Source organism: Thomasclavelia cocleata (genome assembly GCF_900102365.1).
Classification (GTDB): Bacteria; Bacillota_I; Bacilli_A; order Erysipelotrichales; family Coprobacillaceae; genus Thomasclavelia; species Thomasclavelia cocleata.
The window spans coordinates 1-40,481 of sequence record NZ_FOIN01000023.1; the positions used below are offsets into that span (position 1 = coordinate 1).

36 protein-coding genes and 1 other annotated feature are annotated in these 40,481 nt (G+C 28.4%); of the genes, 10 read left to right on the forward strand and 26 right to left on the reverse strand.

The genetic code is table 11. The features are described 5' to 3' along the window. Window positions 1-264: 264 nt before the first annotated feature. The 6 genes from BMW96_RS08920 to BMW96_RS08945 form a co-directional block, all read right to left on the reverse strand. Entirely contained in the window at window positions 265-1,725 is a 1,461-nt protein-coding gene (locus tag BMW96_RS08920; protein ID WP_092354610.1) for a DUF1846 domain-containing protein, read from the reverse strand. A gap of 537 nt (window positions 1,726-2,262) precedes the next feature. Further along, on the reverse strand, window positions 2,263-4,047 hold the full coding sequence (locus BMW96_RS08925) for a MutS family DNA mismatch repair protein (protein WP_180320347.1): 1,785 nt from the start codon (window positions 4,045-4,047) through the stop codon (window positions 2,263-2,265). 252 nt (window positions 4,048-4,299) lie between these two features. Then, a complete protein-coding gene (locus BMW96_RS08930; RefSeq protein WP_157796099.1) occupies window positions 4,300-4,950 on the reverse strand; it encodes a bactofilin family protein in 651 nt (216 codons plus the stop codon). A gap of 218 nt (window positions 4,951-5,168) precedes the next feature. Then, window positions 5,169-6,644, reverse strand: a complete 1,476-nt coding sequence (locus BMW96_RS08935; protein ID WP_092354619.1) for a L,D-transpeptidase family protein — start codon at window positions 6,642-6,644, stop codon at window positions 5,169-5,171. Between the two features lie 135 nt (window positions 6,645-6,779). Next, entirely contained in the window at window positions 6,780-7,379 is a 600-nt protein-coding gene (locus BMW96_RS08940; RefSeq protein ID WP_244881296.1) for an HAD family hydrolase, read from the reverse strand. Further along, window positions 7,372-8,553, reverse strand: a complete 1,182-nt coding sequence (locus BMW96_RS08945; protein ID WP_092354622.1) for an aminotransferase-like domain-containing protein — start codon at window positions 8,551-8,553, stop codon at window positions 7,372-7,374. The genes BMW96_RS08940 and BMW96_RS08945 overlap by 8 nt, the downstream gene beginning before the upstream one ends. Window positions 8,554-8,650: 97 nt before the next feature. Between BMW96_RS08945 and BMW96_RS08950 the strand changes: the two genes are divergently transcribed. Continuing rightward, on the forward strand, window positions 8,651-8,983 hold the full coding sequence (locus BMW96_RS08950) for a P-II family nitrogen regulator (protein ID WP_092354625.1): 333 nt from the start codon (window positions 8,651-8,653) through the stop codon (window positions 8,981-8,983). A gap of 33 nt (window positions 8,984-9,016) precedes the next feature. Here the strand turns inward: BMW96_RS08950 and BMW96_RS08955 are convergent, their stop codons facing one another. From BMW96_RS08955 to BMW96_RS08980, 6 genes are all read right to left on the reverse strand, one after another. Beyond that, complete coding sequence (locus BMW96_RS08955) at window positions 9,017-9,631, reverse strand: hypothetical protein (protein ID WP_092354628.1); 615 nt, start codon at window positions 9,629-9,631, stop codon at window positions 9,017-9,019. Window positions 9,632-9,710: 79 nt separating this feature from the next. Beyond that, entirely contained in the window at window positions 9,711-10,016 is a 306-nt protein-coding gene (gene trxA, locus BMW96_RS08960) for a thioredoxin (RefSeq protein ID WP_092354631.1), read from the reverse strand. A gap of 47 nt (window positions 10,017-10,063) precedes the next feature. Next, on the reverse strand, window positions 10,064-11,584 hold the full coding sequence (locus BMW96_RS08965) for an ABC-2 transporter permease (RefSeq protein WP_092354634.1): 1,521 nt from the start codon (window positions 11,582-11,584) through the stop codon (window positions 10,064-10,066). 2 nt (window positions 11,585-11,586) lie between these two features. Beyond that, the gene (locus BMW96_RS08970) at window positions 11,587-13,461 is read right to left on the reverse strand and encodes an ABC-2 transporter permease (RefSeq protein WP_092354637.1); all 1,875 of its coding nucleotides are present in this window, start codon (window positions 13,459-13,461) and stop codon (window positions 11,587-11,589) included. Beyond that, the gene (locus BMW96_RS08975) at window positions 13,433-14,335 is read right to left on the reverse strand and encodes an ABC transporter ATP-binding protein (RefSeq protein WP_092354640.1); all 903 of its coding nucleotides are present in this window, start codon (window positions 14,333-14,335) and stop codon (window positions 13,433-13,435) included. Before BMW96_RS08975 ends, BMW96_RS08970 begins: the two co-directional genes overlap by 29 nt. Then, a complete protein-coding gene (locus tag BMW96_RS08980) occupies window positions 14,335-14,700 on the reverse strand; it encodes a GntR family transcriptional regulator (RefSeq protein ID WP_092354643.1) in 366 nt (121 codons plus the stop codon). Before BMW96_RS08980 ends, BMW96_RS08975 begins: the two co-directional genes overlap by 1 nt. 185 nt (window positions 14,701-14,885) lie before the next feature. On the opposite strand from BMW96_RS08980, the gene BMW96_RS08985 reads away from it, so the two are divergent. The 3 genes from BMW96_RS08985 to BMW96_RS08995 all read left to right on the forward strand — a co-directional run bounded on the left by BMW96_RS08985 (window position 14,886) and on the right by BMW96_RS08995 (window position 18,421). Beyond that, on the forward strand, window positions 14,886-15,752 hold the full coding sequence (locus BMW96_RS08985) for a DegV family protein (protein ID WP_092354646.1): 867 nt from the start codon (window positions 14,886-14,888) through the stop codon (window positions 15,750-15,752). A gap of 75 nt (window positions 15,753-15,827) precedes the next feature. After that, a complete protein-coding gene (rnjA, locus tag BMW96_RS08990; protein WP_092354649.1) occupies window positions 15,828-17,594 on the forward strand; it encodes a ribonuclease J1 in 1,767 nt (588 codons plus the stop codon). After that, complete coding sequence (locus BMW96_RS08995) at window positions 17,591-18,421, forward strand: metallophosphoesterase (protein WP_092354652.1); 831 nt, start codon at window positions 17,591-17,593, stop codon at window positions 18,419-18,421. Before rnjA ends, BMW96_RS08995 begins: the two co-directional genes overlap by 4 nt. Window positions 18,422-18,666: 245 nt before the next feature. On the opposite strand, the gene BMW96_RS09000 is transcribed toward BMW96_RS08995, so the two are convergent. The 10 genes from BMW96_RS09000 to BMW96_RS09045 form a co-directional block, all read right to left on the reverse strand. Then, a complete protein-coding gene (locus BMW96_RS09000) occupies window positions 18,667-19,839 on the reverse strand; it encodes an iron-containing alcohol dehydrogenase (protein WP_092354655.1) in 1,173 nt (390 codons plus the stop codon). A gap of 198 nt (window positions 19,840-20,037) precedes the next feature. Continuing rightward, a complete protein-coding gene (locus BMW96_RS09005; protein WP_092354658.1) occupies window positions 20,038-20,514 on the reverse strand; it encodes a flavodoxin in 477 nt (158 codons plus the stop codon). A 15-nt stretch (window positions 20,515-20,529) separates the two neighbouring features. Further along, the gene (locus tag BMW96_RS09010) at window positions 20,530-21,285 is read right to left on the reverse strand and encodes a carboxymuconolactone decarboxylase family protein (protein WP_092354661.1); all 756 of its coding nucleotides are present in this window, start codon (window positions 21,283-21,285) and stop codon (window positions 20,530-20,532) included. Between the two features lie 19 nt (window positions 21,286-21,304). After that, on the reverse strand, window positions 21,305-21,685 hold the full coding sequence (locus BMW96_RS09015) for a MerR family transcriptional regulator (RefSeq protein ID WP_092354664.1): 381 nt from the start codon (window positions 21,683-21,685) through the stop codon (window positions 21,305-21,307). 335 nt (window positions 21,686-22,020) lie between these two features. Continuing rightward, window positions 22,021-22,884 carry an acetylglutamate kinase gene (gene argB, locus BMW96_RS09020; RefSeq protein WP_092354667.1) on the reverse strand — a complete coding sequence of 288 codons (864 nt, stop codon included), beginning with the start codon at window positions 22,882-22,884 and terminating at the stop codon, window positions 22,021-22,023. Between the two features lie 11 nt (window positions 22,885-22,895). Continuing rightward, window positions 22,896-24,119, reverse strand: a complete 1,224-nt coding sequence (gene argJ / locus BMW96_RS09025) for a bifunctional glutamate N-acetyltransferase/amino-acid acetyltransferase ArgJ (RefSeq protein WP_092354670.1) — start codon at window positions 24,117-24,119, stop codon at window positions 22,896-22,898. 11 nt (window positions 24,120-24,130) lie between these two features. Continuing rightward, complete coding sequence (argC, locus tag BMW96_RS09030; RefSeq protein WP_092354673.1) at window positions 24,131-25,168, reverse strand: N-acetyl-gamma-glutamyl-phosphate reductase; 1,038 nt, start codon at window positions 25,166-25,168, stop codon at window positions 24,131-24,133. Window positions 25,169-25,210: 42 nt separating this feature from the next. Next, window positions 25,211-25,424 (reverse strand) — a binding site (T-box leader). A gap of 203 nt (window positions 25,425-25,627) precedes the next feature. Beyond that, a complete protein-coding gene (locus tag BMW96_RS09035; RefSeq protein WP_092354676.1) occupies window positions 25,628-27,238 on the reverse strand; it encodes a hypothetical protein in 1,611 nt (536 codons plus the stop codon). Continuing rightward, window positions 27,231-27,944, reverse strand: a complete 714-nt coding sequence (locus tag BMW96_RS09040) for an ABC transporter ATP-binding protein (protein ID WP_092354679.1) — start codon at window positions 27,942-27,944, stop codon at window positions 27,231-27,233. The genes BMW96_RS09035 and BMW96_RS09040 overlap by 8 nt, the downstream gene beginning before the upstream one ends. A 171-nt stretch (window positions 27,945-28,115) precedes the next feature. Further along, a complete protein-coding gene (locus tag BMW96_RS09045) occupies window positions 28,116-29,234 on the reverse strand; it encodes an AI-2E family transporter (protein ID WP_092354682.1) in 1,119 nt (372 codons plus the stop codon). Window positions 29,235-29,394: 160 nt separating this feature from the next. Here BMW96_RS09045 and BMW96_RS09050 point away from each other — a divergent pair, with 160 nt between their 5' ends. The 6 genes from BMW96_RS09050 to BMW96_RS09075 all read left to right on the forward strand — a co-directional run bounded on the left by BMW96_RS09050 (window position 29,395) and on the right by BMW96_RS09075 (window position 35,619). Further along, on the forward strand, window positions 29,395-30,606 hold the full coding sequence (locus BMW96_RS09050; protein WP_092354685.1) for an argininosuccinate synthase: 1,212 nt from the start codon (window positions 29,395-29,397) through the stop codon (window positions 30,604-30,606). Between the two features lie 40 nt (window positions 30,607-30,646). Next, window positions 30,647-32,035 carry an argininosuccinate lyase gene (gene argH, locus BMW96_RS09055; RefSeq protein WP_092354688.1) on the forward strand — a complete coding sequence of 463 codons (1,389 nt, stop codon included), beginning with the start codon at window positions 30,647-30,649 and terminating at the stop codon, window positions 32,033-32,035. A 104-nt stretch (window positions 32,036-32,139) separates the two neighbouring features. Then, window positions 32,140-32,832 (forward strand): VanR-ABDEGLN family response regulator transcription factor, encoded by a 693-nt coding sequence (gene vanR / locus BMW96_RS09060; RefSeq protein WP_092354691.1) that lies wholly within the window; start codon window positions 32,140-32,142, stop codon window positions 32,830-32,832. Next, window positions 32,825-33,913, forward strand: coding sequence for a sensor histidine kinase (locus BMW96_RS09065; RefSeq protein WP_092354694.1), 1,089 nt, complete (start codon window positions 32,825-32,827; stop codon window positions 33,911-33,913). Before vanR ends, BMW96_RS09065 begins: the two co-directional genes overlap by 8 nt. Before the next feature lie 380 nt (window positions 33,914-34,293). Beyond that, window positions 34,294-34,818 (forward strand): VanZ family protein, encoded by a 525-nt coding sequence (locus BMW96_RS09070; protein WP_092354697.1) that lies wholly within the window; start codon window positions 34,294-34,296, stop codon window positions 34,816-34,818. A 111-nt stretch (window positions 34,819-34,929) separates the two neighbouring features. Continuing rightward, the gene (locus BMW96_RS09075) at window positions 34,930-35,619 is read left to right on the forward strand and encodes a C39 family peptidase (protein WP_092354700.1); all 690 of its coding nucleotides are present in this window, start codon (window positions 34,930-34,932) and stop codon (window positions 35,617-35,619) included. 250 nt (window positions 35,620-35,869) lie between these two features. Here the strand turns inward: BMW96_RS09075 and BMW96_RS09080 are convergent, their stop codons facing one another. From BMW96_RS09080 to argF, 4 genes are all read right to left on the reverse strand, one after another. Next, window positions 35,870-37,090 (reverse strand): YdcF family protein, encoded by a 1,221-nt coding sequence (locus BMW96_RS09080; RefSeq protein ID WP_092354704.1) that lies wholly within the window; start codon window positions 37,088-37,090, stop codon window positions 35,870-35,872. Window positions 37,091-37,371: 281 nt separating this feature from the next. Next, window positions 37,372-38,202: a MurR/RpiR family transcriptional regulator gene (locus BMW96_RS09085; protein ID WP_092354707.1), complete on the reverse strand. Its 831-nt coding sequence runs from the start codon at window positions 38,200-38,202 to the stop codon at window positions 37,372-37,374. A gap of 3 nt (window positions 38,203-38,205) precedes the next feature. Then, a complete protein-coding gene (locus BMW96_RS09090; RefSeq protein WP_228762470.1) occupies window positions 38,206-38,949 on the reverse strand; it encodes a metallophosphoesterase in 744 nt (247 codons plus the stop codon). Window positions 38,950-39,147: 198 nt separating this feature from the next. Next, entirely contained in the window at window positions 39,148-40,137 is a 990-nt protein-coding gene (gene argF / locus BMW96_RS09095; RefSeq protein ID WP_092354713.1) for an ornithine carbamoyltransferase, read from the reverse strand. Window positions 40,138-40,481: the final 344 nt, after the last annotated feature.

The window sequence follows — 40,481 nt, forward strand, 5'->3', positions numbered from 1 at the left end:
AGGACAAAATATCAGGAAATATCACCGCAGGAAAATAGAAAACAGGAAAAAGGCAGAAAAGTTATTGTCAGTATTAAATTAAAGAGCCAATTTTTTTGAAAAAGAGCAGGTTCTTTTTAAGTGCGTCAAAAATCCATAAAAGTTATTCACAATGAAACAACACTTATGGATTTTTTTATATGAAAGGGATTAACAAAAGAAAAAGAGCTGAACGCTCTAAATAATTAATAAAAATTACTTAGTCGTTACAGCCCCTTTTAATTATTAAATTTTTTTAGCGTCGTATGTTACTTGAATCCCTAAGTTACTAAAAACTTTTGCATCCATTGGACCAATTGAAGAAGTAACATGAGCTTGAGTCCCTTTTAGTTTTGGTAATTGTCGTAATGCTAGTTTAGCACTCTCATTATTGACAGCACTTAAAGATAAAGCAATTAAAATTTCATCACTATGTAAACGAGGATTTATACTACCAAGATACTCAGTTTTCAAATTCTGAATAGGACCAAAAGCACTTGGAGAAATTAAATGAACATCATTTGGAATATTAGCTAAATATTTAATTGCGTTAATTACAAGTGCTGAGCATGATCCCATAAAATCTGAAGTTTTACCTGTAATAATCGTTCCATCATCCAATTCAATAGCTCCAGCATAACATTTTGCCTCTAATGCCTTTTTATTTGCAGCAGCAACACATTTACGATCTTCGGCTACAACTTTAGCTTGATTCATAACCAGTTCCTGCTTATTAAATTCATCTAAAGAACATTGTTCTTTAACATAACGATTTCTAGTATGATAGTAGCGACGAATAATTTCCTGACAACTTGCCTCTTTACATACTTCATCATCACTGATACAAAAACCTGCCATATTTACCCCCATATCTGTTGGTGAATTATATGGGCTGGTACCATAAATTTCCTCAAACATATTTTTTAAAACAGGAAAAATTTCAATATCTCGATTATAATTTACAGTAACCTTATTATAGCTTTCTAAATGAAATGGATCGATCATATTAACATCATTCAAATCCGCTGTAGCAGCTTCATACGCTAAATTAACAGGATGATTTAAAGGAATACTCCAAATAGGAAAAGTTTCAAATTTAGCATATCCTGCTTTTACCCCTCTAATATGTTCATGATATAATTGTGAAAGACATGTTGCCATTTTACCACTCCCAGGTCCAGGAGCTGTTACAACAACTAATGGTTTTGTTGTTTCAATATAATCATTTTTTCCAAATCCTTCAGCACTAATTATCTTTTTGGTATTAGTTGGATAACCATCTATCAAATAATGTAAATAAACATTAATATTTCGTTTTTCCAAACGACTTTTAAAAATATCGGCTGCTTTTTGACCATCATATTGAGTAATAACTACACTTCCAACATATAAGCCTTTACTACGATATATCTCAATTAAACGTAAAACATCATTATCATAAGTAATTCCTAAATCACCACGAACCTTATTACGTTCAATATCACTTGCTGAAATAGCAATTACAACTTCTGCCTGATCCTTTAGCTGCAATAACATTTGCAATTTACTATCTGGTGCAAAACCTGGTAAAACTCTTGAAGCATGATAATCATCAAATAATTTTCCTCCAAATTCTAGATATAATTTGTCACCAAACTGGGCAATTCGTTCTTTAATATGGGTAGATTGCATTGTTAAATATTTATCATTATCAAATCCAATTTTCATTTCAACTTTGTATGAATAAACTCATATTTAAAAAGATACAAGCTCATACTTCTCCTTTCTTAAAATCTATAAAAAATACTACTTTTATCTTTTGTATTCTACTTTATTTATACTATTATTGCACGACTTTGCATTAAATTTTACGTAAAAATAAAAAATTATTATACAAAAACAATAACTAATAAATGATTTCATTATAAATATACATTAAACAAATTACAACTTATTTAATCATCTTTTTTCAAAAAATTTTTCTATAATAATATTTATAGAAGTATAATTACAAAATAAAGATCATCTTTAAAAATCCCCAACAAAATGTAAAATAATATTAAATAAAAACAAATTTGCTTGTACAAGTTAAAACACTAGTAATACTATCAATAAACTCTTTTAACATATTAAAAATTGTAGAATAATAATATAATTGTTTTAACAAACAAAGGATAATCAGAATCATGGAAAAACAATGTGAAACCAAAAAATAATGTTATCAACACAAAAAGGGCTAATGCCCTTTCAATAGTTAAAATATTGTTAGTCATTATAGTCCTTTACTATTCCTACCATTTTTAATAAATATTTTGCATTAGTTGTTTTACAACGACCTTGCTTAATTAAATAATCAAATTTAATTTTATTATTTTCATAATATTCACTAAAATGATAATTTGTACATGGTACTTGATGTTCTAATTCACATAACTCAAAATCATGAGTTGTAATAAAAGTGAAAATATTAGGTGTTGCTAATTGCTTAACAGTTTCAGTAGCCCCATAGATACGATCCTTAGAGTTAGTTCCCTTAAAAATTTCATCTATTAACGCAATCATTCTTTCACCTCGATGGTTTGCTTCAACAATTTCTTTTATTCTTAATAACTCAGCATAAAATGTAGATATCCCACTAATATCATCCTCCAAACGCATTGAAGTATATATTTTCATTAGTGAACATTTAAATGAATTAGCCAAAACAGGACCACCTGCATAAGCTAAAACTAAATTTATACCAATTGTTCTTAAAAAAGTTGTTTTTCCTGACATATTTGATCCAGTAATAACACAAACCTGCTTATCCATTGCAAATGAGTTAGAAACAACTTGTTTATCATTAATTAAAGGATGATACGCCTGACTAAATTCTAAACATAAATCATTTGTATATGTAGCAAATGTTATAGAAGATTTAGTTTGTATTAGTACTTGTAAACTGATCAGACTTTCCAATTCAGCAATACTATCTAACCAGCTATTCATTTTCTTTCCATATTTATCAATCCATATATCAAAACGTTCACGGCAATTGATATCCCACAACAAAATCCCATTTAATAACAATGCCGCTAATAAATTATTACGCTGTTTAACAGAAGAACTAATTGCTTTCAATTCACTAAAAGCCCGACTAGATTCAGATAAGCTACTTTTTAGATTATTCATATGTGTTGATGTAAAAGTTGTTTTTTCTATTAATTCACAAATATTTTGGTAACTCGTTAAACATTTCGATAATTGAGCAATTTGTTTAAACAAATCACTATTCTTACTTAAATTTATAACTGCGACAATCCATTGTCCAAATACTAATACTGGAAGAAGAATTACAGCTAATTTAAATACATAATCAAACAAAAACATTATTAGAGCTATAATAGTTAAAAAAGGAATAATATATCTAACCATTCTCCATCTTTTCCATTTTTGTTTAGAACTTATATTAATAATAAATTCCTCAATGACCTTCTCAATCATTTTTGGTTTTATTAACATTTTCCCATATGTTTCAATATCAATAACAAAATTATCTTTATCACCTAATTCTTTTATTGCTTCCTGCTCTTGAATAAGTAAATTCTGATCAAATTCACTTCTTGTTAGCTTAGTTAATAATCTTTTCTTTCCTCTTAAAGTAATAGCTGTATTTAAATATTGAAATAATGAATTATTACCAACTATATCAAGATCCTTCATTACTCCTGTTATTTGATCAATATAATCAAGTCCAGTTTCTTCAAATTCTTTCCATTTATTATCAAAACGAGCCAAATAATTTTCAATTACTATTAATTTTGCTTTTAAATAAGTAAGATTATCACTTATCTTTATATGCTTAAAAACTAATAAAATAAAAGCCATTATTGTTATAATCATAAAAATATATAAATATTCTAATTTCAAAAAATAACCACTCAATAAAAATATTAATATCAAAATTCCAGCAATAAATCTAAAAATTGATATTTTTAATGATCTACTCTCTAATTCCTTAATCTCTTTTAATATTTTATTTTGAAACAATAAATAATCATTACGATTCATACTCTCTCCTTTAAAAATTATAATTATGCTCTTATAACAAATTCAACAAACCTAAATTTATTTTGGTAATGTTTTATGAAACAAAGAAGTATCTTCCAAATATATATAATTTATTTACAAATTAGCAAATTATAATATCTAATAATTTTATCTTCACCTTTACCTTTTACAGTAAAACTATTTTTTAATCCAATTTCTATATTTAAGCTAAAATCATTACACAATAAATTATAACAAAAAACTAAGCTATGCTTAGTTTTTAGGCTTTTTATTTGAAACAGTTTGAATACTACCAATAATTGTTGAACCTTCTTCAACCATGATTTTAGCAGAAGTTGTATTTCCATCTAAAATAGATGTTCCTTTTAACGATACTCTATTTTCAGCAATAATATTACCTTTAATTTCACCCTCTAAAACTACATCACTACTATTAACATCACCTTGTAAATTTGTTTTACCTAAAATATTAACAATTCCATTACAATTTACATTTCCAACTATTGTAGCATCAATTGTAGTTAATGCATCAGCTTTAATATTTCCCTTAACTTTACCTTTAATAGTTACAGCCTTATCACAATTAATATTACCTTCAATTATACCTTCAACTTGTAAATCAGCCTTACAAACAATATCACCAGTAATTTTTGTTCCATAAGAAATAACTGAAGCAGCATATTCAGGTTCTACCTTTTGAGGTTTAGAATAAACAGGTTCCACTTTTGGAGCTTTATAGTTTTTATTTTCTACTACTTTTTCAGGTCTTGACTCAACTTTTTTTTGTTCGGTTTTCTTTTCAGGTGATTTTTTATCCTTTTTTTCAACTACTTCTTCTTCGACCTCTTCTTCTACAAAGATTGTTTTATTGATTATATCCATTATATTTCTCTTTTTATTCATCACACAATCCTCCTCCATAATCAACTTATTTACAGCACAATTAGTTATACAATAATCCACAAAAACAGACATCCAACAATACACGCAAATACTAACAAAATACCATAACAATGTCAATGTCACTTTATAATTATACCATACAATTCCCGACTATTCACTAAAAGATTGACAAAAATATTTTATTATAATCGAAAATAGGACATTACATTCATATAAAATTAATAATAACAAACTACTGGACAATTAATTTCAATATTATTATATAATTGAGCCGCGATATTAGTAGGTAGATTAATACATCCATGAGAACCATTATTCATATAAATCGTTCCTCCCCACTTACTACGCCAAGAAGATGAATCATGTAATCCAATTCCTTTATTAAAAGGTAACCAATATGATACAGGTGTTTCATAAGGCCAGGTACCATCTGGTAATTTTGTTCCCCTTAAAACACGATTACGCTCTTTATTATAAAGATAATAAGCTCCAGCTGGAGTTCTTCTTTCAGGATCATTATATGTCCCAGAAACAAAATCAGATTCTAAAACAATTTGACCATCTTTATGATACCACATATGCTGACCTTTTAAATCAACTTCAACAAATGTATTACCAAGTCCACCATTATCAGTAGAAGCTTCTTTTCCTGTAGTTACAGGTGTTCGTACACCTACTTTATTTGCATATATATCTTCTAATAAACCATTTACTTCTTTTGAATTTTGTAAACGTATACCATAATTACCACCGCTTACAGTAATAGTTCGATTATTAGCTCCAACAAAAGTTCTTGTTCCACCTATACTGTTTATCTTTTTAGCCAATGAACTAACAAATTCTGTAGCTTTTTCTTTGAAAACATCATCATCACGATAATATTTACCACTTTCATCAACAGAAAGCCAGCTTAATAACGTATTTCCATCCAAAATTACATCCCCTGATTTTGTTTTATATGTTATAACAGCAGAAGCATACTGTTTAGCTGCTTCGTATAATTGTTGAACTTTAGTATCATTAGCTTTCAAAGATGGCTCTAAATAACATTTCTGAGCTTGTAAATCAACACTTGTTTTCCCCTCACTAAAAGCTAATTTAATCGCCTCTAGCATCTTATCTTGATCTATAGTTGAACCTGCAACTTCATTTTGAATAATAAATTCATTATTAATGTATTCTACTTTAGCATCTTCTGGAGGTATTTGAACTTCTTCTTGAAGATGATTTAATGATAATACTTTATTTTTTAAAGTTGTTTCATCAAGTAATGCTAAGTTATTAATTGTATTATCATTTTTGATAAAAAATGCTTGTATCCAGGCAAAAGAATTTTGTTTTTTTAAAACCTGAGCAATATCATTATCTGTATTATATTTAATACCTAGATCTTTACCTGATACAAATTCTGATGTTCCATCATTAAACTTTAATTCTAACATATGATCATCAACTGTTTTAGAAAGCATTTCATTTGCCTCATTTAAAGTCAAACCACCTACATTTACATCATTAATATAAGTACTATTTAAAAATTTTTTATTAAAATAAAAGCTGCCTACCAAATATATCGCAACAATTCCAATTAGTAAGACGATAATAATAATAAACTCTTTACGAATTTTTCGCTTTTTCTTTAATTTTTTGTTTTTATCACAGTCCAGCACTGCCTCTCCATTACTCATATTGTCCATAATTCCCTCTTATCTTTTTTAATTTTTCCCAATTCTCCATAATTACTTACAATATGCATTCTAGCATTTTACCTTTAATTGTCAACCTAAACAACTATAAGTACAGTATTTTTAAGAATTATTAATAATTTATCATTATAAACTTTTTTTAAGAAAAGATTTTAAATGATTAATATCTCCATCATATAAATATCCTTTCATCCCAACCTTATTAGCACCTTCTACATTAACTAAAATATCATCAATAAAGATACACTCTTTTGCCTTTAAATTAAATTTTGTTAGAAAATGTTTATAAATCTGTAAATCTGGTTTTAATAAATGATTGTATGCAGAAACATAAAAATCATCAAAATATTTAAAAGCTGTTACTTTATGAAAATAATCTTTGATTTGTAACCCACAATTTGATAATAAATATATCTTATAACCTTGTTGCTTTAATTCTTTAACCAAAGGAACCATATCATCAAATACTTCTAAATAATCATACCAATGATATAATGAATATTTCAACAAATCATGATATTGTCCATCTGTTATTAAATATATTTGCTGTAAAGCTTCATCAAGACTTATTGTTCCCTGGTCTAACATCTGCCATTGTTCACTATTAAAAAGTTCTTTAATAATTATTTTCTGTTCATCCAAATTATTACTCAACCTGCTAGCAATATATTCAGGATCCCACCTTAAAATTACATTCCCCATATCAAAAACAATATTTTTAATCATTAATCAACGCCCCTAAAATAGCTACACCTTTAATAATTTGTTCATCAGATGGCATAGAAAAATTCATTCTAAATGATTGACAATGTTTATTATCATCATCATAAAAAGCATTTCCTGGTACAACTGCAACCTTATGTTCAATTGCCTTTTTAACAAAACTTGGCATATTAAGTCTTTCAGGTAAAGTTACCCAAATAAACATCCCTCCATCAGGAATAGTCCACTTACAATCTTTACTAAAATGTCTATCCATTTCTTTTAACATCAAATTACATTTTCTACTATATACTGCTTGTAATTTATTTAAATGCTCATCCATATCAACCTCATTTAAAAAACGTGCCATAACCCTTTGAGCCCAAGCATTAGTATGAACATCATTCGTTTGTTTAGCAACAGTACATTTAGCTAATAAATCACGATGTCCAATCATAATTGCCACCCTCATACCTGGTGCAATAATTTTAGATAAACTAGCAGCATATACTACTAACCCTTCATCATCTAATGATTTAATTGAAGGAATTGGATCATTTCTAAATCTTAAATCACCATAAGGATTATCTTCAAGAATCATTACTTGATATTTTTTTGCTAAAGCATAAATTGCTTGACGCTTTTTCAAAGATGTAGTAATTCCTGTAGGATTTTGAAAATTAGGAATTAGATAAATAAATTTAGGTTTCTGGGGCATCTGCAAAGCCTCTTCAAGTTTGACTAAATTAATCCCATCATCCTCCATATCAATTCCAACCAGTTTAGCTCCATTACTTTTAAAAGCATTTAAAGCTCCTAAAAAACTTGGATTTTCACATATTACAATATCCCCTTCATCACATAAACATTTACTCATAAAATCCATGATTTGTTGGGAACCAGAAGTTACCATCACTTCATCATAATCTTTTAAAACAGTTTCATGGCGTGATAAAAATTTAAGTGCCGCCTTTTTTAAATCAATATCGCCTTCAGTAATGCCATATTCTAAAATTGTATTAGCTTGATTATTAAAAATATCATCACTGATCTCTTTTAATTTTGTTATTGGAAATGTCTCACTAGCTGGATTTCCCCCACCAAAGCTAATAATTTCTGGATCATTCATCATTTTTAAAATCTCTCTAATTGCAGATGCTTTAACACCACTGATTCGTTTTGAAAATTTAAAGTTCATTCTCTTACCCCCTTTAATTATAGGTTTATTATAAACCAAACCTTTCCTAATGCAAAGAATTATAATTTAGTTTATAATAAATAAAAGGAGGAATTTTATGCAGGCACTATTTTTAGTTTTACACAAGATTGAAAAACTAGATGATTTATTAATAGCTTTGCAAAATAATGGTATTACTGGAGGAACAATTATTGATAGTAAGGGAATGATCAATACTTTGAGAAATAACGATAACTTTATTATTGAATCTTTACGAATCTTTCTAGAAGACCCTCGTGAAGCAAGTAAAACACTATTTTTTATTCTAAAAAAAGATGATGTATTAAATGCTAGAAAAATTATTGATGAAACATTAGGGGGTATTAATAATCCTAATACTGGAATTTTATTCGGTATTGATCTAGCCTTTGTTGATGGTTTAAAAATATAATGAATAGACCCTAGCATTTGCTAGGGTCTTGTACTACCACTGTAACATTAACATATATTCATCTGGATTAGATAACACTTGTTTATATTCTTCTATTTTAACCATTTTTTCTTTTTTACCATCAATCGAAGCGATATAAACACTATCATAATCATTTTCTAATAATAATGACTGTTTATAATAATTTAGTCGAGCATTAATAATTCGATAAACATCTTCTCCTTGAGAGTTCTTGTATTGTGCTATATCACCAATTAAAACTAATATATATGCTTCATGCGTTGGCATTTCACTACTATTATTTAATAATGGTGATTGTTTACCAGGAGGTAATAACTGCATCACTTTATTAAATTCCTGATCACCAGCAATCTTATACCCTCGTATTTCCTCTTTTTCTTTAATATACATTGAAACTTCCTGATATTTTTCGTCATAGTTTTTTGATGAAATAAAATCTAATAATTCAACCTTTAAAACCTGATTTTCAAGAACTAATGAACTTAAAGTTTCTTTATTTACATCTTCAGGTTCTTTTTTAATATCTCCTGTTCCAAATTTCAAAACAATAAAAACTATTAAAATTAAGATGATCACACCAATAAGCATTAATGCATTCTTAGTTAATTTAAGGGGTTTTTTAATCATATGACACCTCCTTTTAACTCCATTATATCATATAAATCGACATATAAACAATTAAATAAAACCATGGAAAATCCATGGTTTAAAGTAAGCTTTCTAATCTATTTACAATTTCATTTTCTGGTACAAAACCTGTAATTTGATCAACCGCTTTTCCATCTTTAAAAATAATTAAATTAGGAATTGCCTGCACTCCATAACGACTGGCAATATCTGATGAAGTATCAACATTTATTTTATAAAATTCTACCTGTGTCATTTTTTCAGATATTCCCTCTAAAACTGGAGCCAACATTTTACATGGCCCACACCAATCCGCATAAAAATCAACTAATACGATTCCATTTGCAATAACATCATCAAATTCATTACTATTTAATATTTTCATTATTCTCACCTCATCTAACATTATGCCTGATATTAAAATAATTACAACTAATTTGCATTTATTTTATAAAAATCTTCTATTGCAAGGGCTAAAGGGTCATTTAAATTACAATTAAACTGGTTACTAAAATGTTTATAATGAATATTGCAACTCCAACTATCTTGATAATCAATATTTTGGAGTAAACTAGGATTATTTTCAAAATCTTTTAATTTACGTTGTAAAACATCCTTAAAAAACTGTACATCTTCTTTTCCTTCTAATTCAATATAATTTCCTTCATCAAACAAAAATTCAACATTTTCAGCTTTATCAAGTTGTTTCAACAACTCATAATATTCACCATGCCAGCTTTTAACCAAATTACTATCAATTTTTTCAACTACTTTTCTGAATTCATCATCATTAACATAATATCCTCGCTTTACCTTACTTCCATTAGTACGATAATAAGTAATATCAATTCTTTTAGCACTCCCTGACTGGTTTGAATTGATTAATTGTTTATGGATAGAAACTATTTTATCAATAGCATCACCATCATTAATCTTTATATTTGATTCAACATCATTAATCCAATTTTCAATTGATGCATAAGCTATTTGACTAGGAATGTAATTTTCTAAATAACCTTTGGAAAAGATAAATATAACTACTGTCCCAATAATAATTAATGTTGACTGAACAAGACATAATAAATATCTAATTCTTTTATACTGAATAAATTGTATGATAAAAGTTACAATAACAGTTGCAATAATATTTATAATGATAAATGTTCTAATTAATTCTGTTGTCACCCCTAAAACAGATGTAAGCATCCATGAACCACTAATAATAATGATAATACTAATAATCTGCGACATGCTTTTATTAGTAAAACCATGATAATTATTACTGCAGTTACGAGTTTTACATACATATAAACTTAAAACCAAACTTACAATTATATAACCTATATAAATCAAACAAAAATTCCACTCTAAACCAACATTACTAGCAATCATCAATCTTATTACCGGTACCAAATAACTAACTATTTCTAAAGAAAGTCCATTAGAAATAATCCCTTTAATAAATGTTGAATATACTGCAAATAAGCTATAATAAAGCATTAATGGAGCTAAGATAATAACAATTTGTAAAACAATATTCATAAAAAATGAAGTTGTTAAATAAGCAGTCAGATTTGCTAGTGTATAATACATAAATATCATTAAAATAAGAGCATAACTATTTTTTAAGACTATTCCTTGACTTAAAAGACAATATAATAGTGCTGGTATAATTAGACAAATTATCCCGCTTAGATAATGAACTATAAAACTTTGAATATGCGAAAATGGCAAAGAGTTAAAATGGGTCTGTCTAGTAGCATTAAATAAATATTTTAAATTAATAAGTGGTAATATCAAACTAAATATAAATGCAATAAAATAAAATGTAAGTATTGGCAATTCATCACTATAAGATAAAACATTAATAATAAAATTTAAAATTAAACAGCCTGTGTAAATAACAACATAATTCTTTAATTGTTTCAAATCATTTTTAAATAAACTTAACATTGTTATTCACCTGCCTTTCGATTAATTGAACTAATTATAATTTTTTCATTTTCATTTTCTAGTTTAATCATCAAACTTATATCATAATTTTGAATTTCACCTACTGCTGTTATATTCATTGAAAAAGTAGCATAAATATCATCAAATTCAATTAATTCAATTTCATTGTTATATAAAGTAAATGTTTCAATATTTAATTGTTCTTTTATAAATTCAAATATTTTACTATTTTCATCAGTTAATAATGTATCATCATAAATAAATTTTTTACACTGTTCAAGAAACTTAGTATGTCCAATTATCTTTTCATCCTTTAAAAATTCATAAATTCTCTCATTTCCCTTTAAATTATATTTTTTACCACTACTTCCAGATAACTCCAACATATCCCCATTAAAAAAGTCTTCAGCAACAATATTTTGATCCTTACTCATTTGATAAAGCTGTTTAGTTTCATTTGAATTCAAACAAATTTCAATTCCATCATAATAACCCGTTAAATAACTTTCATTTTCAAAATTATCACTATTTAAATAAGATTTTTCCTGATTTTTAAAATAATCAATAAAAAGCTGTTTATCAAACCGATACTGTAAAAGTGTATCATTATAATTACCACGATTATCTATATTATATAAATTAAAATATACATTAGCGTTATTATTCATAATTTGTTGATAGTGAATTTTATCACGATTTTTATTTAAATATTCAATCAAATTTAACAATTGATCATGTTCAATATTTATTGATAATGAACCATCGTTTTCAAAATTAGAAATATTAAGTTCACCAGCAACACTTGGCTTTCTAATAACCTCATCTAATGTTTTATAATATTGACTATTCGCAATAAAATAGTTAATTCCAAAGAATATTAATAATATTGGTATATATATTAAAAGCTTTCGATATATATATTGACTCTTAAAAATCATTTCAACAAAAATTGCAATAATAATACCAATTATCAAATATACCATTAACAATATTAACATTCCCTTTATACCAAATGTAATATCAATATAACTAAACAATAAAACCAAATAAAATATTGTAATCGTTACAATCAATACTATTCCTGATTTTAATACAATTCCAATTTTATTAAATACAAGTGGTTCATCTATATGCTCATCATCACGATTTTTATATACATAATAACTTAATTCCAATAATACTAAAGCAATAAAACAATGAATTATAACTACCAGATTACCTGTACTAATAAATTCTAATCCTGCTGCAAGTGGAAATACTACATATATATAATAAGTTTCAAATTGATTAATTGTTCCTGGTACTAAATAATTACTAAATATGAAAAGACTCCCTAATAAAACAACTGGTAAAGTATAAACTACAATACTAAAAACAATTTGTCCTAAACGATTTCCTGCCATACTTGAAACTAAAAAAGTAATTGTATAGTAAATAAATAACAACATAAATATCATTAAAATAAAACGAAATAATATATTCCCAGAAAATACTAGGTTATACGATCTTGCAATATCAATAAAAATAATCCCAATCCCTTCAATCAACAAAGTTATTAAAACAATTAAATAACCAGCTAGATAATTCGTAAACCAAACACATCTGCTTTGTAAAGGAATTGTTTTCATCATTGATGATTTAGTTTTATTAATTAAATAACTTTGAATAAGACATGGATAAACAGTTGTTAAAACTACAGCACTAATACCAAAAAGTCCAATACATAACTGTCCTATTCCTGTTCCATCAGCCGATATTAAAGCTAAAGCGACGAAACCAAAAAAAACAATTAAAGAAATTTTAGCTGGAAAAAGATTATTCTTAATAACATTTCTTAATAACGGTTTATTAACCCATGACTTCCTTGAGTTCATCATACTTTCCCCCCAATGTAAATAAGAATATTTCTTCTAATGATAATGACAATGTCTCATTAATAATTGGGCTGTATTTTAACACTGTAGCATCTATTTCTTCAATATTTCCTTTAACAACTAAAGTATGAACTCGCCCCATCATTTGATGAGCTAAAACATTTAATTCTTTTTCCAATGCATACATTTCATCACCTGATTCTAAAACAATCTGTAATTTATGATATCCCTCTTTTAAATGATCTAATGACTCTTCAAAAACAATTTTCCCATTATTAATTAATGCAATATGATCACACATACTATCTAACTCGTTTAAATGATGACTTGAAATAAAAATTGTCATCTGACGTTCACTTACATCCTGAATTAAAATATCCCAAATAATTTTTCGAATATGTGGATCTAAACCATCAAAAGGTTCATCCATTATTAGATACTCAGGCATAATTGAAAGTGCCAAAATAAACATTACTTGTTTTTTCATTCCCTTAGAAAATTTATTAAACTTTTCTATACTATTATAATTAAATAATTTCATTAACTTTATATACCGTTCTTCATCAAAAGTTGGATAAATACCTTGATATAACTCTTTAATATCTTTAATATTTTGACCAAATGTATCAAAAAATTCATCAGGAATATAAACTAATTTTGCTTTAGCTTCAGGATTTTCATAAACTCTCATACCTTCTAATTCTACAAATCCCTGATCTCCCTGATATGCTCCTACTAAATGACGAATCAAAGTCGTTTTACCTGCTCCATTTTCACCAATTATTCCATAAATTGATCCTTTAGGTATATTTAAATTAATGTTGTCTAAAATTTGATTGTTATCAATTTTTTTTGAAAGTTCTTTTACTTTTAACATTATTTATCCTCCCATGTTTGCTTTAATAACTGGCATAATTCCTCAAAATTCATACCAATATATTTACTTTTATTTACTATTTCCAAACTCAGTTCATTAATTTGCTGCAGAAATAATTTTGTTTGAACATTTTGTTTTGAACTAACAAAACTTCCTTTCCCTGGTAAAGAATATATAAAACCTTGTTCTTCTAAAAGCCGATAAGCTTTTACTACAGTATTAGGATTAATATGAATTGATGAAGATAATTCCCTAACTGAAGGTAATTTATCATTAGCCTGCATTAATCCTGTAGTTATATATTCCAATAGCTGTTTATAAATTTGCTCATAAATTGGTGTGGAATTGTTAATATCTATTTTCATACTGTCTCCTTTCTAAAATCATCTCTACACTTAGTAGTATACCAAATACTAAACTGTATTACAAGATATAACACAGTTGATTGTTTGATTATATGTATATGTAAATATTTCACTAATAATACTTAAATAGTTTGCAATTTTTATTATTTTAAGTAAAATATGTTTTAGAGATAGGAGGTTTTTTTATGAGTAAAGTAGCGGTTGTCACTGATAGTAATTCTGGAATTAGACAAGATGAGGGTAAAAAATTAGGTATTTATGTACTGCCAATGCCTTTTACTATTGATGGTCAGACCTTCTATGAAGATATCAATTTAACACAAAGTGATTTTTTTGATAAACTGATGAGTGGTGCTGAAGTATTCACAAGCCAACCAGTAGTTGGTGATGTTAGTAAACTGTGGGATGAAGTATTGAAAGACTATGATGAAATTGTTCATATTCCTATGTCTAGTGGTTTGAGCGGTTCTTGTCAAACTGCATTAATGTTAGCTAGTGAATATAATGGAAGAGTACAAGTTGTTGATTCACAAAGAGTATCTGTCACTCAAAAGTGTGATGTTTATGATGCTATTGAATTTATTAAAGAAGGAAAATCAGCTAAAGAAATCAAAGAGATTCTTGAAGCAAATAAATTAAATGCCTCTATCTATATTACGGTTAATACGTTAGAATATCTTCGTAAAGGTGGAAGAATTACTCCTGCTGTAGCAATATTAGGTGGAATGATGAAAATTAAACCGATTTTACAGATTCAAGGTGAAAAGCTTGATACTTTTAGTAAATCAAGAACAATGTCAAAAGCAACAAAAATTATGATCGAAGCAATAAAAAAAGATATTGATGAACGTCTTGATCCTGAAGAAAAAGGAAAAAATGTTCGTATCTGTATTGCTTATACATATGATGAACAACCAGCATTAGAATTAAAAAAAGAATTAGAGATGATGTATCCAGATTTAACAATTATCTGTGATCCATTATCGTTAAGTGTTTCATGTCATATTGGACCACATGCCCTTGCAATTGCAGCATGTAAAAAAATTATCTAGGCAAGAAACTTCGTTTCTTGCCTTTTTATGTGTTATAATACTTAAAAAGAGACAAACTAAAATAAGGAGGAAATTATGCAAGAAAAGCCAAATACAAATAATAGAAAAACTGGCAGAACTAATCAAAGAAATTATAATAAATCTAAAAATTCTATAACTAAAAAAACAATAAATCGTAATAATATCGATACAAAAGTTTTTGCCTTAGGAGGACTTAATGAAGTTGGAAAAAATATGTATTGTATCGAACATGATAATGAATTATTTATTATTGATGCTGGAGTTAAATTTGCCGAAGAAGGTCTTCCAGGAATTGATTATGTAATACCAGATTATTCTTATTTAAAAAGAAATGAAAAGAAAATTCGTGGATTAATGATTACTCATGGTCATGAAGATCATATTGGTGGAATCCCATTTTTATTACAAATCGTTAAAATACCATTTATCTATGCAACCCCACTTGCTAGTGCAATGATTAAAAGAAAACTTGATGAAAAAAGATTAACTAATGTTACTAAGATAATTCAAATAAATGATGAATATCAAATTAAAACGAAATATTTTAATATTGGTTTTTTCAAAACAAATCACTCTATTCCAGAATCAATGGGGATAATTATCAATAGCCCTAATGGTAGAATCGTAGAAACTGGTGATTTTAAATTCGATTTATCACCTGTAGGTGATGCCGCTGATTACCAAAAAATGTCATTTTTAGGAGAAACTGGTGTAACTTTATTAATGAGTGATTCTACTAACTCTGAAGTCCCAACTTTTTCAATTAGTGAAAAGAAAGTAGCTAATAGTGTACAAGAAGAATTTAGAAAAACTGAAGGACGTTTAATTGTAGCAACGTTCGCTTCTAACGTCCATCGAGTACAACAAATTGTTGAAGCAGCTGTTAAATTTAATCGTAAGATTTTAGTATATGGTCGTTCAATGGAAAATAATATCCAAGTATCTAGAGCAATGGGATATATCAAGTGTCCTGATAAGTTTTTTATTAAAAATGATCAAGCAAAAAAATTGCCAGATAACGAAATTTTAATTTTATGTACAGGATCTCAAGGTGAGGCATTAGCGGCATTAAGCCGAATTGCTAATGGAACTCATAAATATGTGAAAATAAAACCTGGTGACACAGTAGTCTTTTCATCAAACCCAATCCCAGGTAATGCTTATAGTGTCAATGTAGTAGTAAATAAATTATTTAGAGCAGGAGCTAAAGTCCTTACAAATACTGCTTTTAACAATCTACACACTTCTGGTCACGCTTCACAAGAAGAACAAAAACTAATGATGCTACTTACAAAACCTAAATATTTCTTTCCTGTTCATGGTGAATATCGGATGTTAAAAATTCATGCTGCTCTTTCACAGGAAGTAGGGGTACCAGCAGAAAATTCATTTGTTCTTTCAAATGGAGATACGATTCTTTTAAATAATGGCACAGCTCGTTTAGGACCAAGAATCCATGTTGAAGATATTTATGTAGATGGTAATGATATTAGCGGTTTATCAACTGCTGTACTTCGTGACCGCCAAATTTTATCAGAAGATGGAATGGTATCAATCTTAATTAGTATGGATTCAAGAGCTGGAAAACTATTAACTCATCCAGTCATAATTTCTCGTGGATTTGTTTATATGAAAGACAGCTTTCATATGATTCGTGAAGCTGAAAGGTTAGTAGAAAATTCTTTATCAAAATTATTACAAGGTAAAACTACATTTGGAGAAATAAAAAATACGACCCGTGATATTTTATCTTCATATTTTTATCGCAAAACTAAAAGAAATCCAATGATTATTCCAGTTATTATGAACAAGAAACTATGAGAAAAAAATTAAGAACTATTAAAATTCTTTTATTAGTAATTATAATTATTGGGGGTGGATTTGGCTATTATTATAGTCATTATATTGCTCCCAATAATTATACTGTAAAAAAAACCACTATTAACAATAGTAGCCTTCCTAAAGAATTTGAAAACTTTGAAATAGGATTCATTAGTGATATTAATCTTAAAAATAGTAGTGATATTACAAGACTAGAAAAAATTATTACATCATTAAATAAACAACATGTAGATATGGTTATCTTTGGTGGTGATTTATATTCAAATACCCCTTTTGATAATGAAAAGGTAATTAAAATATTATCAAATATAAAATCAAGTTATGGAAAATTTGCTGTTTTAGGTGAAAAAGATCTAGCTTCATTAAATGATGTCACTAATATTTTAAACGAGGGTGGATTTGAAGTACTTCATAATGAATATCGACCTATTTATTTTAACAATGCAGCTATTGCCCTATTTGGTTTAGAAGGAACTGGAGATATTTCTGGTTTAATTAATGAAAATAATCAAGATTTTTATAAACTAGCGGTTATTCATGAACCAGATTATTTTACTAATACTTCTAAAAGTAATATTGCTTTACAATTATCTGGGCATACAATGGGAGGATATATATACTTACCTGGAATTGGAGGATTATTGAAAAAAAATAACGGTAGTAAATATGTTCATGGCTATCATAGCAAAAATAAAAGCCAGTTAGTTATATCTAATGGTTTATCAACAGAAGAAGGATTTGAGTATAAGCTATTTTGCCCTAATCAAATTAATATAATTACTCTAAAAAAGGGAAATTTAAAATAGATTACGATTGAAATTACATTTAAACAATAAAATTATACATGATTTAGCTAATATACATATTTCATACTATATTTAAAATGACTAGCAATTTTTAGATTACTAGTCATTTTCTTTTAAATACACTTAATATATAACATCCTATCAACATCTAATCACTTCATATCCTTGTGTAGATAAAAATGTTTTTATCATTATTTAAAGTATTTCATTTAATCCAAGCAAAAATTTTTCTAATCTCTAAAATACTATAAACACATCTTATAAACAGCTTCTATATCAGAAGAAGTAAGATTTTCAGGTCCTGTTATTATGCTTCCAAAACAAGCATGTTCAGCCATCTCCTTAAAATACTTGTCATCAATCCCTAAATCAGAAAGATTAGATTTTAATCCAAGTGTATTGAAACAAAAATCTGAAATTGCTTTAATTGTTTTCTTCGCTCCAAGTATTTCATCGAGGCTTTCTTCTATACCAAACACCATTACACCAAGACGGTAAATAGCAGGAGCTGTTCTTTCATTTAAAATATATTCAAGCCAGCGAGGAGTTATAATTGCTAACCCATGACCATGAGTAATGTCATAATAAGCAGAAAGTTCATGTTCCATTGCATGACAGGCACAATCATGAACAGTTCCTGCATCAAGAACTGTATTTAATGCCATAGAAGAAGCCCACATAAGATTTGCTCTTGCTTCATAATTATCTGGCTCTTTCATTGCGATAGGTGCCCACTTTACAACAGCTCGCATAACTGCCTCTTGAAATTCTAAAATCATATCAAAGGTTGCCTCACCTGCAAAGTAATAGTTATCTAAAACGTGATTGAAAATATCAAATGCACCACAGGCAGTTTGATATGCAGAAAGTGAAAAACTAAGTTCTGGATTTTCAAAGGCAACTTTAGGAATAAGTGCATTACCACCAAGACCTATTTTTTCGTTGGTATTCATATTAGAAATTACAGCCCAAGCATCCATTTCAGAGCCTGTTGCAGCATTTGTAAGAACTACAGCAACTGGTAAAGCTTTTGTCACCCATACATTATTTGATACTAATTCCCAAACATCTCCACTTTCAATTAATGTTGTTGCCGCAATAGCCTTTGAGCAATCAATCGTAGAACCTCCACCTACTGCTAAAACAATATCAATGTTTTCTTTTTTGCAGATTTCTGCTCCTTTGTTTACAGTTGAATGACGAGGATTTGGCTCAACTCCAGCAAGCTCAAATACCTCTAACCCATTTGTTTTAAGTAATTCATTTATAGTGTCATAAAGTCCACTTTTTTTAATTGAACCCCCACCATAAACAAATAAGACTCTTTTACCAAGTTTTAAAAGTTCTTCAGGTAAATATTTAATCTGATTTTTCCCAAAATATACTTTGTCAGGATTATGAAAAATAAAATCTTTCATTATTTGTACCTCCATAACTTATAATTATTTTCTTATCTCTTATACACTACAAAACTTATCATTTATGTATCGTAACTAAATCTATATTCAATAATTTAATCACCACACATTTCCAATAAGTAAGTTTTCTAATAAAAATTCATTCTATATTTTCTCTATATTATGTCATACACTGAATAAATTCTTACTCATATTCTTTTATTCAACTGTTTTTGCCCAAGATATTAATTCATCTTGTGTTGCACTTGCCAAAAATCTTTTACCATCTTTCAAAATAGCACCTACACAAGATGGTGCAAGTTCAACGTTTGTGTTCCCCATACCACTACCACCTGATGTAGCAAATGGAATAACAATCTTACCTGACAAATCATAGCTTTCTAAAAATGTATTGATTATTGTTGGAGCAACATACCACCAAATAGGAAAGCCCACATAAATAACATCATACTGCTCCATATTTTCAACTTTATTCACAATAGCAGGTCTAAAATTTTTATTACTCATCTCAATGTTAGAACGACTTTTCTTATTTGTCCAATCAAGATCTGCTGATGTATATAGCTGAGTTGGTATAATTTCATGCAAATCACCACTAACTGCCAAAGCCAATGTTTTTGCAAGTCTAGCTGTCACACCACTTGCACTAAAATATGCTACTAATTTCTTACTCATAGTATTAACACTCCTTCATCTAAGTTTATTATATTCTTCATCACTTACTTCTTCCAACCACTCATTTGAACAGTTTTTACCTGGCACTTCAACTGCAATATGTGAAAACCAGCTATCTGATACAGCACCATGCCAATGTTTAACACCAGCTGGAATATTAATAACATCTCCTTCTGTTAATAAAACAGCTTTCTTCCCCCACTCTTGATAGTAACCTTGACCTGATACACAAATCAAGATCTGTCCACCACCTTTAGTAGCATGATGAATATGCCAATTGTTACGACATTTAGGTTCAAAAGTCACATTATAAATACCAACTTGTGATGTTGAAAGAGGAGCAAGATAACTTTGACCTTTAAAATATTTCGCAAAGTCATTATTAGGTTCTCCAATTGGAAATATCATACTATGTTCATGTTCTGTCTTTGCATTCATATCTGTTAAATCTTCTACCCAAACTTCCTTTGCCATTTTAAAAGCCGCCCATGCTTTTGGCCATCCAGCATAAAATGCAGCATGTGTTAAAATTTCTGCAATTTCTGTTTTCGTAATACCATTTTCCTTTGCAGACATTAAATGATATTGGAAAGAAGAATCTGTAAGTCCCATAGACATTAAAACAACAATGGTTACCAATGAACGATCACGAAGAGAAAGCTTATCATCTCTTGACCATACTTCTTTGAACAATACATCATCATTTAATTCAGCAAATTTTGGCGCAAATTCACCTAAAATATCCCTGCCTGCTGTTTGTTTTATTGCCATATATTTAACCTCCATTTTATTAATCCCAAGTTAACTTCCCAGTTTTTACTGCAGATTCATATTTTGAAATCTTATAGTCCAATCTATCAAGAGTCTCTACTAATTGTTTTTGCTGAGCTAATAATATAGCTCTCTGTTCATTTAATAAATCAAGTCGTGCTTGAAAAGTAGAGTTACCCTCACTATATAATTTTAAGTATTCAATTAAAGCCTCTATCGAAAGTCCAGCTGCTCTAAAACATTTCGCATTTTCTACCCAAGCAAGATCCTCTTCTTGATAATTTCTAATCCCACTTGCTGTTCTAGTCACTGGAGGAATGACACCAACTCTTTCATAATACCTTAATGTTTCAGATGGAATATTGAATTTTTCACTTACTTCTTTAATTGTTAAACCCATGATTTTCCTACCTCCTTTCTTATCTGATATGATTATATAACTTTGAGTTAACTCAAAGTCAATATGTTTTTAGAAAATATTTAAGACTTTTCAAAGGCATCTTAGTATAGTATCAAAGATTAATTGATTGTTAATACTTCCATAAAAAGAGTGAATAATTAGATATTACAAATATTTAACTAATTAGCACTTATTCACTTTTCACAGTCTTTAATAATTACTTCTTTATTGCTTGTAACCAACTTCTCCTCTTTAACATATCACAATGTAAAGTCCACAAATTACTATATTATATATCAATATTACATTCATAAAAAAAAAGTAATCTATACAGATTACTTCTTAATTTCTGTTCCTACTCCACTAGTAGTAAATATTTCAATTAATAAACTATGTTCCATTCGTCCATCTAAAATATGAACTTTTTTTACATCATCTTGTACAGCATCAATACAATTTTTTAATTTAGGAATCATTCCTCCTTGAATTACTCCAGATTCAAATAATTGTTTAGCTGAATTTGTATTAATTTTAGAAATTAAAGTATTAGGATCACTAGGATCTTCCAAAACCCCTTCAATATCAGTTAAAAATACTAATTTACTTGCCTTTAATGCCCGAGCAATAGCTGTTGCTACATCATCTGCATTTATATTATAAGCATGATACTTCTCATCTAAGCCGATTGTTGAAATAATTGGAGTATACCCATTTAATAACAATGTCTCAATCAACTCAGTATCAACATGGGTAATTTTACCAACATAACCAATATCTTCCCCTTTAGACAAACATTTTTCAACTGTAAGCATATTTCCATCCTTACCAGATAGTCCAACTGCATGAGTGCCAATTCTCTCCATATGCTGTACAAGCCCTTTATTTAGTTTACCTGATAATACCATCTCAGCTACTTCTAACGTTTCTTTAGTCGTAACTCTCAATCCATTTTTAAATTCACTTTTAATTTCTACTTTATTTAACCAGCTATTAATATCCTTTCCCCCACCATGAACAATTACTGGCTTAATTCCAACTGACTTTAAAACAGCAATATCCTTTAATACTGACTGTTTTATAACTTCATTTGTCATGGCACTACCACCATATTTAATAACAACCATATCTCCAGCAAATTTTTGAATATAACTTAAAGCATCCACCAAGACTTGCGCTTTATTTTGTTCTGTTGTATGCATATTATTCCCCCTTATGAACGATAATCAGCATTGATTTTAATATAATCATATGTTAGATCGCATCCCCATGCTGTAGCTTTACACTCACCATTATGAAGATTAATTATCGCTTTTACTTCACTACTTGATAAAATTTTTGTTGCTATTTGTTCATCATAATCAGTAGCCATCCCCTTAGTTACTAATTGTAAACAGCCAAATTCACTTTCAATGCTTAAATCAACATCATAAGGATTAAACTCTTCCCCTGAATAACCCATCGCACATAATAACCTTCCCCAATTAGCATCATTACCATAAACTGCTGTTTTTACTAAGGGTGAAGTACAAACACTCTTTGCAATCACCTTAGCCTGTTTAATACTATTAGCTCCTAAAACTTGTATCTCTAGTAATTTTGTTGCCCCTTCACCATCACCAGCAATTGCTTTAGCTAAATATTCATTGACATAATATAAAGCTTCTTTAAAAGTATTATAATCTTCATTTTCATCAACAATTTCCTTGTTATCAGCTAATCCATTAGCTAATAATAAAACTGTATCATTAGTTGAAGTATCACGGTCAACAGATACCATATTAAAAGTATCTTGTATAACTTCTTTTAGAGCTTTATTTAACAATGCTTTAGAAATATTACAATCTGTTGTGATAAATCCTAACATCGTAGCCATATTTGGATGAATCATTCCAGAACCTTTACAACAAGCCCCAAGTGTAACGATTTTATTATCAATTTCTATTTCTACTGCTAAATGCTTAGGCATAGTATCAGTAGTCATAATTGACTGAGCTACTATTACTCCAGCTTCTTGATTATCACTTAATAATTGTTTTACTTTAGGTATTCCTGTAATAATTTTATCCATTGGTAACTGTTTACCAATTACCCCAGTTGAACAAATCAAAACCTCTTCCTTTTCAACATTAAAACAATCAGCTACACTTTTAGCAAACTGTTCATTACAAATTAATCCCTCATCACCAGTACAAGCATTGGCTACACCACTATTAATCGCCACAACTCTAGCATGATCATAATTTTCAACAATCATTTTATCCCATAATACTGGTGCAGCTTTAACAATATTTTGAGTAAATGTCCCTACTGCTTTAGCATCTACTTGACTATAAATCAATGCTAAATCCTTTTTTTCTTTTTTTATTCCTACATGTGCTCCCGCTCCAAAAAAACCAATTGGCGAAGTCACTGTTCCATTTTCAATTATTTTCATTATCAAGTCCCCTATAATACTGCTGGTGCTAACAGTAAACCTTCCTTTTCATCAAGACCAAACATAATATTCATATTTTGAATAGCTTGTCCAGCTGCACCTTTTACTAAATTATCCATTGCCCCCATCATTACAACTCGTTTAGTACGAGGATCAATCTTATAATTAATATCAACAAAATTACTAGCCTTTACATTACGAACCTCTGGTATCTTTTCAGAATCTAAGACTCTTACAAAATATTCATCATCATAACATTGATAAGCTGCCTCTATTTCTTCTTTAGTAACCCCTTCTTTTAACTTAGCATAAGCAGTTACTAAGATTCCACGATTCATTGGTATTAAATGTGGCGTGAAATTTAATAAAACTTCCTGTTTACTAGCATATCCCAGCTGCTCTTCTATTTCTGGAGTATGACGATGAGTCGTTACCCCATATGCTTTAATGCTTTCATTAACTTCACAATACAAATTAGCTACTTTAGCTCCTCGACCAGCACCACTAACCCCACTCTTAGCATCAATGATCAAAGTATCCATATCAATCAATCCCGCTTTAGCTAATGGATAAATAGATAAAATCGAACAGGTTGGATAACATCCTGGATTAGCAATTAATCGTGCTTGTTTTATCTTATTACGATTAATCTCACACAATCCATATACAGCTTCTTTGATGAATTCAGGAGAAGCATGTTCCATACCATACCATCGTTCATATGTAGCAACATCTTTAATTCGATAATCAGCACTTAAATCAATCACCTTAACTTTATTCAAAACATTTTGATTAATCATCTTCGCACATACACCTTGTGGTGTAGCAAAAAAGACAACATCTACATCATCTAAATAATTTTCAAGATTTTCATCCACACATTTTTGATCCAATAATTTAAAATAACTAGCATAAACTGAACTATATTCTTGATCAGTGTATGTCCTTGATGAAACCCACTTAATCTCAACTTCCTTATGAGTCAATAAAAATCGTACTAGCTCACATCCCCCATAACCAGTTGATCCCACAATTCCTACTCTAATCATTTTTAGTCCTCCTTTTTTATTAAAATAAAAAACGTCTCTAAAACAAGAGACGAATTAACCGCGTTACCACTCTATTTATCATAAGTTGACCTTATGATCTCTTTCATCAATAAGGGTGATTACCCGAAAGTGATACTGTCAATTTCCCACTTTCCTCTCGTAAATGCGCTTCATCCTGATTTGATTGCTAACCTTTCACCCACATTAGCTCGCTAAAAATCATCATCAGCACTACTCTTTTAGTCATCGAGTTTGATTATTATTATATTACTAAAAAATATTTTGTCAAATAAAAATTAAATTATCCTACATTTTGCATATATTTATCAACAATTTATTGTAAAATATATAACATTTTTCATCAGTTCATATGTTATTACTCACTCTCTTTTAGTTCTCATTTTATAAAAATTATCTTTTAATACTTTTTACTATAAAAGCCAGGAATAAAATCCTGACTTATAATTCTTCAAATCTTCTAACTCCCCAGGTTTTTAATAGATAATAAAAGCCCAGGTCAACAAGTATAAAGACTCCTAAACAAGTATATACATATGTTTTAACATTCATAAATTCACTTAAAAAACTAAAATAACAAATACCTATCATAATTACAAGAGCCATAGTTGAAAATAAAGTAATCATGACAGAAGCACTTTGCTTTACAACTACTGTTTCATTAACCCAATCAAACTTTGGTTTCCATAAATTAACAATCAAACCAAACAAGGCTTCAAAAACAGTAAAAGCAACAGGTACCAATACAACAATAATACTATCAACTATATTCAAAGAAAAAACAATTGATCCAATAATAGAAAATATTAATCCTGGAGGAATGCATAAAGCTAAATGTAAGAATAATTTACTATGCAAAATATCAATTGTTTTAATTGGTAAAGATTTAATAATCCATAATCTATTACCTTCTAAAGAAATCAATCCTGCACTAATAATATTCAACGAACTAGTTCCAATTACTGCAATACAAAGTAAAGCTACTATATATTCATCAATCATATTCTTATATTGCAAAGGAATAACAGCTAGTAAGTCCACTACTTCTACACCTTTAACCAATAACATTCCAGCAATCAATACTGTAAACGCAACACCTAAAGCCGCATTCAACATTATCATTGGATTTGAAGTAAAATGTTTTAATTCACGTTTAAATAAAGCCATTTTTTGACTAGAATATTTTATATCTGAATCTTTTAGTTTTACTTTTTTAGATGGAGATTTACTAGTTACAATACTAATAAAATTCTTTGAAAGTAAATATATCACTATTGCAAAAGGTATTAAAACACTAAGTAAATATATTAATAAACTAATTAAATTTTTTTCACTAATCGCAATTGCTAAATGATAAATTGGAAATAAAGTATTTTTAATCGCATCACCTATTGATTGACCATTAGCTACTAATGTCACTAAATAATCGGGCAACTTATTAATAATATAAAAATATGCTCCCAAAAAACCTAAAGAAATTATCATTGTAATAATCGTTTTATTTTTAATTCTTTTCATAATCATTGCCATGATCCATCCAAAAGTACAAGATAGAGCTAATGCTAAAAGAGGCAAAGTAATAATTACAATAATAAAGAAAAGAAACTTTATAAAATCAAAAGGTACTTGTGTAAAATAAGTAACCATACATGGTAAAGCTACTAAAGCTTCATATAGATAATTAAGAATTAATATAACAAATATTCTACTAAGTAAAATATCCTTCGTTTTAATCGGCATTGATAATAATAATTCATTATCCTTGGCTCCATATATCTCCTGCTGAGTTGTAAAAACACTGCCAATAAAACATAATACAACAACTAAAATTGCCATAATCCCAAAATACAGCCACTCATAACCAATCATTGTAAATGGTTTTAAAATTTCATTAAACATATATCCAAACATCATCCCAAATACAACAGCAATATATGCAAATATAGCTAGCATAAAAAATATTTTTCCAGCTGTTATCTTTTGCTTTTTACTCCCTCTCATTGTACGCATAAAGATTCCCTGCAAACGAATCTTAATTAATGATTTAAGCATTGTTATCCTCCAACTCTAAGAACACTTCTTCTAAAGAATCATCCCCAATAACTTCTTGAGTATTCCCAGATACGACAAGTTTACCTGCTTTAATAATTGCAATTTTATCACAAAGTTTTTCTGCTACTTCAAGTACATGTGTTGAAAAAAAGATAGCTCCTCCTCGATCACATAAATCTCTCATTAATCCCTTTAATAAATGTGATGCTTTAGGATCCAATCCCACAAACGGTTCATCCATGATAATTAATTTAGGTTCATGAATCAAAGCTGAAATCACAGCCAATTTTTGTTTCATCCCATGTGAATAAGCACTAATTGGTTCCCCTAATGACTCTGTAAGCTCAAACATATCTCCATATTTCTTAATTCTTGATTCTCGTTCACTTTGGCTAACCCCATAAATATCACCAATAAAATTCAAATACTTAACCCCAGTTAAATATTCATATAAATCTGGATTATCAGGAATATATGCCATAACTGATTTACATGCAAGAGAATCATCTTTAATTGATTTACCATCGATATAGATATTTCCTTCATCAAATTCCATAATCCCTGCTATCGATTTTAAAGTTGTTGTTTTTCCTGCCCCGTTATGACCAATAAAACCATAGATATGTCCACTTTCAATATGCAGTGATAAATTATCAACAGCTTTTTTACTACCATAACTTTTAGTTAGATTTTCAATTTTTAACATATACGTCTCCTCATTTCATAAATAAATTATTTTTATTATTTATATTATATATAATATCGCTATATTCATGTGATTGCAAGATTTTTATAAATATTTAAATAGTTTAAAGCAAAATCAATAAAAAAACATCCTGCAACAATATTACAGGATATGTAAAAATCATTAAATCATTCAATTCTTACTAACATTATTTATATGTGCTTTTACCAATGCATAAACAACCGATAATACTGGTACACTAAACAACATCCCAGCAATTCCCCATAATCCACCACCAACAGTAACTGCAAATAATACCCAAATTGATGGTAATCCAACTGAAGAACCTACAACTCGTGGATAAATCAAATCTCCCTCTAACTGTTGCAAAACAATTAAATAAATAATAAAGAATACTGCCTGCATTGGATCAACAGTCATAATCATAAATGCACCAATCCCCCCACCAATAAAAGCACCAACAATTGGTACAAATGCGGTTATTCCTACTAATGTTCCAACCATTGGAGCATATGGAAAACCTAATATCTGCATTCCAATAGCACATAACCCTCCTAAAATAATTGCCTCAATCGTTTGACCAATAATAAAATTAGTAAAGATCGTCCTTGATAAAGCTGCTATTTCAACTAATTTTGTAGATACATTCTCTGGTAAATATGCTCTAATCAACTTATGAGTCTGACGTTTTAAAGTTTCTTTACTTACTAAAATATAAAACCCAAATACAAATCCTACAATTAAATTAAAAATACCTCCCACAACCATTGAAAGTATATCTACAGTTGAACCTAAAACTCCAGTAAAACCAATTTTTACAATATTGCTAAATTCAGTAGTTACTGAATTCAAATCAATATTACTCAATAAGCTTTCTAAACGTGGTGAAATATCACCATTATTTTTACTCCATGTCTGAATATCTTCAAATACTTCTGGTAAACTATCAACAATTAATTTTATCGCATTTGATATTTCTGGAATAATTAAATTAATTACTAATGCTAAAATTCCAATTAATATCAAAATTGATAAACTAATGCTTATAATTCTTTTACAGTAATTAAATATCTTACCATTAAAAAACCTCATTAATAACTTTTCAACTCTAATCATTAATACATTTAACACAAAAGCAATTATGAAACCTATCAAAAAAGGCATAATAACCGATAATATATTATTAAAAGAATTAAAAATCAACTTATAATTATTAAGTCCCCAATAACAAACAATTGCAATTAATACAATTTCTAGTATTTTACGATAATCAAGTTTAATTTCTTTCATAAGTTCCTCCCTATCAATATATTTATATTTTAATTTATCACCATTGCTCTAATATGAACAAATAACAAATTTATCGCATAATTGCGATAAATTATTGCAATTATTATTCCTATAGTTTATGATAATGATAATTTAAAGTTATTCTAAGGGGGATTTAATGATGAAAGAAAAAGTTATTCTTGCTTATTCCGGGGGACTTGATACAACTGCTATTATTCCTTGGTTAAAAGAAAATTATGATTATGAAGTTGTTTGCTGTTGTATTGATGTTGGACAAGCAGATGAATTAGATGGATTAGAAGAACGTGCTAAAGCTTGTGGTGCAACAAAACTTTATATCAAAAATGTCGTTGATGAATATGTAAAGGATTATATCATTCCAACTGTTCAAGCTGATGCTGTATTTGAATATAAATATTTATTAGGTACTGCTACTGCAAGACCTTTAATTGCAAAAGTACTAGTTGATCTTGCCCGTCAGGAAGGAGCAACTGCAATTTGTCATGGTGCAACAGGTAAAGGAAATGACCAAATTCGTTTTGAACTTGGAATCAAAGCTTTAGCACCTGATTTAAAAATTATCGCTGCTTGGCGTGATCCTAAATGGAATATGGATTCTCGTGAATCAGAAATTGAATATTGTAAAGCACATGGAATCAATTTACCTTTTTCTGCAGATTCAAGTTATTCTCGTGATCGTAATATTTGGCATATTTCACATGAAGGTTTAGAACTTGAAAATCCAGAAAACACTCCAAATTATGATCATTTATTAGTTTTATCGACTGCACCTGAAAATGCTCCTGATAAAGCTGAACATGTTGAAATTGAATGGGTAAAAGGAGTCCCTGTTAAATTAAATGGAAAAGAAATGTCTTTAACAGCCATTCTTGAAGAGTTAAATGAACTTGGTGGAAAACATGGCGTTGGAATAGTTGATATCGTTGAAAACCGTGTTGTAGGAATGAAATCTCGTGGAGTATATGAAACACCAGGAGGAACAATTTTAATGGAGGCCCATCGTCAATTAGAAGAGCTAGTTTTAGATCGTGAAACATTAAAATATAAACGTTTAGTTTCAGTAGAATTTGCAGAATTAGTATATGCTGCTAAATGGTTTTCACCTCTACGTGAAGCATTAACTGCTTTTGTTGATAAAACTCAAGAAGTAGTTAGTGGAACTACAAAGTTTAGATTATATAAAGGTAATATTATTAAAGAAGGTACAACTTCACCATATTCATTATATGACGAAGATATTGCTAGTTTTGCAACTGGTGAATTATATGATCATCATGATGCTGAAGGATTTATCACTTTATATGGTCTTTCAACTAAAGTTAGAGCAATGAAATTAAATAACAAAAAATAAAAAGGGCTATAGCCCTTTTATTATAACAGGAGGAAATAAAATGAATTTATGGGGTGGCAGATTTACTAAGCCAACAAATCAATTAGTATATGATTTTAATGCATCAATTGATTTCGATCAAACTTTCTATCAACAAGATATCCAGGGGAGCATTGCCCATGTTAAAATGCTAACAAAACAAAATATCTTAACTTTAGAAGAAGGACAACTGATTGAAACTGCATTAAACCAAATTTTAACAGATATCAATAATGGAGAACTTAAAATTGATAACTCCCAAGAAGATATCCATAGTTTTGTAGAATCAACTTTAATTCAAAGAATTGGAGATACTGGTAAAAAACTACATACTGGAAGAAGTAGAAACGATCAAGTAGCTCTAGATATGCGTCTATATACTCGTGATCAGGTAATTATGTTAAATACGTTAATTCATAATCTTTTAACAACAATAAATGAAATCATGAAAGAACACTTAGATACAATCATGCCAGGGTTCACACATTTACAAAAAGCTCAGCCCATCACTCTAGCTCATCATTTGGGTGCATACTTTGAAATGTTTAAACGTGACAGCAGCCGTTTAGAAGATATCTATACTCGTATGAATATATGTCCTTTAGGATCAGGTGCTTTAGCTGGTACTACCTATCCTTTAGACCGTGAATATACTGCTCAGCTTTTAGGTTTTGATGGTCCTTGTTTAAACAGTATTGATGGTGTCAGTGATCGTGATTATTTAATTGAATTATTAAGTGCTATGGCTACAATGATGATGCATATGTCAAGAATTAGTGAAGAAATAATAATTTGGAATACAAACGAATACCAGTTTGTAGAACTAGATGATACTTTTTCAACCGGTTCTTCAATTATGCCACAAAAGAAAAATCCTGATATTGCAGAATTAATCAGAGGTAAGACTGGTCGTGTATATGGTGCCCTTACTAGTTTACTTACAACTATGAAAGGTTTACCATTAGCATATAATAAAGATATGCAGGAAGATAAAGAATTAGTTTTCGATGCTTTAACAACAACTAAAGGATGTTTACAACTATTAAATGATATGTTAAAATCAACAACCTTTAATAAACAAAAAATGCGTAAATCTGCCACTGGTGGTTTTACTAATGCTACTGATGCAGCTGATTATCTAGTAAATAAAGGAGTTCCATTTAGAGATGCTCATGGAATCATAGGACGTTTAGTTTTATATGCAATTGAACAAAATAAAGATTTAGATGATTTAAGTATTGATGAATTTAAAAATATTTGTGATGTATTCGATGAAGATATTTATGAAATTATAAATGTTGAAACATGTGTTAATAAACGTAATACTATTGGTGCTCCAGGTATTGAAGCCATGAAACAAGTCATTGCTTTAAATGATATTTATATAAATGAAAATAAAGGTTTGAAATAAACAAACCTTTTTTCATCTAATAAATTCTTACAATTTTCTTAAATATCATCATTAGATTTGTTTTTTTATTCAAAATAAGCTAAGATGAAAAATGAGGTGATACTATGGCATATAATATTTTAGTAGTTGATGATGAACAATCAATTGCTGATTTAGTTGAATTATATTTACAAAATGAAAGTTATCATGTTTTTAAATATTATCATGGTCAAGACGCATTAAACAGTCTACAAAAAAATCATTACGATCTAGCGATTTTGGATGTTATGATGCCAGATCTTGATGGCTTTAGCTTATTAAAAGAAATTCGTAAAGATTATTTCTTTCCTGTAATCATGTTAACTGCTAAAAATAATGATTTAGATAAAATAAATGGTCTAACATTAGGAGCTGATGATTATCTAACCAAACCTTTTAATCCCTTGGAGTTAGCAGCTCGAGTAAAGACTCAATTAAGACGTTATCTTCGCTATAATACTAATGAAACAATTACGAACCAGCAAATATATGATTTTAATGGTTTAATGATTAATAATGATAATCATAAGTGTACACTTTATGATCAACCTCTAAATCTTACCCCATTAGAATTTTCAATTTTATGGTATTTATGCAGCAAAAAAGGTAGCGTTGTAACATCCGAAGAACTCTTTGAAGCTGTTTGGCAAGAAAAATATTTAGACAACAACAATACTGTTATGGCTCATGTAGCAAGATTACGTGAAAAAATGAATGAAAATGCACGTAAACCTAAATTCATTAAAACAGTTTGGGGAGTTGGATATACAATTGAATAATTCACATTTTAAAAAAAGCCTAACTGCTAACTTATTAAAAAAAATAGCTGTCACTATTGGTGTTTCAATAATTTTATTTATAATTTTGTTTGTCTATTCTTATGAAGTTTATCACCAATATGTTTGGCAAGAATATGATTTAGTTTATCAGCTAGCTCAACTTATCAAAGAAAATTTACTCGCAATATCAATAAGTCTTGTTGCTTTAGATACAATTATCATTTTTTGGCTTCGATATCGAGAATCATTACAATATATAGAAAAGATGTTAGAAGCAGGAAAAACTTTAGTTGAGGATAATGATAGAATGATCAGCCTTCCATTTGAATTAAAAGAAATTGAAGATCAAATGAATCAAATAAAAAAAGATTCTTTAGATAATAAAGCAGCTATAAAACAATCTGAAAGGCAAAGAAATGATTTATTGTTATATTTAGCACATGACTTAAAAACACCTTTAACCTCAATTGTTGGATATTTAGATCTTTTAAACACTCAGCCTAATTTATCATCAAAGGAAATGAAAAATTATATTAAAATAGCTTATGATAAATCAATTCGTTTAGAAGAACTAATAGAAGAATTTTTCTCTATTGCTAAATATAATTTAAGTGATATAACTTTAGAAAAACAATTTATTAATATATCAATCATGTTAGCACAAATAACATATGAATTTATGCCTTTATATCGTGAAAAAAATCTTGAGTGTATTACTGAAATTGAAGATAATCTTACTCTATCTATTGATATAAACCAATTTGAACGAGTTTTTGATAATCTCATCCGTAATGCTATTAACTATAGCAATAAAGATTCAAAAATTACAATTATCGCTAAAAAAGAAAAGGATTTTATTATAATCAAATTATCAAATCCTATTGATAATATTGATAAAAATAAACTAAAACATATTTTTGAACCCTTCGTTCGTCTTGACGAATCACGAAACAGTAAAACAGGTGGTTCTGGTTTAGGTCTTGCAATTACAAAAAAAATAATCGAGTTACATAATGGTACGATTCATGTCAATTTAGATAACAATTTAATTATATTTACTGTTAAATTACCATTACAATGATTCATTAAAAACTAGTAATCCAAAATCATCAATCTTGGTTTTGAAATTTGTAAAACTTAGATTGGTATTATTAAGAAGTGTGGAATTCCACACTTCTTAATTTTTTACAGTTTAATAATTACTTAATCACTTAAACAGTAAAATTTTAAATCTTGTTTGGTATCTATATCTATTACTAATGATTTATAATTTTATTTTAGGGAATCTATTATGGGTATAGTGTTAATAATATACGATATTTAGCATTACTTCTTTATATTATTTCAATCAATTCAATTGTAAGAAATTTGTAAGAATTTCTTTAGTATATGCAAATACTTATTTTCTTTTATTTTGGTATGATAACAATGTAGAAAATATATAGATTGGAGGTAATATTTATGGTACTAAAAAAACTGCATTTATCAAATATCATTCTAACAATTTGTTCATTGGTTTACTTTTGGATTTTGATTAAAATCATTTTATTAAAAAATGGCTTTATCAATTATGGATATAATGCTAATTTTATCTTATTTGATTTTGTAAATCAGTATCATAATCAAGGATTAAGCCAAACTTTATTGATTAATATTTTAGGAAATCTTGCATTATTTATTCCTTTAAGTATTATTCTAATTAATTATTTTAAATCTCTTACTTGTAGCAATATCATATTTGCTAATTTTATCACAAGTTTATCATTTGAATTAATTCAACTATCAACAGGTTGGGGTATATTTGATGTTGATGATATCTTTTTAAATACTCTAGGTGGGATTATTGGTATAATAATTTATCATCTCATTACTAAAAATAAACACAGTAAAATACCTTCAACTATTTTTCTTATTAATTTTGGAATTATTGGATATATATCTTTATATAAGTTCTATCCAATATTATTACCATCATTCATAATATAAAAGGAGTTTAAACATGGAAAAATTATCTAATAAAGAAAAAGCTATTATTATTATCATTTTAGGGGCAATTACTATCTTTTCAATTATTATGAAGCATTACTCAATGATGTTATGAAATTAAAAAAAATTTCTCTTTTTATCATTATTTTAATATTAGGTTATCTAAGTATTCAAATAACTCCTAATATATCAAATGATGATACTGATTGCCCTGAATACATCAATGAATTTGTGAAGAAAAATCCCCAAGCAAAAGAATTAAAAATTAACTATCAAAATAATGAAAATAACGATCCCATATCATTAGAAATAGATGATGAACTTCCATTATTTATTCAGTGGGATAAACGTTGGGCATATACCCATTATGGTGATGAAATAGTTGGTACCGCAGGGTGTGGTCCAACAAGTCTAGCAATGGTAGCTATTGGACTTACTAATAACACTAAATATAATCCACGATACGTTGCCAAATATGCTATTGAAAACGGTTATTTAGATGGAAGTAAAACAACTTGGTCTTTTATGGAAAAAGGATGTGAAGCATTTGGTTTAAAAGCCACATCAGTTCCTTTAGATAAAGCTACAATGACAAATCGGTTAAAGCAAGGTAAACCGATTATTTGTAGTGTAAGACCTGGTGACTTTACAACAACTGGACATTTTATTGTAATAACTAAGGTAGTTGATAATAAGTTTTGTATAAATGATCCAAACAATGAAGAAAACAGTCAACAAAAATGGACATATGAAAGACTTGCACCCCAAATAAAAGCTATGTGGTCATACACTTTAAATTAAAATAATTAAAAAATTATAATATCTATCTTATATTGATTTTAATAAAAAATTGTTATAACTATCCTGGTAATTAATTACTTGGATAGTTTTTGTTTTGAATAAAAAAAATTAAAATTATTTTATATAATTTCTTCTCATCTTCCCTCATAACAGATAATTTTTTATTTCGTACATTTCATGTATTCAACCGTTCAAAGTCAAAAACATTAAAATAAAAGTCAAACCATTAAATAGTTTGACTTCTTTACAATTAATTTTCTTTTCTTCTAGTAATTACCATTCCAGCTACAGCTAATCCAGCCACCATTGTCATGATTCCTAATGAACTATTATCACCTGTCTTAACCGAATTTACTGGTTTATCTGGTGTTGGTTGAGGATCAACAGGAACTGTAACAGGAGCAGTTTTAACTTCAACCTCAAATTCAGCAGTCATTGTCACATCTTCAGAACTACTAGTAGAATGATGTAATGTTTCAGTATATACAACTACAACATTTTGTTTACCTACTCTATTTGCATCATAACCAATAATTTTAGCCATATCAGTAACATCTCGAGTATATCCTGTATCATAACTTGATGTAACTTTAATATTTAACTCATCTCCTACTGTATAAATATCTTTTCCACCGATTCCAATTCCTGTTAATTTAGACTTAGGTAACTTATCACCATATGGAATACTTACTCCAGCAATTTGTGATAAACTGCTAGCCTTTTGAGTTAATGTTTCACTTGTTTTATCTTCACGATACCAACCAGCATTACCATTTAATTTAATTGGTGTCTTTCCTAATTCATGTGCACGAATTAATGATTCTGCATAATATAAAATTGTTCCACGTTTTAAATGATATTGACTAGTAATCATTGAAATACTTTTAATAGTTGGATGATTATATAAAATATCAAAACTAAATTCTGCATTTTGTGCTGTATTAGCAGATTGATTTTCAACTAAAATTCGACTTTCAGCAACACCATGTTCTACTAACCAGTCATGCATACGATCACCTTCAGTCCATCCATTTTTCTTAACCCCACCAGTTACCAAAATATATGAATTTGGATATTTTTGAGCACTAGCTAAGGCTGTTTCTAACCGCCCTACTAACTCTGGTTGCATTGTTCCATCACTCTTTAATGCAAAACCTAAAACAACGAAAGCATGTGTATTATCATTTGGTAAACCATCTGGTGCCACTCCAATACTTTCTACCATATCATTTTCAATCCAATCCCAATAATTAATTATAGATTGCCATTGATCATAATCGTCTTTAGAAACTTCTTTTAAAGTATCTAAAGTTCGTAAAACATCTGTTCTTGCACCATCTCGATAATAGCCAATTAAGCTACCAATCAATGTGTCTACTGTTTCTCCTTGGCCATGAACTGGAACAAACACACTAAAACACATCGAAAGTGTTAAAGCTAACCCAAGTATCGCTTTCCCTAATTTTTTCATAACTTACTTTAACCTCCTTTAGTCATGATCTCTATAACTTATATTATAATACTTTCACTTATAGAAAAGAGTTTTTTGCATAAATTGAAAATATCAAAAATCTAATGTTTTTTCACTTTTAAATATGTTAAAATATAAGCTTAATATTAATAACAAAAATTTCACTTATTATATTTCTATATAAAAAACAGATCATCCTCTATTTCTAGATTTCTATCTGTTTTTATAGATAACATCAGCTCACAATGAGCTCTTTTTTTATTAAGATCCAATATAATTATTTACTCTTTATGATTATTAATATTTTTAGTTCCATATTTTAGATAATACATTGCTTCTAATACTTCAAATATATATGTAATAGAAAATTTTCCTATCAATGAATGATGATCTGTTCCTACCTGCAAAATCATATCCACCATATCACTATATACAAACTTATCTAATTGAGTAATGACAATTTTATATGCTTGAGATTTAGAAATGGCTCTTATTACATCAGGATGGCTAATCATAAAACCACCAGCAATACTTGAAACAATTATTAAATCATTTTTAGTTAATTGTTCAATTACTAAAAGCTGTTGTTGCAATGGATACATAGCACTACATTCCTTACCTAAATATGAGAGCTCGATTTGTAATTGCATTGAAACTGATTGAGTAAAAAAATTTCCTGCAAAACAAACTCTATTAGATTCATAAATTTTATCAACAATAAATTCCAGATCTTCATAATCAATGCTATCATATGTAGAACGTAAATTATTTATAATATTTTCAAAATGATCTTTAAATACCTCTTTACCCTGATGTAAATATTCTCGCTGTGGCAATTGATGATCAAATTGAAGTCTTAATGCATCACGATTAAAATAATTAAGATTCATCGTGACATCCATCTTAAAATCTGCAAAAGATTCATAATTGAGTTTCCTACATAGCCTTGAAATTGTTGCAGTTGAAACAAAACAATAATCAGCAATATCAGTAATTGTACTATCAGGTATTAAATAAATATTTTTTAATATTATTTTTGCTGCATTTGCATATACATCATCTATACTATTTGTATTTATGAAATTTATCAAATTATAAAATGCCCCTCTCATTCACTAACTCTCCTTATGAATAATTGTAATCTGTTCATCATTTAAACATAAACAATTTAATTGTCCCGCCTTTCCACAAGCCAATCCTCCATCTATACCAATCTTATTATGATGAGTCTCATCAAGCCAAATATTAAAACTATGATCACTATTTAATAAAGCAGTAGGCGTATGACCAAAAATATAGATTTTAGTTAAATCTCCTCGCTGTAAATAAAAATCTTCTCTAATCCAAAGTAAAGTATTTACATCTTGTTTTTCTAAAGAAATATTAACATCTACCCCTGCATGAACTAAAATATAAGTTTGATGATTTACCTCTATTTGGAGATATTCAGGTAAATTATTTAAATACTCATATAAATTTTTTAAAAATGCACTCCTAACAACTCGATAATCTTCATATTTTATTTTATCTTTTTGAAGATAATGACGAATATTTTCCATTGTTGTAGCACCACCATTAGCTAACCATAATTTAAATGCTTTTGATGGATAATCGAAATCATCATAATATATGCCATAATATAAAGCCTCTTGCATCATATATTCATGATTACCTTTAAGTAAAATAATATTATCATGATTTCGAATATAGAATAATATTTTTAAACTATCTGGTCCACGATCACAAATATCCCCCAATATATATAATAAATCATATTCATTAAAAGATATCTTATCTAATAATTTTATAAATAAATCATAATAACCATGAAGGTCACTTATGACATAAACACGTCGCATCATTTCATCACCTACAAATATAATAACATAATTTCTTTATTTATAAACTAAACATTTATAAAATAACATAAACAACAAGAATCAATTTAATATGAGTCATTAATTATTTTAGATGCCATTGTTTATAAAAACTAAAAGAATAAAAAAAGTTGAAACAAATTCAACTTTCTTTAAAAAGTTATTTCGTTACAGTCCCAATTATTTTTTTCCTAATGTTGCTACCATAACAGCTTTAATTGTATGCATTCTATTTTCTGCTTCATCAAAAACAACAGAATTTGGACTTCTAAACACTTCATCTTCAACTTCACGAACATCTATACCTTGCTCATATTTTTCTCTAGCAAGTGTTGTTTCAAAATCATGAAAAGATGGTAAACAATGCATAAACAGAGTTTTATTATTACCAGTTTTTGCCATCATTTCTTGAGTTACCTTGTAAGGTGATAATAATTTAACCCGTTTAGGATATAATTCTTCAGCTTCACCCATTGAAACCCAAATATCAGTATAAATAACATCAGCATCTTTAACAGCTTCTTCAACATTATCAGTAATTGTCAAACTTCCACCTGATTTAGTCGCTTCCTTTTGACAATAAGCTACTACTTCAGGATCCATTTCCAAATCACTTGGTCCTAAAGCCACAAAATGCATTCCCATTTTTGCAGCTCCATACATTAAACCATAACAAACATTATTACGAATATCACCTGTAAATACGAATTTGACTTCATTTAAAGGCTTATCTAAATGCTCTTCGATTGTTAAAAAATCTGCTAATGTTTGCGTAGGATGATCAACATCAGTTAAACCATTCCATACAGGTACACCTGAATAATCACGCAATGCTTCTACTGTACTTTGATCAAAACCTCTAAATTCAATTCCATCATACATTCTGCCTAGTACTTTTGCAGTATCTTCAATTGACTCCTTTTTACCCATCTGTGAATTAGATAAGAAAGTTACATGCCCACCTTCATCTAATACTGCAACTTCAAAAGCACATCTTGTTCTTGTTGAAGTTTTTTCAAATAATAGAACAATATTTTTACCAGCTAAACTATTGCCTAATCTTCCGCTTTTTTTATCTGCTTTCAATTTATGAGCTAAATCTAATAAATATCTAATTTCCTCTTTTGAATAATCCTTAAGTGTTAAAAAACTTCTTCCATGTAAATCCATTATTATTCCCCCTTTATTTCATTGGTAGTGTCAAAAAACAGTTAGTTTTTTATATGTCTTTTTCACTGTAAAACCTCATTCTACCTTGGTTTTTTATATATCCTGATCAATTTCCCCTGAAATTAATCTATAAACTTAACCCTTTTTCTCTATACAAAAAAGGTAACTACATCCTATAATGAAGTCACCACAACAATCACAAAGGAGTGTAATTACCATGGTTATGATTATATCATTTATTGTTTCTTTATTAAATATCTTTAGAAAACTTTTATATAAATTTGAATGCTTTCTTCTTAGTTTCCTTCCTAACGACCCTATTTCCAATCCAGTTAGCGATGCCT

What these genes read in the sequence shown, in the direction of transcription:
- BMW96_RS08920 (WP_092354610.1), bottom strand. Translation starts at nt 1,725, where the DNA reads ATGAAAATTGGATTTGATAATGATAAATATTTAACAATGCAATCTACC.
- BMW96_RS08925 (WP_180320347.1), bottom strand. Translation starts at nt 4,047, where the DNA reads ATGAATCGTAATGATTATTTATTGTTTCAAAATAAAATATTAAAAGAG.
- BMW96_RS08930 (WP_157796099.1), bottom strand. Translation starts at nt 4,950, where the DNA reads ATGAATAAAAAGAGAAATATAATGGATATAATCAATAAAACAATCTTT.
- BMW96_RS08935 (WP_092354619.1), bottom strand. Translation starts at nt 6,644, where the DNA reads ATGGACAATATGAGTAATGGAGAGGCAGTGCTGGACTGTGATAAAAAC.
- BMW96_RS08940 (WP_244881296.1), bottom strand. Translation starts at nt 7,379, where the DNA reads ATGATTAAAAATATTGTTTTTGATATGGGGAATGTAATTTTAAGGTGG.
- BMW96_RS08945 (WP_092354622.1), bottom strand. Translation starts at nt 8,553, where the DNA reads ATGAACTTTAAATTTTCAAAACGAATCAGTGGTGTTAAAGCATCTGCA.
- BMW96_RS08950 (WP_092354625.1), top strand. Translation starts at nt 8,651, where the DNA reads ATGCAGGCACTATTTTTAGTTTTACACAAGATTGAAAAACTAGATGAT.
- BMW96_RS08955 (WP_092354628.1), bottom strand. Translation starts at nt 9,631, where the DNA reads ATGATTAAAAAACCCCTTAAATTAACTAAGAATGCATTAATGCTTATT.
- trxA (WP_092354631.1), bottom strand. Translation starts at nt 10,016, where the DNA reads ATGAAAATATTAAATAGTAATGAATTTGATGATGTTATTGCAAATGGA.
- BMW96_RS08965 (WP_092354634.1), bottom strand. Translation starts at nt 11,584, where the DNA reads ATGTTAAGTTTATTTAAAAATGATTTGAAACAATTAAAGAATTATGTT.
- BMW96_RS08970 (WP_092354637.1), bottom strand. Translation starts at nt 13,461, where the DNA reads ATGATGAACTCAAGGAAGTCATGGGTTAATAAACCGTTATTAAGAAAT.
- BMW96_RS08975 (WP_092354640.1), bottom strand. Translation starts at nt 14,335, where the DNA reads ATGTTAAAAGTAAAAGAACTTTCAAAAAAAATTGATAACAATCAAATT.
- BMW96_RS08980 (WP_092354643.1), bottom strand. Translation starts at nt 14,700, where the DNA reads ATGAAAATAGATATTAACAATTCCACACCAATTTATGAGCAAATTTAT.
- BMW96_RS08985 (WP_092354646.1), top strand. Translation starts at nt 14,886, where the DNA reads ATGAGTAAAGTAGCGGTTGTCACTGATAGTAATTCTGGAATTAGACAA.
- rnjA (WP_092354649.1), top strand. Translation starts at nt 15,828, where the DNA reads ATGCAAGAAAAGCCAAATACAAATAATAGAAAAACTGGCAGAACTAAT.
- BMW96_RS08995 (WP_092354652.1), top strand. Translation starts at nt 17,591, where the DNA reads ATGAGAAAAAAATTAAGAACTATTAAAATTCTTTTATTAGTAATTATA.
- BMW96_RS09000 (WP_092354655.1), bottom strand. Translation starts at nt 19,839, where the DNA reads ATGAAAGATTTTATTTTTCATAATCCTGACAAAGTATATTTTGGGAAA.
- BMW96_RS09005 (WP_092354658.1), bottom strand. Translation starts at nt 20,514, where the DNA reads ATGAGTAAGAAATTAGTAGCATATTTTAGTGCAAGTGGTGTGACAGCT.
- BMW96_RS09010 (WP_092354661.1), bottom strand. Translation starts at nt 21,285, where the DNA reads ATGGCAATAAAACAAACAGCAGGCAGGGATATTTTAGGTGAATTTGCG.
- BMW96_RS09015 (WP_092354664.1), bottom strand. Translation starts at nt 21,685, where the DNA reads ATGGGTTTAACAATTAAAGAAGTAAGTGAAAAATTCAATATTCCATCT.
- argB (WP_092354667.1), bottom strand. Translation starts at nt 22,884, where the DNA reads ATGCATACAACAGAACAAAATAAAGCGCAAGTCTTGGTGGATGCTTTA.
- argJ (WP_092354670.1), bottom strand. Translation starts at nt 24,119, where the DNA reads ATGAAAATAATTGAAAATGGAACAGTGACTTCGCCAATTGGTTTTTTT.
- argC (WP_092354673.1), bottom strand. Translation starts at nt 25,168, where the DNA reads ATGATTAGAGTAGGAATTGTGGGATCAACTGGTTATGGGGGATGTGAG.
- BMW96_RS09035 (WP_092354676.1), bottom strand. Translation starts at nt 27,238, where the DNA reads ATGCTTAAATCATTAATTAAGATTCGTTTGCAGGGAATCTTTATGCGT.
- BMW96_RS09040 (WP_092354679.1), bottom strand. Translation starts at nt 27,944, where the DNA reads ATGTTAAAAATTGAAAATCTAACTAAAAGTTATGGTAGTAAAAAAGCT.
- BMW96_RS09045 (WP_092354682.1), bottom strand. Translation starts at nt 29,234, where the DNA reads ATGAAAGAAATTAAACTTGATTATCGTAAAATACTAGAAATTGTATTA.
- BMW96_RS09050 (WP_092354685.1), top strand. Translation starts at nt 29,395, where the DNA reads ATGAAAGAAAAAGTTATTCTTGCTTATTCCGGGGGACTTGATACAACT.
- argH (WP_092354688.1), top strand. Translation starts at nt 30,647, where the DNA reads ATGAATTTATGGGGTGGCAGATTTACTAAGCCAACAAATCAATTAGTA.
- vanR (WP_092354691.1), top strand. Translation starts at nt 32,140, where the DNA reads ATGGCATATAATATTTTAGTAGTTGATGATGAACAATCAATTGCTGAT.
- BMW96_RS09070 (WP_092354697.1), top strand. Translation starts at nt 34,294, where the DNA reads ATGGTACTAAAAAAACTGCATTTATCAAATATCATTCTAACAATTTGT.
- BMW96_RS09075 (WP_092354700.1), top strand. Translation starts at nt 34,930, where the DNA reads ATGAAATTAAAAAAAATTTCTCTTTTTATCATTATTTTAATATTAGGT.
- BMW96_RS09080 (WP_092354704.1), bottom strand. Translation starts at nt 37,090, where the DNA reads ATGAAAAAATTAGGGAAAGCGATACTTGGGTTAGCTTTAACACTTTCG.
- BMW96_RS09085 (WP_092354707.1), bottom strand. Translation starts at nt 38,202, where the DNA reads ATGAGAGGGGCATTTTATAATTTGATAAATTTCATAAATACAAATAGT.
- BMW96_RS09090 (WP_228762470.1), bottom strand. Translation starts at nt 38,949, where the DNA reads ATGCGACGTGTTTATGTCATAAGTGACCTTCATGGTTATTATGATTTA.
- argF (WP_092354713.1), bottom strand. Translation starts at nt 40,137, where the DNA reads ATGGATTTACATGGAAGAAGTTTTTTAACACTTAAGGATTATTCAAAA.